The organism is Martinezella sp. CNPSo 3732, from assembly GCF_057784515.1.
Window position 1 is genome coordinate 344,692 of the sequence record NZ_JBXSOO010000001.1, and the last position, 57,473, is coordinate 402,164.

52 protein-coding genes (2 of these 52 only partly in view) are annotated in these 57,473 nt (G+C 60.4%); 28 read left to right on the forward strand and 24 right to left on the reverse strand.

The features are described 5' to 3' along the window. The 6 genes from AC13RM_RS01500 to lpdA all read left to right on the forward strand — a co-directional run. Window positions 1-1,113, forward strand: partial view of an acetyl-CoA C-acyltransferase gene (locus AC13RM_RS01500; protein ID WP_488554478.1) — the 3' portion only. Its footprint begins 75 nt before the window's first position; only the last 1,113 of its 1,188 coding nucleotides appear in the window; the start codon falls outside the window, past its left edge; the stop codon is at window positions 1,111-1,113. A 25-nt stretch (window positions 1,114-1,138) separates the two neighbouring features. Further along, window positions 1,139-2,266 carry an acyl-CoA dehydrogenase family protein gene (locus tag AC13RM_RS01505; RefSeq protein WP_488554479.1) on the forward strand — a complete coding sequence of 376 codons (1,128 nt, stop codon included), beginning with the start codon at window positions 1,139-1,141 and terminating at the stop codon, window positions 2,264-2,266. Window positions 2,267-2,347: 81 nt separating this feature from the next. Continuing rightward, a complete protein-coding gene (locus AC13RM_RS01510) occupies window positions 2,348-3,580 on the forward strand; it encodes a thiamine pyrophosphate-dependent enzyme (RefSeq protein WP_488554480.1) in 1,233 nt (410 codons plus the stop codon). A gap of 1 nt (window position 3,581) precedes the next feature. Then, complete coding sequence (locus AC13RM_RS01515) at window positions 3,582-4,595, forward strand: alpha-ketoacid dehydrogenase subunit beta (protein ID WP_488554481.1); 1,014 nt, start codon at window positions 3,582-3,584, stop codon at window positions 4,593-4,595. Window positions 4,596-4,597: 2 nt separating this feature from the next. Further along, window positions 4,598-5,902, forward strand: a complete 1,305-nt coding sequence (locus AC13RM_RS01520) for a dihydrolipoamide acetyltransferase family protein (protein WP_488554482.1) — start codon at window positions 4,598-4,600, stop codon at window positions 5,900-5,902. A 4-nt stretch (window positions 5,903-5,906) separates the two neighbouring features. Next, window positions 5,907-7,295, forward strand: a complete 1,389-nt coding sequence (gene lpdA, locus AC13RM_RS01525; RefSeq protein WP_488554483.1) for a dihydrolipoyl dehydrogenase — start codon at window positions 5,907-5,909, stop codon at window positions 7,293-7,295. Window positions 7,296-7,316: 21 nt separating this feature from the next. Here the strand turns inward: lpdA and AC13RM_RS01530 are convergent, their stop codons facing one another. Then, window positions 7,317-7,865 (reverse strand): VOC family protein, encoded by a 549-nt coding sequence (locus tag AC13RM_RS01530; RefSeq protein ID WP_374816695.1) that lies wholly within the window; start codon window positions 7,863-7,865, stop codon window positions 7,317-7,319. A 272-nt stretch (window positions 7,866-8,137) separates the two neighbouring features. Here AC13RM_RS01530 and AC13RM_RS01535 point away from each other — a divergent pair, with 272 nt between their 5' ends. From AC13RM_RS01535 to ehuA, 9 genes are all read left to right on the forward strand, one after another. Next, entirely contained in the window at window positions 8,138-9,337 is a 1,200-nt protein-coding gene (locus tag AC13RM_RS01535) for a DUF3422 domain-containing protein (protein WP_488554484.1), read from the forward strand. Window positions 9,338-9,611: 274 nt separating this feature from the next. Next, window positions 9,612-10,598, forward strand: a complete 987-nt coding sequence (eutB, locus tag AC13RM_RS01540) for a hydroxyectoine utilization dehydratase EutB (protein ID WP_488554485.1) — start codon at window positions 9,612-9,614, stop codon at window positions 10,596-10,598. Next, entirely contained in the window at window positions 10,595-11,611 is a 1,017-nt protein-coding gene (eutC, locus tag AC13RM_RS01545; protein WP_488554486.1) for an ectoine utilization protein EutC, read from the forward strand. The genes eutB and eutC overlap by 4 nt, the downstream gene beginning before the upstream one ends. Beyond that, window positions 11,608-12,786 (forward strand): ectoine hydrolase DoeA, encoded by a 1,179-nt coding sequence (doeA, locus tag AC13RM_RS01550; protein WP_488554487.1) that lies wholly within the window; start codon window positions 11,608-11,610, stop codon window positions 12,784-12,786. Before eutC ends, doeA begins: the two co-directional genes overlap by 4 nt. 9 nt (window positions 12,787-12,795) lie before the next feature. Continuing rightward, a complete protein-coding gene (doeB, locus tag AC13RM_RS01555) occupies window positions 12,796-13,815 on the forward strand; it encodes a N(2)-acetyl-L-2,4-diaminobutanoate deacetylase DoeB (protein WP_374816688.1) in 1,020 nt (339 codons plus the stop codon). A 104-nt stretch (window positions 13,816-13,919) separates the two neighbouring features. Then, a complete protein-coding gene (ehuB, locus tag AC13RM_RS01560) occupies window positions 13,920-14,777 on the forward strand; it encodes an ectoine/hydroxyectoine ABC transporter substrate-binding protein EhuB (RefSeq protein WP_374816687.1) in 858 nt (285 codons plus the stop codon). 93 nt (window positions 14,778-14,870) lie between these two features. Further along, a complete protein-coding gene (gene ehuC, locus AC13RM_RS01565; RefSeq protein WP_374816686.1) occupies window positions 14,871-15,536 on the forward strand; it encodes an ectoine/hydroxyectoine ABC transporter permease subunit EhuC in 666 nt (221 codons plus the stop codon). Next, window positions 15,533-16,225 carry an ectoine/hydroxyectoine ABC transporter permease subunit EhuD gene (gene ehuD / locus AC13RM_RS01570; protein ID WP_374816685.1) on the forward strand — a complete coding sequence of 231 codons (693 nt, stop codon included), beginning with the start codon at window positions 15,533-15,535 and terminating at the stop codon, window positions 16,223-16,225. Before ehuC ends, ehuD begins: the two co-directional genes overlap by 4 nt. Continuing rightward, window positions 16,222-16,986, forward strand: a complete 765-nt coding sequence (ehuA, locus tag AC13RM_RS01575; RefSeq protein ID WP_374816684.1) for an ectoine/hydroxyectoine ABC transporter ATP-binding protein EhuA — start codon at window positions 16,222-16,224, stop codon at window positions 16,984-16,986. The genes ehuD and ehuA overlap by 4 nt, the downstream gene beginning before the upstream one ends. A gap of 32 nt (window positions 16,987-17,018) precedes the next feature. On the opposite strand, the gene ehuR is transcribed toward ehuA, so the two are convergent. The 9 genes from ehuR to AC13RM_RS01620 all read right to left on the reverse strand — a co-directional run bounded on the left by ehuR (window position 17,019) and on the right by AC13RM_RS01620 (window position 28,013). Beyond that, window positions 17,019-18,449: a MocR-like ectoine utilization transcription factor EhuR gene (ehuR, locus tag AC13RM_RS01580; RefSeq protein ID WP_488554488.1), complete on the reverse strand. Its 1,431-nt coding sequence runs from the start codon at window positions 18,447-18,449 to the stop codon at window positions 17,019-17,021. Window positions 18,450-18,592: 143 nt separating this feature from the next. Next, a complete protein-coding gene (locus AC13RM_RS01585) occupies window positions 18,593-19,972 on the reverse strand; it encodes an aminotransferase (protein WP_488554489.1) in 1,380 nt (459 codons plus the stop codon). A 30-nt stretch (window positions 19,973-20,002) separates the two neighbouring features. After that, window positions 20,003-21,499, reverse strand: a complete 1,497-nt coding sequence (locus tag AC13RM_RS01590) for an NAD-dependent succinate-semialdehyde dehydrogenase (protein WP_488554490.1) — start codon at window positions 21,497-21,499, stop codon at window positions 20,003-20,005. Between the two features lie 119 nt (window positions 21,500-21,618). Further along, a complete protein-coding gene (locus tag AC13RM_RS01595) occupies window positions 21,619-22,113 on the reverse strand; it encodes an Lrp/AsnC family transcriptional regulator (RefSeq protein ID WP_488554491.1) in 495 nt (164 codons plus the stop codon). A 790-nt stretch (window positions 22,114-22,903) separates the two neighbouring features. Then, window positions 22,904-23,641 carry an ABC transporter ATP-binding protein gene (locus AC13RM_RS01600; protein ID WP_488554492.1) on the reverse strand — a complete coding sequence of 246 codons (738 nt, stop codon included), beginning with the start codon at window positions 23,639-23,641 and terminating at the stop codon, window positions 22,904-22,906. After that, window positions 23,638-24,483, reverse strand: a complete 846-nt coding sequence (locus tag AC13RM_RS01605; RefSeq protein WP_488554493.1) for an ABC transporter ATP-binding protein — start codon at window positions 24,481-24,483, stop codon at window positions 23,638-23,640. Before AC13RM_RS01605 ends, AC13RM_RS01600 begins: the two co-directional genes overlap by 4 nt. Then, on the reverse strand, window positions 24,470-25,372 hold the full coding sequence (locus AC13RM_RS01610) for an ABC transporter permease (protein ID WP_488554494.1): 903 nt from the start codon (window positions 25,370-25,372) through the stop codon (window positions 24,470-24,472). Before AC13RM_RS01610 ends, AC13RM_RS01605 begins: the two co-directional genes overlap by 14 nt. Further along, on the reverse strand, window positions 25,369-26,397 hold the full coding sequence (locus AC13RM_RS01615; protein WP_488554495.1) for an ABC transporter permease: 1,029 nt from the start codon (window positions 26,395-26,397) through the stop codon (window positions 25,369-25,371). The genes AC13RM_RS01610 and AC13RM_RS01615 overlap by 4 nt, the downstream gene beginning before the upstream one ends. 20 nt (window positions 26,398-26,417) lie before the next feature. Then, window positions 26,418-28,013, reverse strand: a complete 1,596-nt coding sequence (locus AC13RM_RS01620; RefSeq protein ID WP_488554496.1) for an ABC transporter substrate-binding protein — start codon at window positions 28,011-28,013, stop codon at window positions 26,418-26,420. 302 nt (window positions 28,014-28,315) lie between these two features. Here AC13RM_RS01620 and AC13RM_RS01625 point away from each other — a divergent pair, with 302 nt between their 5' ends. The 4 genes from AC13RM_RS01625 (at window position 28,316) to AC13RM_RS01640 (ending at window position 32,251) form a co-directional block, all read left to right on the forward strand. Continuing rightward, a complete protein-coding gene (locus tag AC13RM_RS01625; RefSeq protein WP_113229096.1) occupies window positions 28,316-29,290 on the forward strand; it encodes a mannonate dehydratase in 975 nt (324 codons plus the stop codon). A gap of 38 nt (window positions 29,291-29,328) precedes the next feature. After that, window positions 29,329-30,237, forward strand: coding sequence for a 5-dehydro-4-deoxyglucarate dehydratase (gene kdgD, locus AC13RM_RS01630; RefSeq protein WP_488554497.1), 909 nt, complete (start codon window positions 29,329-29,331; stop codon window positions 30,235-30,237). Window positions 30,238-30,307: 70 nt separating this feature from the next. After that, window positions 30,308-31,480, forward strand: coding sequence for a lactonase family protein (locus AC13RM_RS01635; RefSeq protein ID WP_488554498.1), 1,173 nt, complete (start codon window positions 30,308-30,310; stop codon window positions 31,478-31,480). 345 nt (window positions 31,481-31,825) lie between these two features. Further along, window positions 31,826-32,251 carry a DUF4168 domain-containing protein gene (locus AC13RM_RS01640; RefSeq protein WP_095438191.1) on the forward strand — a complete coding sequence of 142 codons (426 nt, stop codon included), beginning with the start codon at window positions 31,826-31,828 and terminating at the stop codon, window positions 32,249-32,251. 117 nt (window positions 32,252-32,368) lie between these two features. Here the strand turns inward: AC13RM_RS01640 and AC13RM_RS01645 are convergent, their stop codons facing one another. The 9 genes from AC13RM_RS01645 to AC13RM_RS01685 form a co-directional block, all read right to left on the reverse strand. After that, window positions 32,369-33,193: a hypothetical protein gene (locus AC13RM_RS01645; RefSeq protein WP_162751452.1), complete on the reverse strand. Its 825-nt coding sequence runs from the start codon at window positions 33,191-33,193 to the stop codon at window positions 32,369-32,371. After that, the gene (locus tag AC13RM_RS01650) at window positions 33,190-34,317 is read right to left on the reverse strand and encodes a LysM peptidoglycan-binding domain-containing protein (protein WP_488554499.1); all 1,128 of its coding nucleotides are present in this window, start codon (window positions 34,315-34,317) and stop codon (window positions 33,190-33,192) included. Before AC13RM_RS01650 ends, AC13RM_RS01645 begins: the two co-directional genes overlap by 4 nt. A 273-nt stretch (window positions 34,318-34,590) precedes the next feature. Next, window positions 34,591-35,619 (reverse strand): alpha/beta hydrolase family protein, encoded by a 1,029-nt coding sequence (locus tag AC13RM_RS01655; RefSeq protein WP_488554500.1) that lies wholly within the window; start codon window positions 35,617-35,619, stop codon window positions 34,591-34,593. A gap of 108 nt (window positions 35,620-35,727) precedes the next feature. Then, complete coding sequence (locus tag AC13RM_RS01660) at window positions 35,728-36,405, reverse strand: ATP-dependent Clp protease proteolytic subunit (protein ID WP_488554501.1); 678 nt, start codon at window positions 36,403-36,405, stop codon at window positions 35,728-35,730. A gap of 67 nt (window positions 36,406-36,472) precedes the next feature. Then, complete coding sequence (locus AC13RM_RS01665) at window positions 36,473-37,333, reverse strand: TraB/GumN family protein (RefSeq protein ID WP_488554502.1); 861 nt, start codon at window positions 37,331-37,333, stop codon at window positions 36,473-36,475. Window positions 37,334-37,944: 611 nt separating this feature from the next. Next, window positions 37,945-38,976, reverse strand: coding sequence for an ABC transporter substrate-binding protein (locus tag AC13RM_RS01670; protein WP_488554503.1), 1,032 nt, complete (start codon window positions 38,974-38,976; stop codon window positions 37,945-37,947). Between the two features lie 35 nt (window positions 38,977-39,011). Further along, a complete protein-coding gene (locus AC13RM_RS01675; RefSeq protein WP_488554504.1) occupies window positions 39,012-39,782 on the reverse strand; it encodes an ABC transporter permease in 771 nt (256 codons plus the stop codon). Next, a complete protein-coding gene (locus tag AC13RM_RS01680) occupies window positions 39,779-40,597 on the reverse strand; it encodes an ABC transporter ATP-binding protein (protein ID WP_488554505.1) in 819 nt (272 codons plus the stop codon). The genes AC13RM_RS01675 and AC13RM_RS01680 overlap by 4 nt, the downstream gene beginning before the upstream one ends. Window positions 40,598-40,788: 191 nt before the next feature. Then, window positions 40,789-41,349 carry a DJ-1/PfpI/YhbO family deglycase/protease gene (locus AC13RM_RS01685; protein ID WP_488554506.1) on the reverse strand — a complete coding sequence of 187 codons (561 nt, stop codon included), beginning with the start codon at window positions 41,347-41,349 and terminating at the stop codon, window positions 40,789-40,791. A gap of 131 nt (window positions 41,350-41,480) precedes the next feature. Between AC13RM_RS01685 and AC13RM_RS01690 the strand changes: the two genes are divergently transcribed. Continuing rightward, window positions 41,481-41,978: a cupin domain-containing protein gene (locus AC13RM_RS01690; protein WP_488554507.1), complete on the forward strand. Its 498-nt coding sequence runs from the start codon at window positions 41,481-41,483 to the stop codon at window positions 41,976-41,978. 19 nt (window positions 41,979-41,997) lie between these two features. Here the strand turns inward: AC13RM_RS01690 and AC13RM_RS01695 are convergent, their stop codons facing one another. Further along, window positions 41,998-42,696: a methyltransferase family protein gene (locus AC13RM_RS01695; RefSeq protein WP_488554508.1), complete on the reverse strand. Its 699-nt coding sequence runs from the start codon at window positions 42,694-42,696 to the stop codon at window positions 41,998-42,000. Between the two features lie 159 nt (window positions 42,697-42,855). Here AC13RM_RS01695 and AC13RM_RS01700 point away from each other — a divergent pair, with 159 nt between their 5' ends. Beyond that, window positions 42,856-43,803 carry a bile acid:sodium symporter family protein gene (locus AC13RM_RS01700; RefSeq protein WP_488554509.1) on the forward strand — a complete coding sequence of 316 codons (948 nt, stop codon included), beginning with the start codon at window positions 42,856-42,858 and terminating at the stop codon, window positions 43,801-43,803. Between the two features lie 80 nt (window positions 43,804-43,883). Here AC13RM_RS01700 and AC13RM_RS01705 read toward each other — a convergent pair whose 3' ends face one another. Then, window positions 43,884-44,501 (reverse strand): 4'-phosphopantetheinyl transferase family protein, encoded by a 618-nt coding sequence (locus AC13RM_RS01705; RefSeq protein ID WP_488554510.1) that lies wholly within the window; start codon window positions 44,499-44,501, stop codon window positions 43,884-43,886. A gap of 6 nt (window positions 44,502-44,507) precedes the next feature. Further along, window positions 44,508-48,551 carry a Pls/PosA family non-ribosomal peptide synthetase gene (locus AC13RM_RS01710; RefSeq protein ID WP_488554511.1) on the reverse strand — a complete coding sequence of 1,348 codons (4,044 nt, stop codon included), beginning with the start codon at window positions 48,549-48,551 and terminating at the stop codon, window positions 44,508-44,510. 265 nt (window positions 48,552-48,816) lie between these two features. Between AC13RM_RS01710 and AC13RM_RS01715 the strand changes: the two genes are divergently transcribed. Genes AC13RM_RS01715 through AC13RM_RS01725 form a run of 3 tightly spaced genes read left to right on the forward strand, consistent with a single transcriptional unit; the run spans window position 48,817 to window position 51,109 of the window. Then, window positions 48,817-49,053, forward strand: a complete 237-nt coding sequence (locus AC13RM_RS01715; protein WP_113229111.1) for a PepSY domain-containing protein — start codon at window positions 48,817-48,819, stop codon at window positions 49,051-49,053. Between the two features lie 2 nt (window positions 49,054-49,055). Next, complete coding sequence (locus AC13RM_RS01720; protein ID WP_015342375.1) at window positions 49,056-49,727, forward strand: response regulator transcription factor; 672 nt, start codon at window positions 49,056-49,058, stop codon at window positions 49,725-49,727. Further along, window positions 49,724-51,109: a sensor histidine kinase gene (locus AC13RM_RS01725; protein ID WP_488554512.1), complete on the forward strand. Its 1,386-nt coding sequence runs from the start codon at window positions 49,724-49,726 to the stop codon at window positions 51,107-51,109. Before AC13RM_RS01720 ends, AC13RM_RS01725 begins: the two co-directional genes overlap by 4 nt. A gap of 147 nt (window positions 51,110-51,256) precedes the next feature. On the opposite strand, the gene AC13RM_RS01730 is transcribed toward AC13RM_RS01725, so the two are convergent. Together AC13RM_RS01730 and AC13RM_RS01735 are read right to left on the reverse strand one after the other, a co-directional pair. Further along, window positions 51,257-52,216, reverse strand: a complete 960-nt coding sequence (locus AC13RM_RS01730) for a phosphotransferase (protein ID WP_113229113.1) — start codon at window positions 52,214-52,216, stop codon at window positions 51,257-51,259. A 45-nt stretch (window positions 52,217-52,261) separates the two neighbouring features. Next, complete coding sequence (locus tag AC13RM_RS01735) at window positions 52,262-53,068, reverse strand: MBL fold metallo-hydrolase (protein WP_488554513.1); 807 nt, start codon at window positions 53,066-53,068, stop codon at window positions 52,262-52,264. 394 nt (window positions 53,069-53,462) lie between these two features. Here AC13RM_RS01735 and AC13RM_RS01740 point away from each other — a divergent pair, with 394 nt between their 5' ends. The 4 genes from AC13RM_RS01740 to AC13RM_RS01755 form a co-directional block, all read left to right on the forward strand. Then, on the forward strand, window positions 53,463-55,148 hold the full coding sequence (locus tag AC13RM_RS01740; protein ID WP_488554514.1) for a Na/Pi cotransporter family protein: 1,686 nt from the start codon (window positions 53,463-53,465) through the stop codon (window positions 55,146-55,148). 222 nt (window positions 55,149-55,370) lie between these two features. Next, a complete protein-coding gene (locus tag AC13RM_RS01745) occupies window positions 55,371-55,811 on the forward strand; it encodes a biotin/lipoyl-containing protein (RefSeq protein ID WP_113229116.1) in 441 nt (146 codons plus the stop codon). Next, window positions 55,811-57,202, forward strand: a complete 1,392-nt coding sequence (gene accC, locus AC13RM_RS01750) for an acetyl-CoA carboxylase biotin carboxylase subunit (protein WP_488554653.1) — start codon at window positions 55,811-55,813, stop codon at window positions 57,200-57,202. Before AC13RM_RS01745 ends, accC begins: the two co-directional genes overlap by 1 nt. Beyond that, window positions 57,199-57,473 carry the 5' portion of an acetyl-CoA carboxylase gene (locus AC13RM_RS01755; RefSeq protein WP_488554515.1) on the forward strand. It continues 145 nt past the right edge of the window, so 275 of the gene's 420 nt are visible here — the first part of the coding sequence; it begins with the start codon at window positions 57,199-57,201; the stop codon falls past the right edge of the window. Before accC ends, AC13RM_RS01755 begins: the two co-directional genes overlap by 4 nt.

Here is a 57,473-nt window from a genome sequence, read left to right on the forward strand (position 1 = left end):
GATTGCACGGCGCCGGAACTCGGTGCCGCCGCCATCCGCGCAGCACTCAAGCGCGGCGGCGTTGGCCCGGACGCAATTGAGGAGACGGTCTTCGGTTGCGTTCTCCCTGCCGGGCAGGGTCAAGCACCGGCAAGACAAGCCGCGATCGGTGCTGGCTTGCCCTTCGCGACGGGCGCGACCACCGTCAACAAGATGTGCGGCTCGGGAATGAAGGCCGTCATGCTGGCACATGATCTGATCGGCGCCGGCAGTGTGTCGGTCGCCGTTGCCGGCGGCATGGAGAGCATGACGAATGCTCCCTATCTGCTCGATCGGGCGCGCGGCGGCTACCGGCTTGGGCACGGCCGCGTCATCGACCACATGTTCCTCGATGGGCTCGAAGACGCCTATGACAAAGGACGCCTCATGGGCACTTTCGCCGAGGATTGCGCCGAAGCCTATCAGTTTACCCGTACCGCACAGGACGACTACGCCGTCACATCCCTGACCCGCGCCCGCAAGGCGATTGAGGAGGGTGCATTCGACGCCGAGATCATTCCGGTTACTGTAAAGACAGGGCGATCCGAACTTGTTGTCGACCGTGACGAACAGCCTGGAAAGGCGAAGCCGGAAAGAATCCCGACGCTCAAGCCGGCTTTCCGTGAAAACGGCACGGTGACCGCCGCGAATGCCTCGTCCATCTCCGATGGTGCTGCCGCGCTGGTACTGATGCGGCGCTCAAAGGCCGAGCGCGAAGGTATCGCACCGCTTGCCACCATCGTCGGCCACTCCACGCATTCGCAGGCGCCCAATCTCTTCGCGACCGCGCCGATTGGTGCCTTGCGCAAGCTTTCCGAACGCACCGGCTGGACCCTTCGGGATGTCGATCTGTTCGAGATCAACGAGGCCTTTGCCGTCGTCGCCATGGCGGCGATGCGCGATCTCGACTTACCGCGTGACAAGGTCAATGTTCACGGCGGCGCCTGCGCGCTCGGCCATCCGATCGGCGCGTCCGGCGCCCGCGTGCTCGTCACGCTGCTTGCAGCACTCAAGCGCCACGGCATGAAGCGTGGCATGGCGACGCTTTGTATCGGCGGCGGCGAAGCAACCGCCATGGCCGTCGAACTGAACTGAACGGTTTCGAGGAGGAGACCGGACCATGATCCTGAGCGAAGACCAGATCCAGATCCGCGACATGGCGCGTGATTTTGCCAGGGAGCGCTTGGCGCCGGGTGCTGCCGAGCGCGATGCGAAGAGCCTCTTTCCCCGCGAGGAATTGAAGGAGATGGGCGAGCTCGGCTTCCTCGGCATGCTCGTGCCCGAAGCCTATGGCGGTTCGGAAACGGGCGTGATCGCCTATGCCGTAGCACTTGAGGAAATTGCCGCCGGAGACGGGCCATGCTCGACCATCATGAGCGTGCACAGCTCCGTCGGCTGCGTGCCGATCCTGAAATACGGCACGGAGGAGCAGAAGCAGCGCTTCCTGCCGAAACTGGCAAGCGGCGAATGGATCGGCGGCTTTGCCCTGACCGAGCCGCAGGCTGGTTCCGACGCCTCGAACCTGAAGACCCGCGCCCGTCGTGACGGCGATCATTATGTCATCGACGGCGCCAAGCAGTTCATTACTTCGGGCAAGAACGGCAATGTCATCATCGTCTTCGGCGTCACCGATCCCGATGCGGGCAAGAAGGGCATCTCCGCCTTCATCGTGCCGACCGACACGCCCGGCTACGAAATCGTGCGCGTCGAACACAAACTCGGCCTTCACTCGTCCGACACCTGCCAGATCGCCTTTACTGGCATGCGCATCCCCGCCGAAAATCGGCTCGGTGCGGAAGGCGACGGCTACAGGATCGCCCTGTCGAATCTCGAAGGCGGCCGCATCGGCATCGCATCGCAATCCGTCGGCATGGCGCGAGCGGCTTTCGAGGCGGCGCGCGACTATGCCCGTGAGCGCACCGCATTCGGCTCGCCGATCATCGATCATCAGGCGGTTGCTTTCCGGCTTGCCGACATGGCGACTCAGATCGAGGTCGCCCGCCAGATGGTGTTGCACGCGGCACAGCTGAAGGAAGAGGGGCAGCCCTGCCTTACCGAAGCGTCGATGGCCAAGCTGTTTGCCTCGGAAATGGCCGAAAAGGTCTGCTCCGACGCAATCCAGATCCATGGCGGCTATGGATACATGGCGGATTATCCGGTGGAGCGCATCTACCGCGACGTCCGCATCTGTCAGATCTACGAGGGAACGAGCGACGTTCAGCGCATCGTTATCGCGCGCAACTTATAGTATGTTTTCGTAGAATGTTTGCGGCTGTGCCTGCTGTGGGGAGCAACGGTGGGGCGGCCGACAAGGGAGGTATCACAGCGCATGAACGAGGTTCCAAATCTAAGCCTGCATGTCCCCGAGCCGGCGGTGCGGCCAGGCGGCCAGCCGGATTTCTCCAACGTCAAGATCGCCAAAGCCGGCTCCGTGCCAAAACCCGCGGTCGATGTTGCGCCCGAGGAAATCCGCGATCTCGCTTATTCCATCATCCGCGTTCTCAACCGCGACGGCGAGGCGGTCGGCCCCTGGGCCGGGCTGCTCTCCGATGAGGAATTGCTGACGGGCCTGCGCAACATGATGAAGCTCAGGGCTTTCGACGCCCGGATGCTGATGGCGCAGCGCCAGGGAAAAACCTCCTTCTACATGCAGCATCTCGGGGAGGAGGCGGTCAGCTCCGCCTTCCGCAAGGCGCTGAACAAGGGGGATATGAATTTCCCGACCTATCGCCAAGCGGGGCTTCTCATCGCCGACGACTATCCGATGGTAGAGATGATGAACCAGATCTACTCGAATGAGGCGGATCCTTTGCGCGGCCGGCAACTGCCAATCATGTATTCGTCTAGGGAGCATGGCTTCTTCACCATATCAGGCAATCTTGCCACCCAATATGTGCAGGCCGTCGGCTGGGCGATGGCCTCGGCCATCAAGAACGACAACAAGATCGCTGCCGCTTGGATCGGCGACGGTTCGACGGCGGAATCCGATTTCCATTCCGCACTGGTCTTCGCCTCCACCTATAAGGCGCCCGTCATCCTCAACATCGTCAACAACCAGTGGGCCATCTCGACCTTTCAGGGCATTGCCCGCGGCGGTTCCGGCACTTTCGCCGCCCGCGGTCTCGGCTTCGGCATTCCGGCGCTTCGCGTCGACGGCAACGACTATCTGGCCGTCTACGCCGTCGCCAAATGGGCGGCCGAGCGTGCTCGGCGCAATCTCGGGCCGACCTTGATCGAATATGTCACCTACCGCGTCGGCGCTCATTCCACCTCCGATGATCCGAGCGCGTACCGTCCGAAAACCGAATCCGAGGCCTGGCCGCTCGGCGACCCAGTGTTGCGGCTGAAGAAGCATCTGATCGTGCGCGGTGTCTGGTCGGAAGAGCGCCACGCCCAGGCCGAGGCCGAAATTCTTGACGAGGTCATCGAGGCGCAGAAGCAGGCCGAGAGCCACGGCACGCTCCATGCCGGCGGCAAGCCGTCGGTGCGCGACATTTTCGAAGGCGTCTATGCGGAAATGCCCGCCCATATCCGCCGCCAGCGGCAGAAGGCAGGATACTGACATGGCAAGAATGACAATGATCGAGGCCGTGCGCAGCGCCATGGACGTCTCGATGGGGCGTGACGACAATGTCGTCGTCTTCGGCGAGGATGTCGGCTATTTCGGCGGCGTTTTCCGCGCCACGCAGGGGCTCCAGGCCAAATACGGCAAGACCCGCTGCTTCGATGCGCCGATCAACGAATCCGGCATTCTCGGCACTGCAATCGGCATGGCCGCGTATGGTTTGAAGCCCTGCGTCGAAATCCAGTTCGCCGATTATATGTACCCGGCCTATGATCAGATCACCCAGGAAGCCGCACGCATCCGCTACCGCTCCAATGGCGACTTCACCTGCCCGATCGTCGTGCGCATGCCGACCGGCGGCGGCATCTTCGGCGGGCAGACGCATAGCCAGAGCCCGGAAGCGCTGTTTACCCATGTCTGCGGATTGAAGGTGATCGTGCCGTCCAATCCCTACGACGCCAAAGGCCTGCTGATCGCGGCGATAGAAGACCCGGATCCGGTGATGTTCCTCGAACCGAAGCGGCTCTATAACGGCCCCTTCGACGGTCATCACGAAAGGCCGGTGATGCCCTGGTCGAAACATGACCTCGGCGAGGTTCCGGAAGGGCATTACACAATCCCGATCGGCAAGGCGGAAATCCGCCGGCTGGGCAGTGCCGTCACGGTGGTCGCCTATGGCACGATGGTGCATGTGGCGCTTGCCGCGGTCGAGGAAACGGGGATCGATGCCGAGGTGATCGATCTGCGCAGCCTTCTGCCGCTCGATCTCAATACGATCGTCCAGTCGGTGAAGAAGACCGGCCGCTGTGTCGTCGTGCACGAGGCGACGCTCACCTCCGGTTTCGGCGCGGAAGTCGCATCGCTGGTTCAGGAGCACTGCTTCTATAGTCTCGAGGCGCCGATCGTGCGCGTGACCGGCTGGGATACGCCCTATCCGCACGCACAGGAATGGGACTATTTCCCCGGTCCCGCCCGCGTCGGCCGGGCGCTGAAAGAAGTGATGGAGGGCTGAGGATGGGTGAATTCGTCATCAAGATGCCCGATGTGGGTGAAGGCGTGGCCGAGGCAGAGCTGGTTGAATGGCATGTCAAGCCGGGCGATCCGGTGCGTGAGGACATGATCCTTGCTGCCGTCATGACCGACAAGGCGACGGTGGAAATCCCTTCTCCGGTCGAAGGCGTCGTGCTCTGGCTTGGTGCCGATGTAGGCGATACGGTCGCCGTCAAGGCGCCGCTGCTGCGCATTGAGGTTGCCGGCGAGGGTGGGAATACAGCCGAAAAGGCTCCGACCCACGATGCCGAGCCACTTGCGAAAGTCGAGCCAGTTCAAGGCAAACCTGTGGAAGCCAAACCGACGGCACCGTCTCCGGCGAAACCGGTCATCGAAGCAAAAAACATCGAGCCAGAAGGAGTTGCCGAGCGCCCCGCCGCTCGCGAGCCGGTGGAGCGACCGCTGGCTTCCCCTGCCGTGCGCTTGCGGGCTCAAGAGGCCGGCGTCGACCTGCGCCAGGTGATCGGTACAGGCCCGGCCGGTCGCATCACCCATGAAGACCTCGATCAGTTCATTGCGCGGGGCGCTCAGCCCGCTCCCGTTGCGCAAACCGGGCTTGCCCGAAAGACCGCCACCGAAGAGATCAAGGTGACCGGCTTGCGTCGCCGCATCGCCGAAAAGATGCGTCTTGCCAGCTCGCGCATTCCCCATATCACCTATGTCGAGGAGGTGGATGTCACCGACCTCGAGGATCTGCGCGCGACGATGAATGCCGGCCGCAAGCCGGATCAGCCGAAGCTGACCATCCTCCCCTTTCTGATGCGGGCGCTGGTCAAGACGATCGGCGAGCAGCCGGGCGTCAATGCCACCTTTGACGACGATGCCGGCGTCGTCACCCGCTATAGTGCCGTTCATATCGGCATCGCCACGCAGACGCCGTCGGGCCTCACCGTGCCGGTCGTGCGGCATGCGGAGGCCCGGTCGATCTGGGACGTTGCTGCCGAGCTTGCGCGTCTTGCTGAGGCCGCCCGCAATGGCACCGCTGCGCGCGAGGAGCTTTCCGGCTCCACGATCACCATCAGCTCGCTCGGCGCGCTTGGCGGCATCGTCACGACGCCGATCATCAACCATCCGGAAGTCGCGATCGTCGGTGTCAACAAGATCGTGACCCGGCCCATCTGGGACGGCACTCAATTCATCCCGCGCAAGATCATGAACCTGTCGTCGAGCTTCGATCATCGCATCGTCGACGGCTGGGACGCAGCGGTCTTCGTACAGCGGATCAAGGCCCTGCTGGAAACCCCTGCGCTGATCTTCATCGAAGGTTGATGACATGAAAGAAATCGTCTGCAAGCTCCTCGTCATCGGCGCCGGTCCTGGAGGCTATATCTGTGCCATCCGCGCCGGACAGCTCGGCGTGGATACGGTGATCGTCGAATCCACAAAGGCCGGCGGCACCTGCCTGAATATCGGCTGCATCCCGTCCAAGGCGCTGATCCACGCGGCCGAGGAGTTCGAAAAGATCAGCCACATGACCAGCCCCAATGCGCTCGGCATTACTGTCGAGGCACCCAAGCTTGATCTCGCGCAGACCATACGCTGGAAGGATGGCATCGTCGGCCGGCTGAACGGCGGCGTGCTTGGGCTCCTGCGCAAGTCCAAGGTCAAGATCGTGCATGGACAGGCGACGTTCGGTGACGGCAAGACTGTCGAAGTCGAGACCGAGACGGGAACTCAGGTCATCCGTGCCGAAACGGTTGTCATTGCGACTGGCTCCGAACCGGTCGAGCTGCCGCTGCTGCCCTTTGGCGGAGAGATCCTTTCGTCCACCGAGGCGCTGTCGCTGACGAGTGTGCCCAATACACTTGCTGTCGTCGGCGGCGGCTATATCGGCCTGGAACTCGGCACTGCCTTTGCCAAGATGGGCGCGCAGGTCACGGTGGTCGAGGCGATGGCGCAGATCCTGCCGCAATATGACGTCGAGCTCGTCAAGCCGGTTGCCAAGCGCCTGCATGAGCTTGGCGTGCGCGTTCTGACTGGAGCGAAGGCGAAAAGCTATTCGGGAGAGGCGCTGCTGATCGAGACCGCTGCCGGCGAAGAGGAACGGATCGCCGCGAACAAGGTTCTCGTCACAGTCGGGCGCAAGCCGCGCACGGAAGGTTGGGGTCTCGAAGAACTCGATCTCGATCGCGCCGGCCGCTTCATCCGCATCGATGAGCGCTGCCGCACATCCATGCGCGGTGTCTATGCCATCGGCGATGTCACCGGCGAGCCGATGCTTGCCCATCGTGCCATGGCGCAGGGGGAGATGGTCGCTGAGATCGTTGCCGGCCGCAAGCGTGTCTGGGATAAACGCGCCATTCCCGCTGTCTGCTTCACCGATCCCGAGATCGTCACCGCGGGGCTTTCACCCGATGAAGCGCGTGCTCAGGGCCATGAAATCCGCGTCGGTCTCTTTCCCTTCGCTGCCAACGGGCGGGCGATGACGACCCAGTCGGAAGACGGTTTTGTGCGGGCTGTAGCGCGCGCGGACACCAATCTGTTGCTTGGCCTGCAGGCGGTCGGTGCCGGCGTCTCGGAACTGTCAAGCGCGTTCTCGCTGGCACTCGAGATGGGCGCGCGGCTGGAAGACATTGCGGGCACGATCCACGCCCATCCGACCCGCAGCGAAAGCCTGCAGGAAGCCGCGTTGAAAGCGCTTGGCCATGCCCTGCACATCTGAGCCGGTGTCAGGTGGCAATAGTCATTTTTCCGGAGATTTCGGCGACCAAAGGATGGTTTCGGCCGTCTTTTCGTAAGCCATGCCGTCCGGATAGCTGATGACCTCCAATTGCAAGCCCCAGGGTGACTGGAAATAGAGGATGCTCTGTCCGGCATTCGGTCCCTCGCTGATGGGGAGCGGTCCGAGGCGGGTCGTGATGCCTTGTGCATCGAGGTAGGCCTTGGCCGCCTGAATATCTTCGACATAAAGTCCGACATGGAAGGCGCCGATGTCACTGTTCTTTTGCTCAAGGCGACGCTGATCCGGTGCCTCATATTCGAAGAGCTCCAGGTTGGAGCCGTGGCCGATGCGGATAAGCGCCGCACGCCTGATGCGGGCGCGTGGATGGGTGCCCAACGCCTGATGCATGAAATCGCCGTCATCGTCACCGATCGGGCCGAAGGTATAGGCATGCTTGCAACCGAGTATCCGGACGAAGAAGTCGAGTGCCTCGTCAAGATCGGGAACGGTGATGCCCGTATGGTCCTGACCCAGGAGGCCAGGCAATCCCAGGCTTGCGGCATTTGTCATGTGATCTCCCCTTCAACACTCCCAGGGCGAACCGCCGCTTGTGTGGTTCTGTGAGCCTGGCCGTGCGTTCACCGCTATTTTCTACCGAAAGCCCCGGTTCGCAAGTCACGCGATCGATGTTGGTTGCGTCGAGCTTACCCTATGTCAGAATTCAGCCGAACAGGGTTGCCTTCAAAACCTCGGGACACTCTGTCGCAGGCAGCGAAACATTGCCGATTCCGCAATGGCCGGCATACGATTGGAGCAGGCATTTGCTTGGGGGAGCGCAAACGGTGGCAGTCGATTTCAATTCGGAACTTCACGCGCGGCCATCGATCTATTTTTCGGGTCCGGCGCTGGTCGAGCATATAGCCCTGTCGGGCGCATCACCGTCGACTTCCGACCTGAGCCACCGCGTCGTCGTTGCCGAGGACGCAATCGAAGGTCCTCGGACACAGGTCGAGTTTCACACCGAATTTGTCACCGTCACCCGGGTTACGCCTCTTGAGGCCGAACCCTCGACCTGGCCTGCAGGTTCGCTGTCGATCGATGAGGCGGCGCGGCTCGCCGGCCTGACCGACTGGTCGTTCATTTGCCGATTGGAAATTCTCATTTGCGGATCGGCGCCGAGCGAACTTGGACCTCTCCTTTCGGCGCTTCAATTCGGCGATACGGCCGCGTCCACGATTGGCGGCGGAGCCGCACTCGTTTGCTCGGATTTTCGCGTCGGAGACAACGGCACCAGCCGTACGATCCTTTTCAACCATGACCTCAATGCATATCGGCTCGGCCGCATGGTTCGCAGGGTCTATGAAATCGAGACCTACCGCGTCATGGCGCTTTTGGGCTTTCCGGAGGCACGGCGGCTTGGTCCTGTTCTTGGCGGCTACGACCGGAAGCTTGTCGAATTGACCAATCGCCACGTATCGACCTCTGCCGAAGACCATAAGCGACTGCTCGATGAGATTTCTCAGCTTTCCGCGGAGGTGATCTCCGCGGCGGCACAGACGCGCAATCGTTTTGGCGCAACGGCAGCCTATGCCAAGATCGTCGAGGAACGTATCGCGGAGCTGCGCGAGACCCATGTCCCAGGTTTCCAGCGTTTCGGGGTTTTCGTCGCGCGCCGCTTCAAACCGGCGGTCAGAAGTTGCGAGGCGACCGCATTGCGCCTTGAGCAGCTGTCGCATGCGACCATGCATCTGATCGACCTGCTCCAGACCCGCATCCAGGTGGAGATCGAGGTCCAGAACGCCGTTCAGATCCAGGCCATGGCCGAGCGCGCCGAAACCCAGGTCAAAATTCAGCGGGCGGTCGAGGGCCTCTCGATCATTGCCATCAGCTACTACCTTCTGAGCCTGATCAAAGTCGCGATCGAGACGGCGGATCATGCCGGCCTTCACATCAATCCAATCTACATGCTGATCTCCATTCCCGTGGTGATCGGAGCAGTCGCCCTTGCGATCCTGAGGGTCAGGCACGCGCTGAAATCCTGAAGTCCTTTTGAACGCAGCGCACAGCAACTGCTGCCTGCACCAGCACGAATACGAAATCCCATACGCCTGGCGATCCGCCAAGCGCGCGCCATGCTGACATGACCTCACTTGGCTATCAGTCTTGGGAGGCGCACTTATAATTGTAATGAAACAATATACAGATTGACATGATCCATTGTCTCTTTCACGCTGATGTCATGAACATCCACCGCGAGAAAGAGATGAAATTCGTGATGACGCCGGTTGCATCATGGGCAAGGCATCGGTGTGCGCCATGACAATGATGGTGACACTGCAGGATATAGAAGCGGCGCGGCGGCGGATTGCGCCAAACGTGCTGCGCACGCCGTTGCGGCTCTCGCAAGCTCTGTCTCAGCGGGCGGGCATTCCAGTTCATCTCAAGCTGGAAAACCATCAGCACACGGGCAGCTTCAAACTTCGCGGCGCCACGAATGCGCTTCTATGTTTGGATGAAAAGGCACGTTCGCGCGGGCTTGTGACGGCATCGACCGGCAATCACGGCAGGGCGGTTGCCCATGCCGCCAAGACGATGGGCGCTCGTGCGACCATATGTCTGTCTGCGCTTGTTCCTGCCAACAAGGTCGAGGCTATCAGAAATCTTGGGGCTGATATTCGTATTGTCGGGCGCTCGCAGGATGATGCGATGCTGGAGGTCGAGCGCCTCGTCCGTGAGGAGGGCATGTGTTTCATTCCCCCGTTTGATGATGCCGATGTCATTGCAGGCCAAGGCACGCTCGGCCTTGAGGTCGCCGATGATCTGCCTGAGACCGCGCTTATCCTGGTGCCGCTCTCGGGCGGCGGGCTGGCGTCGGGCGTTGCGGCTGCGATCAAGAGTCGTCTGCCGAATGTCAAAATCACTGGCGTGTCGATGGAGCGTGGCGCGGCGATGGCGGCAAGCCTTGCGGTCGGCCGGCCGACGGATGTGCAGGAGGTGGAGACCTTGGCAGATTCGCTGGGCGGCGGCATTGGGCTTGATAACCGCCTGACGTTCCGAATGTGCCTGGCGCTTCTCGATGATGTCATCCTACTCAGCGAGGAGGAGATCGCGGCCGGCATTCGCCATGCGGCCTTGATCGAGGGATTGACCGTCGAAGGGGCGGGCGCCGTCGGGATAGCGGCCCTGCTCGCCGGCAAGATCAAGCCCGATGGGCCGACTGTCGTTATCGTGTCCGGAGGCAATATCGATCCGGCGACCCATCGGGCAATCGTGAGTGGTCCCGATAGGGGAGTGGCGCCATGACCCGCGTGCTGATCCTGACGGAAACAGATCTTCGCAAGATCGTCCAGCTCGATAGCGATGCCGTCGATTGCGTCGAACAGGCATTCGCGGCGCTGGCGACAAAGGCGGTGGAGATGCCGCCGATCATGCGGCTCGATATTCCCGCCCATCGCGGCGAGGTCGACGTGAAGACGGCCTATGTTCCTGATCTCGACAGTTTCGCGATCAAGGTAAGCCCCGGCTTCTTCAACAACCCTTCGCTTGGACTGCCAAGCACCAACGGGCTGATGATGCTGCTCTCGGCGCGCACTGGCCTGGTCGAGGCGCTGCTGCTCGATAACGGCTATCTGACGGATGTACGCACCGCCGGCGCAGGTGCCGTTGCCGCGCGACACCTGTCCCGCCCGGATAGCCGGATCGCAACGATTTTCGGCGCTGGTATGCAGGCCCGTCTGCAATTGCATGCACTCACGCTCGTCCGACCGATCGAGGCGGCGCGGATCTGGGCGAGGGATCTGGAAAAGGCCGAAAAACTTGCTTCGGAGTTGGCGGCCGAACTCGGCCTTTCCGTGACGGCGGAAGCCGATGCCGAAACCGCTTGTCGCGACGCTGATATCATCGTGACGACGACGCCCTCCGACAAGCCGATCCTCAAAGCCGCGTGGCTGCAGCCGGGCCAGCACGTCACCGCTATGGGTTCCGACGCCGAACACAAGAACGAGATCGACCCGGCCGCTGTTTCGAAAGCCACGCCTTACGTTGCCGACAGCCTGAAGCAGACGCGGCGGCTGGGTGAGCTTCACCATGCGATCGCCGCGGGACTGGTGAGCGAGACGGCGGATTTCCCCGAACTTGGCGCCATTGTTGCCGGCCGGGCGGCAGGCCGCCGGTCGCCCGAGGCGATCACCTTTTGCGATCTGACCGGGACCGGCGTCCAGGATACCGCCATTGCCACGCTTGCCCATCGCCGCGCCGTCTCGGCCGGCGCGGGCCAAGCGATCGAAACGACAAAAGCATCAGGAGACCCAGCGTGAGCGAGCCAACCCTCAACTTCACCCGCGCCGAATATGCCGAGCGGCTCGAAAAGACGCGCCGCGCCATGGAAAAGGCCGGTGTCGATCTCGTCATCGTCACCGACCCATCCAATATGCATTGGCTGACCGGCTATGACGGTTGGTCCTTCTATGTGCATCAATGCGTGCTGGTGGCTGATACCGGTGAGCCGATCTGGTACGGGCGCGGTCAGGATGCCAATGGCGCCAAGCGCACGGCCTATCTCGGCCATGACAATATCATCGGCTATCCCGATCACTATGTGCAGTCCAATGAGCGCCATCCGATGGATCTGCTCTCGAAGATCATCGAGGAGCGCGGCTGGGCGAACGCCGCGATCGCCGTCGAGATGGACAATTACTGGTTCACCGCCGCGGCCTATGCGTCGCTCGTCAAGCATCTGCCAAATGCCCGCTTCAAGGATGCCCAAGGGCTCGTCAACTGGCAGCGTGCCGTCAAGAGCAAGACCGAGCTCGACTATATGCGCAAGGCGGGCCGCATCGTCGAAGCCATGCACCGGCGGATCGTCGAAAAGGTCGAGCCGGGCATCCGCAAATCCGATCTCGTTGCCGAAATCTACGATGCCGGCATCCGCGGCGTCGACGGCTTCGGCGGAGATTATGCCGCAATCGTTCCCTTGCTGCCATCGGGTGCGGATGCCTCCGCCCCGCATCTGACCTGGGACGACAAGCCGATGAAAAGCGGCGAGGGTACCTTCTTCGAGATCGCCGGCTGCTATCGCCGCTACCATTGCCCGCTGTCGCGCACCGTTTTCCTCGGCAAGCCGACACAGGCCTTCCTCGATGCGGAGAAGGCAACGCTCGAGGGCATGGAGGCCGGTCTTGCCGCCGCCAAGCCAGGTAACGTCTGCGAGGATATCGCCAACGCCTTTTTCGCGGTTCTGAAGAAATACGGGATCGTCAAGGATAACCGCACCGGCTATCCGATCGGCCTTTCCTATCCGCCGGATTGGGGTGAACGCACCATGAGCCTTCGTCCCGGCGATCGCACCGAATTGCTGCCGGGCATGACCTTCCATTTCATGACCGGCCTATGGCTGGAAGATATGGGCATGGAAATCACCGAAAGCATCGTCATCACCGAGAGTGGCGTCGAGTGCCTCTCGAACGTTCCCCGGCGGCTTGTCGTGAAGTGATGGCCTGAGATGAACAGCATGAGCATATCCAAACGTCCATCGCCGATCACGCCGACAGTCGATTTCGATCGCGACGGCATCCAGCACGGGCATCTGCGCCTTCCCTGGTCGCGCGACGATTCCGCCTGGGGTTCGATCATGATCCCGATCTGCGTCATCAGGAACGGTGAGGGACCGACGGCGCTTTTGACCGGGGCCAATCATGGCGATGAATATGAAGGGCCCGTTGCGCTCTTCGATCTCGCCCGCGCGCTGGAGCCGGAGGAGATCAGGGGGAGGATCATCATCGTTCCGGCGATGAATTACCCCGCTTTCCGGGCGGCCACCCGTACCTCGCCGATCGATAAGGGCAACCTCAACCGGAGTTTCCCCGGCCGGCCTGATGGCAGCGTAACCGAGAAGATTGCCGACTATTTTACCCGTTACCTGCTGCCGCTTGCCGATATCGTGCTCGATTTTCATTCGGGCGGCCAGACGCTTGATTTCCTGCCCTATGCCGCAGCCCACGAGTTGCCGGACAAGGGGCAAGAAAAGGCCTGCTTCGATGGAGTTGCCGCGTTCTCCGCGCCCTATTCCATGCGGATGATCGAGATCGATGCCGTCGGCATGTATGACACCACGGCCGAGGAGATGGGCAAGGTCTTTGTGACCACCGAGCTTTCAGGCGGCGGAACCATATCGGCGCGTACGGCTTCCATTGCCAAGCGCGGTGTTCTGAATGTGCTGAAGCACGCGGGAATCGTCGCGGGTGCCCCGGAGGTCGCAGCGACGCAATGGCTTGATATGCCGTCTTCCGATTGCTTCGTCTTCGCCGAGGCTGAGGGTCTTTTCGAGCCGCTCAAGGATCTGGGTGACACGGTCGCGCGAGGAGAGATCATCGCCCGCATCCATCCGATCGGCCGCACCGGATCCGAGCCCTTTAATTATCGGGCGGCGCTGGATGGTGTTCTCGCCGCACGTCATTTCCCCGGCCTCATCAAGACCGGGGATTGCCTGGCCGTCGTCGCAACTTTGACGGAGGCCCCTTGAATTGCCGCGCCGCCACGGCGCGGCGCGGATCACCACCCCGTTAATGGCAAAGATCCGGAAAACCGGGCGGCCGATAACGGATTTCAACCACAGAGGAGTGAACCATGAGATCGAATTTTTACCGCAGCCTCGCCGCCATGGGCCTGACCGTTGGCCTTGCCGTTTCAGCCCATGCCGCCAGCCTCGAGCAGATCAAGAAGGATGGCTATATCCGCGGCGCCAGCGCCAACGAGGTTCCCTATAGCTATATGGACGAGAGCGGTGCCGCCAAGGGCATTGGTCCCGATGTTGCCGCTGCCGTTCTGAAGTCGATGGGTGTCAAGGAAGTCGACTGGACCGTGACGCCTTTCGGCTCGCTGATCCCCGGCTTGAAGGCCAAGCGCTTCGACTTCGTTGCCGCCGAGCAGAACATCCTGCCCGAACGCTGCAAGCAGGTTCAGTTCACGACGCCGAACTCCAGCTATGGCGAGGGACTATTGGTGCCGAAGGGCAATCCGAAGAAGCTGCATTCCTATGAAGACATCAAGAAGGATCCGTCGCTGAAAGTTGCGATTGTGTCCGGTGCCGATCAGCTCGATTTCTTCCATGGTCTCGGCATCCCGGAATCCCAGATCGTCATGATCCAGGCGAATGCGGATGCGCTGTCCACGATCCAGACCGGTCGCGCTGACGCATATGCGGCAACCGAGCTGACTGTCGCCAAGCTCGTTCAGGGCAGCACGAATGTCGAGCATGCCGAGCCCTTCACCGATCCGGTGATCAACGGAAAGTCGGTCAGAAGCTATGGCGGCTTCGATTTCCGGCCCGAGGACAAGGATCTCTACAAGGCCTTCAATACCGCTCTCGAAGCCTTCAAGAAGACCGACGACTACAAGAAGATCCTGATGTCCTATGGTCTCAGCGCCGAGAGTGTCGAGGCCGCGCGCACGAAGAGCACCGAAGATCTGTGCGCGGGCAAGTGAGCCTATCGATAATCGGGAACGATCTGGCGGCGGTCTGCAGACGATCGCCAGGTCGTTCGGCCCCTCCCATCCCGAAACGGAGGTGACCTAAGAATGAGTTGGACACACTATCTGCCCGCATTGCTGAAGGGCGCCGAGGTGACGGCGCTCATCGCCATCGCCTCCATGTTTCTTGGTGCGATCTTCGCCTTTGCGGCCGGCCTTGCACGCTTTGCCGGAGGGCGGTTGCTCTCCGGAATCGCGATCGTCTATATCGAGATCTTTCGTGGCACGTCGCTTCTGGTGCAGCTCTTCTGGCTCTATTACGCGCTGCCGCTGATCGGGATCTCCTTCGATCCCATCACCACGGGCATTGCCGGTCTGGCGCTCAACATCGGCGCCTATGGCGCAGAGGTGGTGCGCGGCGCGCTGCAGGCGGTTCCAGACACGCAGCATGAGGCGGCGCGGGCGCTGAATTTCAAGCAAGGCCAGACGCTCTTTCATATCGTCCTGCCGCAGGCCGTTGTCGAAATGATGCCGGCTTTCGGCAATCTTGCCGTCCAGAACCTGAAGGACACTGCCTTGGTATCGCTCATTTCGATCAGCGATCTGACCTTCCAGGCCCAGCAATTGCGCAACATCACACTCGACAGCGTGACGATCTACTCGCTGACGCTCGTCGGATATTTCATCATGGCGCTTGTTCTGGTTGCCTTCATGCGCTGGCTGGAGACGGTTTTTCGTCGTGGCGCCGCCTTCCCGGGGAGGGCGCCGGCATGATGTATGGCTTCACCTGGGATACGACGACGACGCTCTCCTTCGCATTGTCGATCCTGCCGATCCTCGGCATCGGCCTCATCGTCACGCTGGAGGCGGCAGCCGCCGGCTTTGCGATCGCGCTCATTCTCGGCCTGGTCTTTGCCTTGCTCAGGCGTAGCCGCTTTATCGCGATCTCCTGGCCGACCGCTTTCGTCATCGAGTTTCTGCGCGATACGCCGCTGCTCGTCCAGCTCTTCTTCCTCTATTACGTGCTGCCGATCTACGGCATCGTATTACCTGCTTTCCTGACCGGCGCGCTGGCGCTCGGGCTGCAATATTCGGCCTATACGTCGGAAGTCTATCGCGGCGGTCTGGATGCCGTGCCGCTCGGGCAATGGGAAGCGGCGACCGCGCTCAATCTCGGTCGCGGTCGCACCTATTGGGATATCATCATTCCGCAGGCGATCCCCCGCATCATACCGGCCATGGGTAACTATCTCGTCTCCATGCTCAAGGAGACGCCGGTGCTTTCGGTCGTCACGGTGGTCGATATGCTCAACCTTGCCAATCTCATCGGGGATCGGACGTTCGAGTATCTGGTGCCGCTTTCCCTTGTCGGCCTGATCTTTCTCATCCTCACGCTCGTCTGCTCGGCGGCCATTCATTGGCTCGAAAAGGCGTTGCCGAAAAACGGAATCGCTCTCAAATGACGCAACCATTGATCCGCTTTCAAGATGTGACCAAGCGCTACGGCTACCTGACCGTCCTCGACAATTTCTGCTTCGACGTCACCCCCGGCGAAAAGGTGACATTGATCGGTCCATCCGGCTCGGGAAAATCGACGGTCCTGCGCATCCTGATGACGCTAGAGCCTTTCCAGGAGGGAACCCTGCATCTGGCCGGCATGTCCTATCATCAGGACAATGGCCGGGGCCGTTTCCTCGCCAGCGAGGCGCATCTGCGTCAGATCCGCACTCATGTCGGCATGGTCTTCCAAAGCTTTAACCTGTTTCCGCACATGACCGTACTGCGCAACGTCGTCGAAGCGCCGACACGGGTGCTCGGGCTTGGACGGGCGGAGGCCGAGTGCCGCGCCGTCGAGCTCTTGCGCATGGTCGGCCTCTCTGAGAAGAAGGATCACTACCCGAGCCAGCTTTCCGGCGGCCAGCAGCAGCGCGTGGCGATCGCCCGCGCGCTTGCCATGCGTCCGCGCGTGCTGCTGTTCGACGAGCCGACATCCGCACTCGATCCGCAGCTCGTCGGCGAGGTGCTGGGCGTCATCCGCGATCTCGCCCATGAACACGATCTGACCATGCTGCTGGTCACGCACGAAATGCGCTTTGCCCGCGAAGTCTCCGACCGGGTCTGCTTTTTCGATAAGGGCCGCATCTGCGAACAGGGCAAGCCGGAAGAGATCTTCAGCGCGCCTAAGGAAGACCGTACGAAAGAGTTTCTGCACTCCATTCTTTGATCGGATGCAGCGCTGAACTTGACGCTTTGCGATTAAACGATCGATCCCACATCGAAGACGGGCGGCAGCTGTTCGAACGTGCCGCGAACGGTTTCAAGCGCCGAGCGAAGGGCGGAATGGGAGAGGCGGCCGCCGAGACAGATGCGGATGCCGCCGATCGGTCGCTCTCCACCGGCGACGAATGGATCGGACGGTGTGACCGCGACACCTTTGCGAGCCAGCGCCCGCACGAGGCCTTCCTCCGTCCAGCGTTCGGGAACCGACAACCAGGCGCAAAGCGACAGCGGATGGCTGCCGGCCACGAACGGCGCCAGCACATCGGAGACGATTGCCTGCCGAGCCTCTGCCTCGCTTCGCTGGACGGCAAGCAGGGCTTGCGCCGTCCCATCCAGAACCCAGCGCGACGCCATTTCCGCAACGACGTTGGTGGCGCTCCATCCGGTGACGCGCAGGATCGAAGCAGCGCGGATTGAATAATGGGCCGGCACGACGAGATAGCCGATGCGCAATCCCGTCATGACGGATTTGGTGAAGCTGGTCACGAAGAAGCCGAGCTCCGGGATGAGATCCGCCATCGAGGGAAGGGGGTCCCGCAGCATGGGCTTGTAGACCTCATCCTCGATGACGAAGATATTGTGCCGACGAGCTATGTCGGCGATCGTGTGGCGGCGCTCGGCTCCCATGACATGGCTGGTGGGGTTGCCCAGCGAGGAGACGATAACAAGCGCCGACACATCGCCGATAGCGCAGGCGGCCTCGAAGGCGTCGGGCAGGATACCCTCGCGATCGGTCGGAAGGCCGCGCAGCGTGAAGCCCAGGACGTTGGCAAGGCCGATGATGCCGTGATCGGTCAGGTTCTCGGTCAAAACCACTTCGCCGGGTCGAACGACCGAGGCGACGGCAAGGAAGAGGCCGTGAGCGGCGCCATTCGTGATGAGGATGCGATCTGGATCGGTTGTGACCGACAAGCCGGCGAGCCAGACCTGTGCTGCCGCGCGATGGGCGTCGAGGCCCGCGATCGGGCGGCAGGGCCGCATGAAGCTGCTATTATCGCTCTCGGCAAGTGCCTGCATGAGCTCGCGAGCCGAGCGCTCATGTGCCTCGGTATAGACGGCCCTTATTATGGAAAGATCGGCACTGCCGCTCGGATCGCGATCGAGCATGAAGCTGTCGGCCCGTTCGGTGACGCGGCTGCGCACAAAGGTGCCACGCCCGACCTCGCCGCGCAGATAGCCGCGCCGCTCCGCCTCCTTGTAGCTCAAACTTACGGTTTGGACGGAAATCCCCAGTGCATGGGCAAGATCGCGATGAGTCGGCATCTGCGTGTGGACGGGCAGGATGCCGTCATCGATGTCGGAGATGATCTTGTCGGTGAGCAGCTTGTGCTTGGTCACGCCCTTGCGATGCTGAAGGACGGGCTTCCAGGCGCCATTGTCCTGGCTTTTTGAATCATGACGATACATGGATTGATCCGGTACAATTACAGGAATCCATGTACACCATTCGTCGCCGAATGGCGACGACCGAATGCAATGGCGCGGCCTATTGTCAACAACAGGCCGCGCCATTGGCGTAGGACGTGTAGGGTCGTCTCGTCAGGAGCGGATCAGCGGCCCGAAAGTACGCTTTCGATGGCGCCGGCCGCTGCCTTGACGACGGTATCGGCTTCCTCGCGCGTCAGGCACAGCGGCGGTGCAAAGCCGAGGATGTCTCCCTGCGGCATGGCGCGGCCGATGACGCCGCGCTCGAGCAATGCCGCCGCCACCTGCGGTCCGATCTTCTGCGCGGGATCGAAGAACTTGCGATCGTCCTTGTCTTCGACGAATTCGATGGCTGCCATCAGCCCGTCGCCGCGAATCTCGCCGACATGCCTATGGCCGCCGACGGCCTTGGCAAGTTCGGAGCGGAAATAGGCGCCGGTCGAGCCCGCATTTTCGACGATGTCGAGTTCGTCGACCAGCTCGAGATTGGCGATGCCGGCAGCCGCGCAGATCGGATGGGCGGAATAGGTCCAGCCATGGCCGATGGCGCCGAGTTGATCGGATCCCTGGACGAGCACCTGCCACATCTTGTCGGAGACGATGCTGCCCGACAGCGGCGCGTAGGCAGACGTCAGGCCCTTGGCGATGGTGATCAGGTCCGGCTTCATGCCGTAGTGATCGGAGCCGAACATCGTGCCGAGACGGCCGAAGCCGGTGACGACCTCGTCGGCGACGAGCAGGACGTCGTATTTGTCGAGAACGGCCTGGATCTTCTGCCAGTAGGTCTTCGGCGGTGGAACGATGCCGCCGGTGCCGAGGATCGGCTCGCCGATGAAGGCTGCGACCGTCTCCGGACCTTCGGCGAGAATCATCTCCTCCAGTCTGTCGGCGCAATGCTGCGCAAACTGTTCCTCGGTCATCGACCGGTCGGCGCGGCGGAAGAAGTAGGGCGCTTCGGTATGGAGGATCGGCGCACGTGGCAGGTCGAAGGCCTTGTGGAACAATTCGAGGCCGGTAAGACTGCCTGTCATGACGCCAGAGCCATGATAGCCGCGCCAGCGCGAGATGATCTTCTTCTTTTCCGGACGGCCGAGAATATTGTTGTAATACCAGATCAGCTTGATGTTGGTCTCATTGGCATCGGAGCCGGAGAGACCGAAATAAACGCGGCTCATGCCTTCGGGCGCGCGATCGATGATCATCTTCGAAAGCGTGAGGGAAGCTTCCGTGCCGTGGCCGACATAGGCGTGGTAGTAGGCAAGGTTCTTTGCCTGCTCGGCGATTGCGTCGGCGATTTTCTGCCTGCCGTAACCGACATTGACGCAGTAAAGGCCGGCAAAGGCGTCGAGGCTCTTCTTGCCGGTGGTATCCGTGATGTAAACGCCTTCGGCGCCGGCGATCACGCGGGTCGGCGTCTCGCCGCGCGCGTGCATTCCCATATGCGTCGAGGGATGGAAGAAATGGTCCCTGTCCCAGGCGTTCAGTTCGTTGCGCTTGTCCAACATATTATGCTTCCTTCTTTCGTATCAGGCGCGTCAGGCTGTCGTGTCGACGCAGAGATATTTGAGCTCGGTGAAGGCCTCGATGCCGTGGCGGGAGCCTTCGCGGCCGAGGCCGGATTGCTTCCAGCCGCCAAACGGGATCGGGCCGCCGGTGATCTTCACGCGGTTGATGGCGACCATGCCGTATTCGAGCGCCCGGCCGAGCCGCATCTGGCGCGCGCCGTTGGCCGTGACAACGTAGGCCACAAGGCCATATTCGGTGTCGTTGGCCCTTGCGACCACCTCCTCCTCGCTGTCGAAGACGCTGACGGCTGCGACCGGACCGAAGGTTTCCTCGTGCATGATCAATGCGTCCGGCGAGGGCTCGACGAGCAGGGTCGGCTGGTAGAAGAGAGAGCCGGCCGCATGGCGCTTGCCGCCGGTGACAAGCCTTGCGCCGTGTTTCAATGCGTCGGCAACGTGCTCCTCGACTTTGGCAATGGCGCGTTCGTGCATGAGAGGTCCGATATCGACGGCACCGTCCAGTCCGTTTCCGACCTTCAAGGCGGCGATGCGCTTGGCGAACGCTGCAACAAAGGCGTCCATGATCGGGCGCTGCACGAAGATGCGGTTGGCCGCGAGGCAATCCTGGCCGGAAGTCGCGAATTTCGCATTGGTGGCGATATCGACGGCGCGATTGAGGTCGGCATCGTCGAAGACGATCAAGGGCGCATGGCCGCCAAGTTCCATCACAAGACGCTTCATTGTCCCCGCACATTGGCCGGCGATCAGCTTGCCGATCTCCGTCGAGCCGGTGAAGCTCAATGCCCTGACCCGCGGATCGTCGCAGAAGGCGCCGACGATGGTTGCCGCATCGCCGGTCAGCACGTTGAAGACACCGGCGGGGAGCCCGGCGCGTTCGCCGAGTTCGGCGAGCGCGAGTGCCGATAGCGGGGTTTCGGACGACGGGTGGGCGACGACGGTGCAGCCGGCGGCAAGTGCAGCAGCGGCCTTACGCGTGATCATGGCGGAAGGAAAGTTCCAGGGCGTGACGATGCCGACAACGCCAAGCGCTTCCCTGCGCACGATCATTTCGGCATCGGGCAGGTGGCTGGTCACGCTCTCCGCATTGATGCGCTTTGATTCCTCGGCATACCACTCGATGAAGCCTGCGGCATAATCGATCTCGCCACGGGATTCGGCCAAGGGCTTACCTTGTTCCAGCGTCATGATCAGCGCCAGATCCTCGCGCGCCTCGATCATCAAATCATGCCACCTGCGCAGAATCGTTGACCGTTGCTGCGGCAGCAGTGAACGCCAGGCGGTAAAGGCGCCAGATGCAGCGTCGATAGCCTCGAAGGCTTCTCGCTGGTCGAGGCTGGTAACCCAGGCAAGCGTCGCAGAGGATGCGGGATCTGTGACCTCGAAGCTTTGATTGGCTTTGCTGGCGACCCAGCGGCCTGCGACATAGGAGAGGTCTCGCAGCAGATGGCGGTCGTTTAGCCGCGAAAGGGCTTCATGATAGGTGGCGCGGGCGTGGAGCGCAGTCATGGTCGGGCCTCTCTTTCCAGATGCCCGATGCTGCCATGGAACGCCGCGAGAGATTGTCCATTGCTCGCAGTTGGAAGAGAGAAAGGACCTAAAGTGAATGCTGTCGGTAGAGAATCTCTCTATTCGTCGCCAGGCCTACTCGGAGAAAGTAGGTTGGCGACGGGAAGCACCGTCTCCTCCTTCACAGTCTTGGTGACGATGTAGGTAAAATAGCGTTCGATGCCGAGATCGCGATTAAGAAGGTCGTCGATCAGGCGCTGATAGGCATCGATATCTGCCGCCATGATCTTCAGGATGTAATCGACGCCTCCGCCGACGGCCCAGCAGGCCACGATCTCAGGCGTTGCCGCGACCGCTCGCTCGAACCGCTCGAAATCGGCCTGGCGATGATTGGCGAGCGTGACCTCGACCATGACGCTGGCGATCGGAGCGAGGCGGCGGAGTGCCAGATGTGCATGGTAACCGGTGATGATTCCAGCTTTTTCCAGCTTTCGAAGGCGCAGCCAGCATGGTGTTGGCGACAATCCCACTTGATCGGCCAGCGCAAGCTTGGTGATGCGGCCATCGCGCTGAATGGCATCCAGTATCCGCAGATCGATTGCATCAAGTTTCATGTTAAAGCTGCTTGTTGTCGTCACTTGTCGTTTCCAGACCAATGGCACTCGAAACCACAGCTGACAAGCTTGCCTCGCGGAATTCGGCTGTTGGCTCGGCATTGTGCGATCCTGAATGAGGCTCGCGATTGGCAGGAGACGCTGGGATCCGATTGTGGCCTCATTCAGAGCCTCGCCCACATCCCCCAATTCTCCGAGCCGGCAATTCCGCCTGGGAGCCAATTCCCGGCACCTGAGGCCGCGGCTGTAATCAAACGTATTTCGGCTCCGCCACATTGGCGATCGGATTGCGATCGTTGTGAGGATCGGCAAGCCTGCAACAGCGCTCTATTGCTTCCGGACCCTGCAGATGACGGTCCCGTCACCCGTTCGCGCTTTTTTGTTAGGATCGATACATGTCAAGGCATTGGGTTCACAATCCTCGCGGAACTCATACAGCCCATTGGGACCCATAGCCTCCAGGTTAGGCCCCTGCGACGGGCAATCCATGGCCTCGGTGCCGCGTTGCTCACATGCGGAAAGTGCAAGACCGATCAAGAGGAGAGCAAGAAACTTGTGCATCATCTCTCTTCGATTACAGGATCATATGATGAATGCAAACCACCAGCCTCACGGACTATATCGAAATTAGGCGAATGGCCATGCATCAACGTGTCCCGGGAGGTTTCCTTCTGAATTCCGTTGTTCCAAAAGCATGAACACGAAAACCGTAGTCGGGATGGTAATAGGAATCGGATGGCGATCTGCCTCCATGTGATGATTGGAGTGATCGACTATCGGCCATGTCCGCTTAAAGGAAACTCGCCTCGAACAGTTCGCGCGTATATGCGTCGTGCGTCGTGCCGGCCTGCAAATCCGCCCTGGTCAGTTCGTCGACGAAGGTGCCGCCCTTCATGATCAGCACTCGATCGCACATATGGGCGATGACGGCTAGATCGTGGCTGACGAGGACATAGGTCAGGGAACGCTCGTCACGCTGGTCGGCAAGTAGATTGAGGATTTCCGCCTGGATCGACACATCGAGCGCCGAAGTCGGCTCGTCGAGCAGCAGGATCGGCGGCGAGAGGATCAAGGCGCGGGCGATGGCGACGCGCTGGCGCTGTCCGCCGGAAAGTTCGTGCGGATAGCGGTTGGCGAAGGCTGCTGGCAGGCCGATCTGGCGCAATGCCTTTTCGACCTTTACCCAGACATCGCCATGCCCCATCGCACGCAACGGTTCGGCGAGCGCGGTGCCGATACGGTGGCGGGGATGCAGCGACCCATAGGGGTCCTGAAACACCATCTGAGCATGGCGCAGTTCATCGCGCGTACGGGTCTTGCCGACAGCCTTGCCGGCGAGGCCGATATCGCCCGACCATCCCTTTTCCATGCCGGCGAGGCAACGCAGCACGGTCGACTTGCCGCATCCGGACTCACCGACAATGCCGAGCGTCTCCCCCTTGCCGACATCGAAGCTTATCCCTTTGACGACATGGTTCTTCGTCTTGCCGGAGGTGAAGACGACATCAAGATCGCGAACGCTAATCATCGACTGGTCTCCAGATCAAGCTTTGCCCTATCGAGCACCGCCAGGCGGCGCACCGGCTTGTGCGGGTCCGGTAATGCGGACATCAGCCCGCGCGTATAGGGATGCTGCGCATCTTCCAGACGCGTTAGCGTCTCCACGATACGGCCGGAATACATGACGATGATGCGCTCGCAGAAGGCTGCGACCATGCGGATATCGTGGCTGATGAGCAGCAGCCCGGAATTGTTTTCGCGCACCAACTCATCGAGCAAGGTGAGCACGTCCTTGCGCACGCTGACATCGAGTGCGGACGTCGGCTCGTCGGCTATGACCAGCTTCGGTTTTGCCAGGAGCATCATCGCGATCATGACGCGCTGACCCATGCCGCCCGAGATCTGATGCGGGTAGAGCGCCATGACACGCTCCGGATCGCTGATGCGGACACGCTCGAGCATGGCGCGCGCTGCATCGCGTGCCTTGCCGCCGCGCAAGCCCAGATGCAGCCGCGCCGCCTCGGCGATCTGCCTGCCGACAGTCAGCACCGGATTGAGGGAATAGCGCGGATCCTGCATGATCAGCGCGATATCCCTGCCGCGCAGGGCACCCATCTGGCGCTCCGACCTGTCGAGCAGTGAGATGCCGTCGAGCGTCATGCCTTCGGCCGTGATGCTTGCGCTAGGGGGTAGTAGACGCATGACTGCACGCCCCGTCGTCGATTTACCGGAACCGGATTCGCCGACGATCCCGACACGCTCGCGTCCGACATCGAAACTGACATCCGAGACCGCCGCGAGCGAGTTGCGGCCGAACCGGACGTTCAGGCCCTGAACGGAGAGGATGGGATGGGGCTTAAGATCTTGCATGGCGGGGATCCAGAATATCGCGCAATGTGTCGCCGACGATGTTGAAGGCCAGACTTGCCAGAAGGATCGCGATGCCGGGCATGACGGCGACCCACCAGAAATCGAGCATGTATTTGCGACCGTTGGAAATCATCGCGCCCCATTCAGGCGCCGGCGGCTGGGCGCCGAGCCCGAGGAAGCCGAAGGACGCCGCCGTCAGGATGATGCCCGCCATATTTAGCGTCAGGCGCACGATGACCGAGGGGATACACATCGGCGCGATGTAGAAGAAGAGGATGCGTAGCCTGGAGGCTCCATAGAGCTGCGCGGCGGCGACATAGTCGGTGTTCCTGACGACGAGCGCTTCTGCGCGCGCCAATCTTGCAATCGGTGGCCAGGCCGTCAGCGAAATGGCGATGATCGCCGTCGTCAGACCGGCGCCGAGCGCTGCGGCAAAGGCCAGCGCCAGGATCAGCGACGGAAAGGAGAGCACGATATCGGTGGCGCGCATCAGGAGCGCGTCGATACGACCGCCGAAAAAGCCGGAAACCACGCCGATCAGAAGACCGATCGGGCCGACGATCACCGAGATCGACAGCACCGTCTGAATGGTGATGCGCGTGCCGAAGATCAGGCGGCTGAGAATATCGCGACCGAACTCGTCCGTTCCGGCCAGATGCACAAGGCTTGGCGGCTTCAAGGCGTCCGAAAGCACCTGCACGTTAGGATCATAGGGTGCCAGAAGCGGCGCGAAGATCGCAATCAGGCATAGCAGGGCGAGGATGATAAAGCCTGTGAGGCCAAGCGGCTCGTGGGCAAGCTTGCCGACGGCGCTTCTCAGCGAGCCCATGATGCGGCTCATGACATTCGGCGGACGGACGGTTACGTCCGCATGGATCGCATCGCTCATCGGGCGGCCTCCCTGGTGCGCGGATCGAAGACCGCATAGGCGATATCCGCTAGGAAATTCAAAAGCATGAAGAAGAATCCGACAATGATGGTCGCCGCAAGAATGGCATTCATGTCGCCGATCATCAGGGCATTCGTCATGTATTGGCCGATGCCCGGCCAGGAGAAGACGATTTCGGTCACCACCGCGCCCTCAAGCAGCCCGCCATAGGAAATGGCGAGGATGGTGATGAGCTGCACCGCTATGTTCGGGAGAACGTGGCTGATGATCGTTCGCGCCGGACCGACGCCCTTGGCACGGGCCGCGATCACATAATCTTGGCTGAGCTGCTCCAGGGTGAAACTGCGGGTCATGCGGGTGATATAGGCAACGGCCGCATAGGCGAGAATGAAGGCCGGCAGGATGATGTGGCTCAGGGCATTCCAGAAAATGTCCGTTTCGCCTTGCAGGAGGCTGTCGACTAGCAGCAGGCCAGTTTGCGGCGTGACGATACCCTCATAATAGACATCGACCCGGCCAGGGCCACCGACCCAATTCAGACCCGCATAGAAGACGACAAGCCCGACGATCCCGAACCAGAAGACCGGGATGGAATGGCCGACGAGAGAGATGACACGCGCGATCTTGTCGATCAGCCGATCACGGAACAGGGCCGCCACCAGACCGAGCGGCACGCCGACGAAGGTCGAGATGATGACGGCAAGCGTTGCGAGCTCGAATGTTGCCGGAAAGGCCTGGGCTAGATCGGCTGAGACGGGATTTCCCGTCAGGATCGCCGTGCCGAAATCACCATGGGCGAGACCTTTCAGATAGATGAAGAACTGCTCGTAAACAGGTAGATCCAATCCGAGCCGCTGGCGCATCGCCGCATAGGCGGCGGGATCGGCCAGCTCGCCGACGATCGCCCCCACGGGGTCGGCCGGCAGGACACGGCCGATCACGAAGGTGACCAACAGGAGGATGAACAGGCTGACGATCAGATGCGCGATGCGTCGGCCGAATTCGGCTACGGATAGTTCCTTCATGATCGGCTGCCTTCGATTGCTTATTCGGCGTCGGCCTTGGTCACGTTTTCAAGGCGGGTCATCTGGTTGGGATGCCCGAGATAGCCTTTGACCCTGGCTGAGAGAACAAGGGGTTCGAACCGCTCGAAAAGCGGCAGGAGCGCCGGTTTCAGATCGACGAACATCTGCTGCATCTGGGTATAGAGTTCGGCCCGCTTCTTGGCATCGGGCTCTACCGAAGTCTTTTCCGCAAGTGCCGTCAATCCGGGGATATCCCAGGCCGAACGCCAGGCAAAATTGCCGGCATTGTTGGCCTCGAGCCGGTTGTCGGGATTGTTGGCGAAATCATCCATGGAACCGAGAACGTTCGGCATCAGCGCGCTCGTCTGTGGCAGCAGCAGGTCGAAGTTGCGCGCGCGGTGGGCGGCGATGATCTCGGAACCATTGCCCTGCTGGATCTCGACCTTGATGCCGATCTGGGCGAGGGAGGCCTGAATGGCGGTTGCCAGATCGATGCGCGGCGTCTGCGAGATCGTCTTCAGCGTCAGCGAGAAGCCGTCCTTGAAGCCTGCGTCCGCGAGCAATTGCTTTGCCTTGAAGACATCGAGGTGCCAGTCCGGATTCGGCAGTGCGTATTCGAAGTTTTCCGGAACGGGAATGTTTCGTGCCCGGCCGTAAGGACCCATGATGGTCTTCTCGATGCCCTTGTAGTCGATCCCATAGGCAATGGCTTCACGAACCTTCGGATTGGCGAGATATTGATTGCCCGCATTCATCGCCAGCACATAGAAGCCACCCGTCGGCACGCGCTGGATGACGAAATTGCTCTTGGTCTCGAAGGTCTCGAGATCGGATTTGGACAGTGCATTGCCGATATCGATATCGCCGCGGTCGAGCATCAGCCGCTCGACCTGGCTTTCCGGTACATGGCGGATGATGACGCGCCGCATCTTCGGTGCGCCGGCGACATAGGCCTTGTTGGCATCCAGAATGACGATCTCGTTCGGGGTCCATTTGTTCAGCGTGAACGGCCCCGAACCTGCCGAATGGGTACGCAGCCAGGCGTTTCCGGAATCGTCATTCGCGATATGCTTTTGCACCTCGACACTATCAACGACGCTCGAAACGCCCAGCGCCAACCGATAGAGCAGCCCTTCGGCCGTCACCTTGTCTGTCAGGTCGATGCGCACCGTCTTGGCGTCGACCGCATGGATCTGATTGGCGATCGTTTCGGTGGAATAGCCGATGCGCTTGAAATAGGAGGAACCAGACTGGTTGAGCTTCATCAGCCGGGTCAGCGAGAAGACGACGTCACTGGCGGTGACCGGGTTGCCGGAGGCGAAAGTGGCTTCCCGCAATTTCAGCGTCAGCGACTTGCCATCATCCGTCCAGCTTTCCGCCAGCTGCGGCACGATCTTGCCATCCGCGGTCGTTGCGACAAGTCGATCGTAGAGATTGGCAAGGATTTCGAGTGCTTTGGGTTCGGTGGCCTGCTGCGGATCGAGGGACAGCACCTGCGCGAGCGACGTGCCGATCACCAATTGATCTTTGGGTGTAGCCGCCTGAAGCTGTGGCGCGGCCAATGTCAGCATACCGATTGTGGCGCCGATAAACATGGCCTTCGAAAAGTGCTTCATTATGCTTCCTCCCTCGAATGCTATATAATACGTATGATGTTATCCTCATGTCATATTACGATTTATCGAAGATCGGCGATGTTGGCAAGCCCGTGAGAATGCTCCAATGCAAATGAACTGGAGAGGGGGAAGCGACGAGTGCCGGACGCGGCCAAGGCTGGCCCGAAGGATCGTCGATCCGCCCGGGCCACAGCTTGAGGCCGATTCGAGGCAGGCGCATTGCAGGTGCAATAGTGCTCGACACCTCAAAAAATTCATATTATGTCATATGATATGGATCAATCTCATGGGAGAGACGCTCAGTGTATGTAGGAACACAGGTCGAGGCGCGCGACGATGACGATTACCGCGTTTTCGCACAATTGGGGCTGAAGCATATATGTGCCGACCCACCGGGAAAGCCGGAGAGCTGGACACTGTCCGATCTCGAGCGCCTTCGCGACAAGGTCGAGAGTTTCGGGCTGATTCTGGATATGATTCAGCTTCCCTTGCCGTCTCAACCGATCGAAAAGGCATCCTATCCTGACATTCTGCTTGCCGGACCGGACCGCGATCGCCAGATCGATGCGGTCTGCAAGCTCATCGAAGACGTGGCGGCGGCCGGCATTCCCGCGGCAAAATACAATCTCAATCTCATCGGCATTCCGCGCACGCCGGAAGAACCTGGACGCGGCGGTTCGATGAATGCGAGCTTCCGCTGGGATAAGGCAGACCACCAGGCCGCCCCTGGCTTGGCCGGCGTTCTGCCGGAAGACGAGAACTGGGAGCGCATCGATTATTTCCTGGAGCGCGTCGTGCCCGTGGCGGAGAGCAATCGCGTCCGCCTCGCTTGCCACCCGCACGATCCCTATACACCACCGGGCTATCGCGGCGTCACGCGCGTGCTCGGCTCTGTAGAAGGCTTGAAGAAGTTCGTGCTGATGCGCGAAAGCCCCTATCACGGGCTGAATTTCTGCCAGGGATCGGTCGGCGAGATGCTCGACAATCCGCGCGAGGAAATCGATGACATCATCCGTTGGTTCGGCACGCGCGGCAAACTCTTCAACGTTCATTTCCGCAATATTCGCGGCGGCAAGCTGTCCTTCATGGAGACTTTTCCGGATGAGGGCGACATGGACATGGTCCGTTCCGCGAAGGTCTACAAGGAAGTCGGCTATCAATACATGCTGATGCCGGATCATGTGCCGACCATCAGCGGCCGGGACCCGACCGGCGTCGCCTTCGCCTTCTGCTACGGCTACATCGCCGCCCTCGTTCAGTCGCTGGAAGGCGTCTGAGACCCATCGCCCATACCGATCGATAATAGGATTCCAAGATGAACCCGATTGAACTGAAAAAGGCGGTTGGCAGCGGTCTGCTGTCCTTCCCCGTCACCCATTTCGCCAGCGACCTCAAATTCGACGAGGCGAAATACCGCCGCCATGTCGAATGGCTGGCAGGCTATGATGCCGCCGCTCTTTTTGCCGCTGGCGGAACCGGCGAATTCTTCTCCCTCAATCCCGCCGAAATCCCGCAGGTCGTTCGCGCCGCAAAGGCATCTGCGGGCGATACGCCGATCATCTCGGGAACGGGCTATGGCACGTCTCTTGCCATCGAGATCGCCAGGGCGGCGGAGAAGGCGGGAGCCGACGGTCTATTGCTCCTGCCGCCTTATCTCATGTTTGCGGAACAGGCTGGCCTGATCGCCCATGTCAAAGCGGTATGCCAATCCGTTGGCATCGGCGTTATCGTCTACAACCGTGACAATGCGGTGCTCAGCGCCGACAGTCTCGCGCGGCTTGCCGACGAGTGCCCCAATCTCATCGGCTACAAGGACGGGGTCGGCGAGGTCGACAAGGTGATCGAGATCACCACCAAGCTCCAGGATCGCCTGGTCTATGTCGGCGGCATGCCGACGCATGAAGTCTATGCCCAGGCCTATTTCGCCGCCGGCGTCACGACCTATTCCTCCGCCGTCTTCAATTTCATTCCCGCGCTTGCCCAGCGTTTCTACAGCGCGTTGCGGAGCGGGGACCAGGCAACGGTCGATGAAATCCTGACGGGCTTCTTCTTCCCGTTCGTCGCCCTGCGCAATCGGAAGAAGGGCTATGCGGTCTCGATCATCAAGGCCGGCTTGCATGTTCTCGGCAAAGATCCGGGCCCAGTGCGCCCACCGCTGACCGATCTGACGCCAGAGGAACTGGCAGCGCTCGCAAAGATCATCGAGACGGCCAAGGCCGTGTGACGCACAGCCAAGCACATGCAAATGATCGTCGGCAATGCCGGCGATCGCCCTTTGTCTGAGGAGGACACTCGTGGTTGGATTACCATCGGGAATTTTTGCCGCGATCATGGCGGGCTCTGCAATGCTTGCATCGACACAAGATGTGTTTGCCAGGACATTCGTCTATGTCTCCGCGGCGACGGACGGGAAGATCGACAGCTACAGCATGGATGAGAGGACCGGCACCCTGACGCCGGCGGCGACTTTCGATGCGGGCAAGATGGTGATGCCGATGACCATCGGCCCCGACAAGAAGCATCTTTATGCCGTCGTGCGCTCGCAGCCCTACCGGGTGCTGACGCTGGCGATCGATCCGGCAACCGGCAATCTGACGCAGGGTGCGGTCGCGGCCTTGCCCGACAGCATGCCCTATGTGTCGACCGATCCCTCCGGGCGTCTGCTCTTCACCTCCTCCTATGGTGGAAACAAGATCGCGGTCCTGCCGATCGACCCGGATGGCCGTGTGACGGACGGCACTCGCCAGATGATCCTGACCGGCCGCAATGCTCATTCGATCGTCAGCGATCCCAAGGGCAAATATGTCTTTGCGACCAATCTCGGCTCCGACGTGGTGCTGCAGTTCGTGCTCAATGCCGAGACCGGCATGCTGGAGCCGAACAATCCGCCTGAGATCGCCACCAAGCCGGGTTTCGGGCCGCGCCATATCATTTTCGCGCCGGGCGGCAAATCGGTCTATGTCGTCACCGAACTGACCGGCCATGTCATTCACTACAGCCTTGACCCGGCCAAGGGGACGCTCACCGAAGTCGAAAGCGTCGCATCCGTTCCGGACGACGCTGGCCTGTCTCCGGGCATTGCCCCGCCGCCTCCACCGCCGTTCAACGCCACGGCGCCGGCAGTTGCACCTGTCGATGACGGCAAGCCGAAGGTCTGGGCTGCCGACATCGGCATCACTCCGAACGGGAAATTCCTCTATACGACCGAGCGAACCACCAGCAAGATCGCCCTCTTCCATGTCGCGGAGGGGAGCGGCAACCTCACTTACGTTACCAATTATCCGACCGAGAAGCAGCCGCGCGGCATCCGCATCGATCCGTCGGGCCGCTTCCTGATCGCGACCGGAGAAAAATCCGACAAGATCGCCGTCTATGCCATCGACCGGGCAAACGGTGCGCTCACGCCGATCGGCCGTTATCCCGTCGACGCCGGCGCGAACTGGGTCGAGGTCGTCACTCTTCCCTGAAACGAGACAAGGATCACAGTCATTCCGCCTTTGTATGGCGGGATGGCTGTGCAAGCAATAAAGGCCGAAGCCCGGCCATGTTCGCGCAGTTTCCTGGCTTTCACATCGGGTAACTGCATTGCGGCTTCGGAAGAAATTCGCGCTGGTCGGATCTCGATCGCCATAAAGCCGCCGCGTCACGGCCAGGGGATCGTCACGCTATTGCCTCACAGAAAACGTTTGACGGCCACATTGCCGCCGGATCGTTCCTCAACCCTAACCGGCGGCTGAATCTAAAACGATATGCCAACCTTCGCTCTACGCCATCAAAGAGGTGTTCCCCCCGCACGACTAAGAGGAATTCAGATGATTATTCGTCATATCCCCGCTGCATCGTTGACCGCTGCAGCCTTGAGCCTGATGGTTCTCAGCACTCAAGCGTTCGCACAGCAAGCAACGCAAGAGCAACAACCTGCCCAAGCGCAGCAGCCCGATAGCAACGCTGCCGCTGCCCCAGTCAGCGATCAAAAGATAGAGGCTTTTGCGGTCGCTTATCTCCAGGTGGACAAGATCAGGCAGGAATATTCGGCCAAGATCGGCGCAACACAGGATCCGACCGCGAAACAACAGCTGCAGACCGAAGCAAGCAAGCAGATGGTGCAGGCTGTTCAGACTTCTCCGGGGATGTCGGTAGACGAATATAACGCAATTCTAACGGCCGCGAAGAAGGACCCGGCACTCGTCAAGAAGGTCCAGGACAAGATTCAGAAAGCCGAGCCGGCCCAGCAGTAAACGACGCCACGATCTCTAAATGAATTGATCTCACGTCGCGGCCGCGCCAAGGGCTTCGATCTTGGCGCGGCTTCGATCGACCTTTTCGACGCCCTGGAAGCGAGGCTATTGGCCGGCCTATCGCCCGGCCGCTTTCAGCAGACCGCTTCGAGCGAAAGTCTCGCGCAGCCGCTCATCGATAGCGATGTAGGAATCGAGTGTCAGTGCGAGTTTTTTCGCAATGACTGGCACGCTTTCCGCCAGCTTTATCAGACGCCCCGGATCGGAAAACACGATTTCTGCATAGGTATTGAAGTCATTCTCCGAGGTCGTTGCGCCATAGGCGGAGAGAAAACCGGTTTCCACCGGCGGAGCGGTCTGGCCATTGCGGGCGATCTGATCGGTCGCGCTGTTCTGAAATTGCCAACCGGCCGGCTCGAGTGCGGAGAAAGCTCGTTGCAAGGCATCGTTTCGCAACCAGATGAAGGAACTCGTTTCGTGGTGCACGCCAAGCTCTGCTGTCAGCTGACGCGTCTCGGCCGATACGTTCGCGGGCGCGGCGAGAAATATCCAGTCTAGCCCATAGGTGCCGCCCGCTTCGGCGCCGTCTATCAAAATCCTGCCCGCGATGAAGATCGCCTTGATGATCCGGCCGAGGCATTGTTCCGGGTAAGCTTCGAAAGCCCTGGCAATGCCGCGCAGCGAGTCCTTTACAGCGGTGTGGTCGGCAGCGCTCAACACGACCCCCTCTACAGGCGCATCGGTAGATAGATAGGGCGGCACGTAGAAGGTCGATGGATCGCCAAAACCGATCGTCAGGCCCTGTTGCCGGCCAAGCTTGGCCGCATACGAATCAGGATCGGCAATAGCATCCTCTTTCGGTGTCGACCGGCCGAGAAGGTAAGAACCGCTCCCGGCCAGAACCACTGCCGCGCCAAGTAGAAGACGCCGTGAGACGATCAATGTGCCAGTCCAACCCGGGCGCCGACGTGTACGGCGGCCGGAACCGCTGCGCGTGGCAAGGCTATGGTGGCGGCACCGCGAAGCATAGCGAGGCCGCGCGTCAGCGAAGCGCCGGCGGCAGCAAAGGAGGCCGGATCATCGGCAACGCCGACGCCGCCGGAGAAGAAATCCTCGACCAGGGTGCCGACGACAATGACGCCAGCGCCGATGACCAGACCGGTGCCGATGACACGGCTCCAGTTGGTCCCTTCCTCGGGCTCGCGGATCCGTACCGCGTCACGCACGGCCTGGGGCGAGGGTGCCGACGGAGGAATGTGAGCCTTTGGCGTGATCAGAATGACGAAGGCTACGCTCATGGCGGCATAGTGGAATGGGCCGATCCTGCCCTGCAGCTTGGGGAAGCGGACCTCGGCACGCAGCTTCGGTATCGGGCTGCTGGAGCTGAACTCGACACCGACGGCGGTGGCCGCCGCGTTCGGCGTTGTGCTCTGGCTGACCAGCATGGAACGCACCGTCACTTCTTTTTTCTTCGAATCGTAGATGAAGCGCGTGTCGCCGACGAGCTGGCCGAAGGCGACGTTGGCCTGCTGCGAGATCTGTGTCTCCAGCCGTCCACCGTTGCTCACATAGGTTGCCGGGTAGCGCTTGTCCGTCATCAGGACGACATCGCCGGTCATACGGAACTCGATCGTCGCCGTCGGAGTCTCGATGACGGGCATCGTCAGATCGTTCAAGCGGTACTTGATCGAGATCGGCGAATAGACGTGCGGCAATTCCTTCTTCAGTTCCGTAGCCGGGTTGCCGGTGCGAAGCGGCTGCGGGGAGGCGGAATGCGGCGCCGGCGTGGTGGCGGATGTCGAGGGATTATGATGCTGCGACGTATGCGGCGGATGGTGATGACCATTGCTGCCATGCTCGCGCTGACCCGGCAGAACGGGGATCAGAATTGTGCTGCCGGCATGGATCAAATCCGGATCGGGAATTCCATGGCCGGTGGCACGAATGACATCGCGGCGGTTATTATAGCGCCAGATACGCGGCCATTGCGCACCATGGCCGAGGTGTTCGTGGGCAATAGACCAGAGCGTATCGCCCGCCTTGATCTGATATCGTGTGCCGATCATACTTTTCCCCCGTGCGTTGCTTAAAGGAATAGGATAGTTGGCTGGAGCGCCTGTCAACGCCGTATCAGGTTTTCGCTATCGTCATATGACAATAAGATTACTAATCATACCTGGCGTAGAGATATTCCACCGTTAGCTGTATCCAAACGGTCGTGCTGCCGATGGCCCGCGGCGGTCGTGGGCAGCACGGAATTCAACTTGCGTGGCGCCTCGAGGCTGGAAGGCCGGAGCTGCCTATCGGTTCACGACTCCGGCATAGCCGCGGCTTATTCCTTACCGAAGCTTGGCCCGGAAGAAATTTATCAACTGAGCATTCATGCGGCGGTGAAACGCTGCTCGATCGAAGCCGTTCGGATCAGCGCATATCTCAGGCGCGTGCTTGGCGAGCACCGCACTGCATGGCGGCAGAAAATCATAATGTCCTGCATCTGCCACGACATGCATCTCGGGCGGATGAGGCAATGCGGTGCGCACCGCCTCGTCATACCAGGGATTGGGTTGATGGCGGTCATCGGCGGCACGCCACAGCTGGACCGGAACCGTTACGTCGCTCAAGCCGCTGCTTGAGAAGGCGAACCCAAATGCCGGAGCGGCCACCGCTATCGCCTTGATGCGCTGGTCTCGCACCCAGGGATCGGGCGGAACTGGTAAAGCGGCCACAGAGCTGACGCCGGCTTTCATAAGTGTGGAGCACAGATCATGCGTGGGATGATCGCGGCAATAGGGGTCGATCAGGCTCAAATCGGGTTTTCCTCCGGCAGCCACGAGTACGGTGAAACCCCCATTCGAAAAGCCGAAAGCGCCGATCCGCCCGGAGTCTACGTGAGCATGATCTCGCCAATCGTCGAGGACGAAGGTAATCAGGCGATTCAGCTGCAGCGGCCGCCGCCAAAGTTTCAGCACCTGTCGCTGATCGTCGAAAGTGTCACCCGCATGATCGACCGCGGCAACGATGAAGCCTGCATGGGCGAGCGCGAGGGCGGTGTCGTAATGGCTGGCGAACGATTCCGCGCCACCGTGAGAAATGACGACCAGCGGCAGATCGCCTCCGGCGACCGCACCATCCGGCGCCACCAATTGGGTGAAAGTCTCCAAACGTGTGTTCCGGGGTCGGACAGGCGTCGGATACCAGATGCCCGCGTGCAACGGAGGCTCGCTACCGTTCGGAACGGCTATCTCCTGAAAGCCGACAAACGTATGATCTTCAGCATGAGCCGCGCCCGAAAAAACCATGACGAGTACAGCAGCAGCCCGCCACCAAAGGCGAAAAATCGACAGGATCGAACGCGTCTTTCCACTCATTGTCGGTCAGCCTCCGTAAATATGAGAGTCGATCGGCATCACGTTCGGATTGCAGCTGTGCGACAAGGCCGCAGTGCCCTTGATTGCCGCGAACGGAGCCATGTTTCATCAAAGCTGCTTGCTGGCGGGGGACTGAACATAATAGAGACCGTCATGCGGTTGCATGCTTACCTCACCGATCCGTGTCGCCAGGCCTATGCTCAATGCCTCCTGTGGTCGTACAAACCGGAGCTGCGGACCGAAGAAATCACCGTATTGCTTGTCGTTGATTGTAAGCCGTTCCTTGAATATTTCCTTCATTCGATCATTGTCGATTTCCAGCACGTTTGATCTTTCGGTGATCTCGTCCGGATTGAGCTTTTCATTGCTGAAATCCTCCCTGGCGGAGTGAAATGCAAATAGAGATTCTTTATTTGCAACCCTTTCCTTCCCCGCTAAAAACAACAGAATTGCCGCTGAATCAACATTGGAAATAGCGTATGTATTGATCGTTATATCCATAGCGCATAGCATGTGATACAGGGCAATGCCTGATGATATGTTCCCGCCGTTGGAATTCAGCATAAGGTATATTACTTTGTAGCCCTTGGCCCTTAGGTCGATCAATCCATTGGTCAGACTGAGCGTCGATTTGTCATCGATCGGCTGGGAGAAATACAAATAAGCCGTTGAGGCGCTGTTCGCATTTGCCTTCTCCTGAGCAGAGCCAGATCTGGGCACAAGCATACCCGTAGCCAATGCAGATAGATACAGGCAGAGATTGCGGCGGTTCATAGTTGCTGACATATCGGATAGTCCTCGAATGGGATAAATACCTCGATGGAGCATGCGGCTTTCACCGGCACCGGCAGCACTATGCCAATGTCGTTATCTGAAAGCCGTTTGATTTCATGAGTTCCAGGATGCCGTCATCACCCGGTAAGACAGCCAAAGGGAGAAGGAGAAAATTCTTCGTCGACTCAATTCTCAAGATCTGTTTGAAAAGTCGCGCCTTGAATTGTGGACCTGCCAGAGATCCAAGCGGGCTGACCACGCCTTCTTTGGCTATTTCCTCTCGCAACTGCGTGATCTCAGATACTCGCCGTTGCTTGTAAAGTGTTTCCATATAGCCACCGATAGGCCCTAGTTGGCGGCGTTTTTCGAGAAGATAGCTGATTTGATGTGCGCCGACTGCCTTCAGTGTGAACGTATCGGGTGGCGACCATATCGACATCAGGTCCGTATCGCTTATCAGCGGGGAGATTTGCTTTCCATCGGAGCGGATATGATCCATGATCACACCCTCGACACTTGGTGCCCATGAGTGTTGTCCCTCGCCCATCAGCAACAAGGCCACTACGTATCCTGGAAGACGTTCAACCGGGGAACCTGCTGCTGCCGGCATAATGCGGCGTAGATCGTCTGCATCCGTCGGCGGCAAATCGGGAAGAACCGGTGGTACTTGTTTTATATTCGTCGAGGACTTCAAGTGCGGAGCATTCGGGCCGACGTCGGTATAGACCGAACTTGCCTGATCGGATATCCGCTCACCATCGCGAACGATGTCGGATACCAGTGCGGCGCCGATGCGTTCATAGCCGAAGATGGCGATTGATCGATCTGCCATGTTCGCTTGCCAGAATAATGCATTATCGTCACTTGCCGCGGCGCTTTGGCCTGCCTGGACCGTCAAGGCGCAAGCCAGAATGGCAAACTGCCGACGTGTTAGATGCATACTGGTCCTCCATTGACCATCTCAGGCTGGTCTAAAGCGCAGGTTGATCGGGTCGTTCCGAATATCGCTACTAGGGACGCTCCATTGTCGGGCATCCGCTCCAGGCAGCCGTCACGTTGCTATCGAGCCGCGGTTTGATAAATGGCCGGCGCCGAGCAATCAGGGTCGTCAATCGTGGATCGTGGAAGCGAGCCTGATACGGCTCATCAATGGTGAAAATTGGCGGTGGGATTGCACAGGCTTCTGCGCGCACGGCGAAGGGAAGGGCAAAAACGAGCAACATGCCGAGCAGTTTTGCCGAATATATCCGCTTCTGGCCCGCTGGCGTTTTGAATGATGCAACCATTCTCATTCTCCAGTATCGGACCGCAGCCTGCCTCGATCTTAAGAATCCTTGTCATTCAGGCTTTCGTCAGATCTTGCGCTGCTTGAACGCGCAATTGATCGAAATCCGTCGGTCAATTTGAAAAAATTCTTCGCCCCGAAAGGTCCGTCATAAGACCGCCGCCAGCATCACGCAGGTCGGTCGGCGCTTGCTCGATCTGATAGGGATTTTGGTTCGGCAGGGTTAGGCGTACCCGGCCAACCGCCGGGCACACCTATTGCCTCGATCAGGTCTTTGCGGCCTTGGCAAAGGTCGGATCGAATGTCTTCTCGAAGGGCACGTCCGCATTGGCGAGTTCGGGATCGAGCGCCTTCAACACGCCCATCATGGAATTATAGCCTTCCATCGTGACCATGCCGTCCTGGGAATACATTTCCTTGGAATTTTTGAAGGCCTGCATATAGAGGTCGCGATTGCCGAGCAAATATTCTTCCGGAACGACGCCGGCGACGTCTTCGGGGCTTGCCGCCGCGATCCATTTCAGGGCCTTCATGAAGGCATTGACCGTCTTTTGCGTGGTGATCGGGTTCTCTTTCGCAAATTCGCGCTTGATATAGACGGTCGCGGCCGGGTTCGGACCGCCGAAAAGTGCACGCGTACCGGCCTCGGTGCGCGTATCCAGAAGCACCGTGATGTCGCCATCATACTGCAACTGCGCGATAACCGGATCGAGATGGGAAAGGCCGTCGATCTGACCGCTCTTGACCGTGGCAACCGCGCCGGCCCCGCCGCCGACGCCGATCAGCGATGCATCATCGGTCTTCAGCCCGCTCTTCAGCATGGCATATTGGAACATCAGCGCCGTCGAGGAGCCTGGCGCGGTCACGCCGATCTTGCGGCCCTTCATGTCCGCCATCGACTTGATCTCGCCGGCGAGATCCTTGCGAACGGCGATGACGATACCGGGGAAGCGGCCGAGATTGCAGATCGCGACGATATCCTGTCCTTTGTTCTGCATGCGGATCGTATGTTCGTAGGCGCCAGCGACGACATCGAGGGAGCCGCCGATCAGTCCCTCCAGCGACTTCGAACCGCCGGCGAAATCATTGATAGTGACGTTGAGACCCTCCTCCTTGAAGAAGCCCTTCCGCTCGGCGATCGTCAGCGGCAGGTAATAAAGCAGAGGCTTGCCGCCCACACCGATCAACAGGTCCGGTTTTTCCGGTTTCGCATCCTGTGCCGCGGCGGGCAGGATGCCGGTAAGCGATGCGCCGATGCCGAAGCTCGCCGTTCCGATCAGAAATGTTCTGCGTTCCATGTCCCTTGTTCCTCCACTTCGCTATTCTCAATGCGCTATTGGCCGCGCCAGGCGAGCAGACGCCTTTCGACCATCGTCATCATCCAATCCACCAACAGGACGAAAGCGGTCAGAACCACCATGCCCGCAAAGACGCCTGTCACGTCAAAGACACCCTCGGCCTGCTGAATGAGGTAGCCGAGACCGGCGGCAGAACCGAGATATTCGCCGACGACCGCGCCGACGACGGCAAAGCCGACCGAAGTATGCAGGCTGGAAAACACCCAGGAAAGCGCGGAGGGCAGATAGACATGGCGCAGCAGCTGTCGCTCGTTCATGCCAAGCATGCGGGCATTGGACAGCACCGGCTGGCTGACCTCCTTGACGCCCTGATAGACGTTGAAAAAGACGATGAAGAAGACGAGCGTGATGCCGAGCGCCACCTTGGACCAGATACCGAGGCCGAACCACAGTGCGAAGATCGGAGCCAGCACGACGCGTGGCAGTGCATTCGCCGCCTTCACGTAAGGGTCGAAGACAGCCGCAATTAGAGGCCGGCGAGCGAACCAGAAGCCGAAGACGATGCCGCCGAAGGCGCCGAGCAGGAAGGCAAGGATCGATTCCGATAGCGTGATCCAGAGATGATACCAGATCGATCCGCTGGCGAACCACTGGATGACACGCTGTGCGACCTTGAGCGGATCGGCAAAAAAGAAGGATATGGTTTTCGGATTGCCGAAGAGGCCGGTATTCGTCGCCAGATGCCAGAGTACCAGAATGACCAATGCCACCAGGATCTGCAGCAGGAGAAGGAGGGAACGGTTCATGCGATCTCTCCGCTGCTCTGGCGATAAGCGGTCATCACCTCATCGCGCAGCGCCTGCCAGATATCGCGATGCAGCCGGTTGAATACGGGATCGTGACGTATCTCGCCGATGTCGCGCGGCCGTTCCAGCGGCACTTTGAAGTCACCGATAATGCGGGATTTCGGACCGGCGGACATGATGACGACACGGTCGGCAAGGGCAATCGCCTCATCGAGATCGTGGGTGACGAACATCACTGCCTTGCGGTCCTCGGACCAGAGGTTCAGCAGCAGGTCGCCCATGATCAACCGGGTTTGCGCATCGAGCGGGCCGAAAGGTTCGTCCATCAGGAGCAGTTTGGGATTGCGGATGAGCACCTGCGCAAGACCGACCCGCTTGCGCTGGCCGCCTGAGAGCATGCGCGGGAAACGATCGGCAAATGTGGCAAGGCCGACGCGCCCCAGCCAGTCGCGCGCAATCCGTCTTGCCTCGGCCCTATCCAAGCCCGCGATCTCAAGCCCGATCGCAACATTCTCGAGAACCGTTTTCCACGGCATCAGCGAATCCTGCTGGAAGAGATAGCCCGCCTGGCGGTTGATGGATTTCAGGGGCTGGCCGAAGACTTCGACCGTCCCTGACGCCGGTGTCAAAAGCCCCGCCGTCGCATTGAGAAGTGTGGATTTGCCGCAGCCCGTCGGGCCGACAATAGCCACGAACTCATGCGCCTCTACATTCAGATTGGTCGCCGCTACGGCGTCGAACCGTGTCTTGCCGGCCATTTCAAAGGAAATCGCCACCTGTTTCAGGCTGACCGCCCTCACAGCCTCCATCGTCATGCCCTGCTTTCCTCCCGGACGCCCGTAACCTCGCGCGGACATCAGGCATTGTCATGTCCGATCAACAGATCAAAGCAAGCCCTATCAGTCAATATGCGGATTGGCTCGGCTTCCGTTCTGCTGCAGGGAAAGAATGCAAAAGCCCCGACAGTTGCTGCCGGGGCTTGGCAAGTTTCGTTGCAATCGGGCGGTCAGGCTGCACGCCGCCGGTGCCGGCCCTCCTGAACTTCCTCTACGATCTTGTCGACGAAGGCCGGAAGATCGTCGGGCGACCTGGACGTGATGATGCCTTCATCGGTCACGACCTTTTCGTCCTTCCAGTTCGCGCCGGCATTTTTGACATCTGTCTTGATGGACCAATAGGAGGTTGCCTGACGTCCTCGCAAGGCATCGGCCTCAACGAGCAGCCAGGGTGCGTGGCAGATGGCGGCGACCACCTTGCCGGAATTCAGGAACTCGCGGACGACGCGCATGGCATCTCCTTCAAGGCGCAGCTTGTCGGGATTGATCTGGCCGCCTGGCAGCACCAGCGCATCGAACTGGTTCACGTCGACATCCCCGGCCATGAGATCGACGTCGACGCTGTCGCCCCAATCGGTCTTGTCCCAGCTCTTGATACTATCCTTCTTGACGGAGGCAACCTTGACGTCAGCGCCACGCTTCCTGAGTTCGTCGAGAGGAACGCGAAGTTCCGAACGCTCGTAGCCATCCGTCGCCAGAATGAGGATATGTGCGGAATTGATGGAAGGCATGATCTATCCTTTCGCTATATCTTTGATGGAATGCCAGGTCCAAACCCTAGCCGCAGGCAATCGTTCCCGGTTTTTCTGGGAACCGCACCGAGATCCGGTGGTTATGATGGCAGCCGACAGGGAGAGATCGGATGGAGCAGGCAATCAAATTCGAGCAGTCAGGCTGGATTCCCAATAACCAGCGATTTCCTGTGATCGTCTATCGGCAGGTGCTCGAGGGGCCCGACCGAGCCGAAAGTTTCGAACGGCTCTTTCGAACCAATGGGTGGGGCGGCCTCTGGCGAAACGGCGTCTATTCCTTTCACCATTTTCATTCCACGGCCCACGAAATATTGGGCGTTGCGGCAGGTCAGGCCCGGCTGATGATCGGCGGACCCACCGGCAAGGAAATCACGGTCGAGGCCGGCGATGCCCTGCTGCTGCCGGCCGGAACCGGCCATTGCCGGCTGGAGGCGAGCGATGATCTGCTCGTGATCGGCGGCTATCCTCTCGGTCAAGAGGCCGATCTCTGCCGGAAAATGCCTACGGGCGAGCAGCAGGCGATGATCGAAAAACTTGGCGTGCCCGCAAGGGATCCGCTGAAAGGAGAGGCCGGTGGCCTCCTCTCCCTATGGCACGGCAAAGCCTAGCGCAGGCCGAAATCGAGCATCACCAGATACCCGGCAGCAATCGGAACCGAACGCGCTTGGAATAGTCGGCATAGCCTTCCAACTCGCCATAAAGCAGCGCATCTTCCCAGCTCGTGCGCAGGATCAGCACGGCGCTTGCCCAGCCGGCAGGGATCAAGGCCCACCAGGAACCGAGTGCCAGTGCCAGCCCCGCAAATACCAAGATCGCACTGACATAGCCGGGATGCCGCACGTAGGCGTAGGGACCGTCGCTGATGACGTGCTGGCCGCGTTCCCGCTGGAGGCGCACGCCGGGTTCGAAGAAGCGATTGACCGCCTGAGCCCACGTGGCGAGCGCGATGCCTGCCGCGAGCAGAAGATAACCGAGGATCACGATGGAGGTTGGCATCACCGACCATCCCATCCTGCCGGCATCCAGGGCTCCAAGCGGTATTTCGGCGATCATGCCAAGGAAGATCAGCGAGACCAGGATGAGATCCCAGCCTTGAGTTCCGGACTGGAAGCGGCTGCGCGCTTGGAAAATGACCGGGTTCACGCGCCGCATGATCAGAAACGCTATTCCATAGCTTACGATCAGGAACGCGATGAAGATCCATCCAGGCTGCCAGTCGAGGCGACCGGCAGGTAAGAAGATAAATACGAGCAGCCCCAGCGGCAGGCCGATCGCGTACAATAAGGCCTTCGTGCGGGACATCGGTTCGGGCTCGGTAACAGTCATGTATTGGCTCCTTGCAGGACAAACCTGCTGCGCTCGTCGACGGATTCATACCATATCGATGATGGAAGTGGACGGATCCGGCAATTCGAAGCCTTGACACCCGATGCGCCGGGTTTAGACCGGCCGAATGTCATTATGCTCCTTCCCCCCGGAGATTCCATGAAGTTCCTGGCATCCTTTTCCGCTTTCGTCGGCAAAACCTTTTCCATATGGGTCATCCTGTTTGCCGTCCTCGGTTTTTTCCTGCCCGACGTCTTCAAGCAGTTTGCACCCTGGATCGTCCTGCTTCTCGGCATCATCATGTTCGGCATGGGGCTGACGATATCCGTTGACGACTTTCGCGAGCTGGCGCGTCGTCCCCATGAGGTCGCGATTGGCGTCATCGCACATTTCGGCATCATGCCGGCACTGGCACTGCTTTTGACGCAAATCATTCCGATGCCGCCGGAAGTCGCCGCCGGCGTCATTCTGGTCGGCTGCTGCCCGGGCGGCACCTCGAGCAATGTCATGACCTATCTTGCCCGTGGCGACGTAGCGCTGTCGGTCGCCTGCACGAGTGTGACAACGCTTGCAGCGCCGATCGTCACGCCGTTCCTGGTGTGGATGTTCGCAAGCCAGTATCTGCCCGTCAATGCCTGGTCGATGTTCATTAGCATCGTGCAGGTTATCATCGTGCCGCTTCTGCTCGGTTTTGTCGCGCAGAAAGCCGTGCCCGGCCTGGTTCGTGCGGCAATCCCGGTTCTGCCTCTCGTCAGCGTCATCGGCATCGTATTGATCGTTGCGGCTGTCGTCGGTGCATCGAAGGCGGCCATCGTGCAGTCCGGCCTGCTGATTTTCGCCGTCGTTATCCTGCACAACGGTCTTGGCTATCTCTTCGGGTATTATGCGTCGAAGGTGCTCGGCCTCAATTTCTACAAGCGTAAGGCGCTGGCGATCGAAGTGGGCATGCAGAATTCAGGCTTGGGTGCAGCTCTGGCGACGGCTTATTTCTCGCCGATCGCCGCGGTTCCCAGCGCTATCTTTTCCGTCTGGCACAATATTTCCGGCGCGACCCTGGCAAACTGGTTTGCCGCGCGCGAAGACGCAGACGCGCCGCCGCGGCCCTGATATATCTACGCTTATGGGGGAAGGCCCGGTTTCCACCGGCGCCTCTCCGGCCGAGATGCTTGCAGCCGAGGGATCGTCGCTCAGCGCATATCCCTGGCAAGGGCACAATAGACAGATTGATCCGCAGTGTTGGAAAGTCGAGTCACTGCGAGCGCAATCGGCGGCAGCCGCGACCCCGCGCCAAGATGGATTGTTGCGCCATCGGTGCGGAGGAGGTTCAGCTGCGCCGCCAGATCAGGTTCGTCCAGCCCGTCGAAAATACCGCGGCCGCTGATCTTCAAGGCAGCCTCCTTGGCGACCCAGAGTCGGTAACAGACCTCCAGCGCCGCCGTGCTATCGAGAGTGGCCAAGGCGGCCGCTTCCTTTGGCGAGAAATGGTCGGCGGCAAAAGCTGCCGGATCGAAGCCGTTGATATCCTCGATCTCGATGTCCATGCCGACAGCGCTATTAGGCGCAAAGCCCGCCAGCAGCAGATCGCCGCGATGCGAAAGCGAAACGCCCAGTTCGTGATAGGGAGGCCTTAGCGCTGGCCGCTCGCTGGGCCGGCGATAGATGGAAAGATCGTCCCGTTGTGTGGCTTCTCTCAAGGCTGTTTGCGCGATCTGATCACGCTCTGCTCGTCCGCCGGGCATCGGGCGAACGAGGATGGCGATCGCATCTGCGACCGTCAGGACGACCTCAAATCGAGGGGCCGCCATCCGCGCTCACGCTGCGGCGGAGGGCAGGGCCTCTTTCTGAGCGACGGGAGCGGGCTCCTGCGCGGCTTGAACCGCCTGGGCGGGTGCGCCGACCCACGACGTTCCTTGCGGGATGGCTTCACCCTTCATGACCAGGGTCAGCAGTCCAATCTCGGCGAAATCGCCCACATTGGCCTCGTACAAGACGGTGCTGCCCGAGCCGATGGAGACGCCTTCGCCGATCGTGATACGACCGACCTTCATGATGCGGTCTTCATAGAGATGGGTCTGTGGGCAGGAGCCCATGTTGAGAACCGCATGGTCGCCGATATGGGTACAATCGAATTCGCAGATGTCGGTGCTGTTGATCCACGCACCCTGGCCGATCTTGGCGCCGAAGGGACGGAGCAGCCAGGGCAGGAAGGGCGTGCCGCGCAGATAGTCGAGCAGCATCTTGCTGGCGAGACCGCCGTAAAACACCGCAACAGCCTCCGTACGCATCGCCCACCACGACCACATCGGCCGGTTCATCGGCTTATAGGTGCCAATCAGCGTCCATTTGAACGCGACCGCGACGAGATAGAGGATGCCGGAGGTCGCCAGGCCTGCAGCCATCAGGGTCCAGAAAAGGCTGCCCCAGGCGCCGTTGTCGATTTCGCTGGCCAACATGTCGGACATGGCGAGTGCCATGACGATGAGGATCGCGGTCGGCAGCGACGTGTGCATGGCCTCGAACAGGATGCGCACAAGGCGCATGCGGAGCGGTGGCGCATAGGTAGTGTTGGCAGCCGCCTGCAGCCTCTCGCGCGTCGGGAACTGGAAGGCAGGGCTGCCGCACCAGGTTTCGCCAGACTTGACGTGCATGGAATCGGGCAGGCGCGTCTTGATGCCGATGAGCGAATCGCTTTCGATCACGGCACCCTGCGAAATGACCGAGGAATTGCCGAAGAAGCAGCGATCGCCGGTCTTCAGGCGCTTGAGTATCATCCAGCCGTTCTGGATTTCCTCGTCGCCGAAAATCGTCTCGTCGCCAATGAAGTTGTCGCGGCCCATTTCGATCAGATCGTAGCGGCCGGCGAAGTTTGCCGAAATCTCCGTACCCTTGCCGATCTTGGCCCCCATCAGGCGGTACCAGTTGCGCATGAAGACGGTAGCGTAGAGCGAATTCAGGGTTTCCAGCATAGCCTCTGTGGTCAGGCCGACGACCCATTTGCGGAAATAGAGATTGCCGAAGATGGAGTAACGGCCCGGCACGACGCGAGGCAACAGCACCCATCTGAGCGCCACCACCACTGCCATGGACACGACGATCAGCAGGAATGCGGCCGGCCAGGAGAGCGCAGCGATCATCCCCCAGGATAGGGCCTCATCGGAGCCGGGCGCGTAGATCTGCTGCACGGCGGAGAACAGATAGAAGGCCGGGAAGATCGGCAGCAGGCCGACGACGAGGCTGAGATTGTAGGCAACGAAATAGGCGCCGAACTGGAAGATGCGCCCGGCGGTTCCAAGCTCCGGATGGGCGGGCATCTCTTCATGCTCGGCATGCCCGGTCCGGCGGGCGGGCGAACCGTCCCAGCGCGTATGGGCTTCGACATGGGTGCCGGCGGCAATCGCCGTCAGATCGCCGATGACGGCACCGTCGTCGATCTTGACGTTATGGCCGATGACGGAGCCATTGCCGACCTGCACGCCTTCGCCGATATCGATCGTGCCCACATGGATCTCATTGCCGATGACTTCGACATTGGCGAGTTTGATCTTAACGCCAAGGCTGGATCTTGCGCCGATGCGCACAAGATCGATCGCGCCTTCCTCGAACTCGTCGATCATCGCATCCTTGCCGACCTGGGCGCCCAGTGCGCGCATATAGACCCGAATGAGCGGTGAGCCCTTGAGGAATTTCGGAGCGGTGAGCTGTACGATGCGCTGCATCAGCCAGATGCGGAAATAATAGGTGCCCCAGAGCGGATAGACACCGGGCTTTGTACGGCCGATGACAAGCCATTTGAGAGCGATAACGACAAGCTTCTCGCCGAGATTGAGAGCGAGGTAGACGCCGCCCAGAATGAGAATTTCATTCCAGAGCGATGCACCGTCATCGATCAGCAGGATCGAGGCGAGCAGAAGGCCGATCCATTGCAGCGTTGCGATCGCGACGATGAAGGGCAATACCACGGCCTGAGCGAGACCACAGAGGATGCGCCGGCGCAGCGGCACCGGTTCGAAATTCTTGCGTTCCTGTCCCGAGGTGCTTTCGGCGCGCTGCTCCAGGATCGCGGCAATGCCGCGCAGGGTGCGGCCGGCGTAGACGTCGCGCAGGGCGATGCTGGCGAGCAGCGGGATCTTGCGCACTTCGGAAACAAACCGGGCCGCGAGCATGGAATGGCCGCCAAGTTCGGTGAAGAAATCCGCTTCGAAGCCGATAGAGCGCAGTCGAAGCGCCTCGGTTGCGGCCTTCAGCAGCTGTGCTTCCGTCCACGTGCGCGGCGGCTCTTGTGCCTGGGTTGGCTGATCGGCCACCAGCGGAATGGCGGCAAGCGTCTTGCGGTCGATCTTGCCGGACGGAAGACGCGGCAGCGAGACATGGCTATGCCAGGCGGCGGGCACCATATAGGGCGGCAGTTTGGCTGCAAGCACGGTGCGCGCCTTGTCTCGATCGAAGCTGCTGCCCGTGGTAACAACGTGGGCGACCAGCATGTCCTCGCCATCCGGCGGGCGGTGCACGACGACGGATGCAGCCTTCACGTCCGAAAGTTCGCCCACGACCGTTTCGATCTCGCCGAGCTCGATGCGATAGCCGCGAATCTTGACTTGGTCGTCGATGCGCCCGAGGAAATGGAGCTGTCCTTCCTCGTCCATCAATACGGCGTCGCCGCTGCGGTAAAGCACCGGGTCGTCATGGCCGGCGAAGGGGTTGGCGATGAACTTCGCGGCTGTCAGCTGCGGCAGGTTTCTGTATCCGGCAGCGACGCCCGGTCCGCCGATCAGCAATTCGCCGGTATCGCCGCGAGCAACGAGCTGCAGGTTTTCGTCGACAACGTAGGCGGTCGTGTTGGCGATCGGGCAGCCGATCGTGATCGGCCGGGAAGGATCGAGCTCGGCATAGGTTGCAACCACCGTCGTCTCGGTCGGGCCGTAGGTATTGATCAGGCGCCGGCCGGCTTTGGAAAAGCGGCTGACGATCGCCGGAGGGCAGGCTTCGCCGCCGACGATGATGACGCGCAGGCTCTCGACATCACGTTCCAGCATGGTCAGCAGAGTCGGCACGGTGTCGATGACCGTGATCTTTTCGGCTTCCAGCACGTCTGCGAGCCTGTCGAGCTCGGCCATGACGGCGGATGTCGCCACTTTCAGCGTTGCGCCGACCAGATAGGGAACGAATATCTCCTCAAGCGAAAGGTCGAAGGCGACCGAAGCCTGCTGAAGAACGACGTCCGATTCGACCATGCCGAGGACATCGTTGCCGGCCCGCAGATAATGGCAGATGTTCCGGTGCGTGACGACGATGCCCTTCGGCTTGCCCGTGGAGCCGGACGTATAGATGGCGTAGGCGGGATCGTCGTGAGTGGCGGCGCGTGGCGCAATGCCATCATCGTCTTCTGCGAGCAGTGTCTTGAGGATCAGCGTCTGGCCGTCGAATTCGGGGGCGAGGGCCACCTTTTCGTCATGCGTCAGCAGCCATTTCGCGCCGCAATCGGCGAGGCTGACGGCCACGCGGTCGGCAGGGGCAGACGCATCGAAGGGAATATAGGCAGCTCCGGCCTTGAGAATCGCCAGAAGCGCGACATGTAGCTCAAGGGAGCGCTGGAACCAAAGGCCGACGAAATCGCCGGGGCCGATACCGCGACGGCTGAGCGCGCGCGCCGCCTCGTCGGAGAGCCGGTCTAGTTCGGCATAGGTCATCGCCCGGTCGGTTCCGATCAGGGTCAGTGCCGTCTTGTCGGGGCTGCGGGCGACCGTTGCCTTGAAGATGTCCACCAGGGTTTCATTGCGGACGAACTCAGGCCGAATGCCGCCTGAGAAAACCGAGAGGCTGGCATTTGGGGTAATCGACGAAATCTGGATAGTCATGGTAACTTCTGCGGAACGAAACTCGGCACAATCGGCGTGCCATCTATCGATGCTTATACACCTTTCAATTTGCAGCTCTCTTACGGGCGTTGTCAGTGAATTGTAATGTTGGGAAAGCTATGCTTGGTTTGCTGCGGGGCGAGCCCTGCGTGCTATCTCGGAAGAAGGATTGATATTGATATCGTTGCGCATATTCGGGCGAAGAGCCGGCTGGCCCCGCTGGCTGTCCGTTCTCTTGGTGACGGCTTTGCTGAGCTCGCCAGGTATGGAGGCATCAGCTCGTTCGCATAGCAGTGTTCTGGTCGAAGATGCCGGCACCTTGCGGCCGTTGCGTGAGATCTATGCGGTCGTTGCGCGCGAGATGCCGGGAAAGGTGCTGCGAATCAAGCGGGTTCGCCGGGCCGGACGTCAAGCCTATGCCGTGCGCGTGTTGAAGCCGGATGGCAAACGTGGTGATATAGTGCTCGACGGCGCAACACTCGCCGTGATCGAGAGACGCTGAGAATGCGCATTCTGATTGCTGAGGATGAGCCCAGTATTGTGGCGGACATGCGCCGCTGCCTGGAGGACCAGCATTATGTCGTCTCGACCGTAAGCAACGGCGAGGAAGCTTGGTATCGCGGCGATATCGAGCATTTCGATCTGGTCATCCTCGATCTCGGGCTTCCGAAGCTTGACGGACTGACGGTTCTGCGACGTTGGCGCGCGGAACGCCGCGGCATGCCTGTCATCATATTGACCGCGCGCGACGGCTGGCGCGACAAGGTCGACGGCATGGATGCGGGTGCCGACGACTATCTGACCAAGCCCTTCCGTATGGAGGAGCTTCTGGCGCGGGTGCGCGCCCTGATGCGCCGTGCCGCGGGGCAATCTTCTCCGATCCTTTCCAATGGTGTGCTGGAGCTCGACACACGTCAGCGCACGGTTTCGTTTCGCGGGCAGCCGGTTCAGGTGACGGCGCTCGAATATCGGCTTCTTGCCTATCTGATGCACAATGCCGGCACCGTGCTTTCCCGAACGCAGATCGCCGACAGCATCTATGACGAAGAGACGGAGCTGCTGTCGAACGCGCTCGAAGTGGTCGTCGCGCGTCTCAGGCGCAAGTTCGACGGCACCGTCATCGAGACCCGGCGCGGCCAGGGCTACATCATTCCGCGCGAGGCGCCGCCGTCATGACGCCGTTCTCGCTGCGAGGGCGGTTGCTGCTGGGTTCCGTAGTGGCGATCATCGTTGCGACCTTTCTTGCCGGGGTCGGCATCAACGCCATTTCCGGGCTGGCCGTCAGGGCGCTTGCCCTCTCTGAAATAGACGAGGAGTTGCGCGTTCTGCTGGCGGCGGTCGATATCAATTCGTCCAATCAGCTCTTCCTCGACGACACGCCGACGGATCCCCGCTTCGGCATCCCGAATGGTGGCTTCTATTGGCAGGTGGGCCGCAATGGTACCGTCGAGTTGCGCTCCCAATCGCTCTGGGAGCAGAACCTGCCCTGGCTGCGCGCCCGCCCTCGCGATGCCGGCCGGGCGACGGATATGAAAGGGCCGAACGGCAGCCGTCTTCTCGCCGTCGAACGGTCTATTTCGATCCCCTCGGCCACGGGCGACCAGATGGTCGATATCGTCATGGCGCTCGACAACAGCGAGCTTGCGCCGGCGCGCTGGCGCTTCTTTTATGCCATGGCGCCGTCTCTCGGCGTGCTGTCGGTCGCCCTGATCGGGGCGGTCGTGGTATTTCTGCGCTATGGATTGCGGCCGCTCAACGATCTGCGCGCGGCCCTGATGGCGGTGCAGGAGCGATCCGCACGCAAGATCACCGGTCAGTTTCCGCGAGAAGTGCAGCCTCTTGTGGACGATCTCAACGGTTTGCTCGCATCCCGCGAGACGCAATTGACGCAGGCGCGCGCTCGCGCCGGCGATCTGGCGCATGGTCTGAAGACCCCGCTCGCAGCACTAGAGGCGACCGCACGCATTCTCTCCGAAGAGGGCATGTCGGAGAGGGCCGCGGCTATCCAGACGGAGGTCAGCCGGATGGAGGCGCAGATCAAGCGAACGCTTGCGCAAACCCGCGCGAGCCTGGCGGCCGCCCATACCGTCGGCGTCATGGACGCCAGCGCCGATCTCCAGAAGATCATCTCGGTCATGCGGCGTCTCTCGGCCGAGCGGAAAATCGATTTCGAGCTCGAGGCACCGCCGGAGATGTGGCTGGCGATCGACGAGGCGGATTTTGCCGATATCACGGGCAATTTGATTGACAATGCCAGGAAATGGACGACTGGCAAAGTCAAAGTTCGCCTGTCGCAGTTGCCCGAGGGGGTGGAACTGTGCATCGAGGACGATGGTCCCGGCCTGCCCGAGGATGCGGAAATGGCTTTCATCCGGCGCGGTAGGCGGCTGGACGAAAGCATCGCCGGAACCGGCTTCGGCTTGGCGATCGCCAAGGATCTGGTCGAAGCCTATGACGGCAAGCTGACGCTCGCCCGCTCCAACCTTGGAGGGCTGTCCGTCACCGTCAATTTGCCGACGCGCTTGGTGAAGGACAGACAGGCGGCGCTGGAAAATTAGAGCATTCCGGGAAAAGTGCATCGCGGTTTTCACGATTCGAGGAAACGCGAAGAGGCTCTAATTCGGCACGGCCGATTGGTCAGGAAACAAGGATGGATATCGCAGAATTGGTCGCCGGAGCGCAGTGAAATCTGATTTATACAGCGTTCATGACCGCACTAAGTTAAGATTGAATTCAAGTGCGTGCTGCATCCTTGCTCGAACTCTAGGCGCTAACGGAGTCTCGTTGCCGTTGAAAATGTGGCCGTGCTCGGCCATCAGGTCCAATAGAAGGACGCTCGTATAGAGACGGAAAAGCCGGTCATCGGTTTGCCCGGCATGCCGGAGCCACGCAAAGACGTAGCTCACGGGGCCACCATAAGCCATCAGAGCAGCCAGTGTTAAAGCAGCAGGATAACGTGGATCGCCAAAGCAAAGATCATCGACATCGACGATGCCGCTGAACGCGCCCTCTGGTGTCACAATCACGTTCTTCGTCGTGGTGTCGTGGAGGAAAGGTGTGGCTTCGATCTTGTCGAGCTCTCCGCGTCTGGCAGCGACCTCATGTTCGATTGCGTCAACCAGCCCGATGTCAAACAATCCGGCAGATCCGATCCGGCCTCGCGAACGCGCAAGATTGGCAAGCAACACTTGCGGCCATGCGCCATGCGGCGCTTGTTCCGCTCGTGCGGCATATCCGTAGCGCCCCGCGGACTTCGTTCTTGCTGTGATGGCCTGAGCATGCGCCACCTGTGAGGCAATCGCATCGAGCTTCTCTTCCGAGAGGTTTAAGATGACAGAACCCAGATCCATGCCGGGAAAGCGTTCTAGCAGAAGCCAGGGAAACTCTGCGCCAATATCTTCGGCTATAATGGCTGGAAGCGGCACACCTCCGGGCCGCAACAATCCCGAAAGATAAGCCGCGCCGGCCATGTCGGCCCGAGCCGATGGATCGCCGATACGCACGACGGCTGGAGGCCGGTCAGCGAACTGAAGATCGAAGACATAGTGCCGTGTCCCGGTTGTGAAACGTCTAACGGCAACCGGATTGCAACCAATGGCCCCTGAGGCAATTGCAGCGGCAAGCTCGGCATCCGGTATTTGCCGCATTGGTGTTTTCTGTTTCATGTATGAATGGGCCTACGCCTGAGACCGAACATCAGTTGCAAATTCTCAACCTGCGATCGCTTTGAGATACCTCTCCGCCGAGCGCTCCACCACACCGTTGCCGTCGCTCTCGACCGTTCGGCCGGGGAATGCGCCGTAGATCGCTTCGAAACGATAGGATCGGACGGCTTCCGATATCGCCGTCACGGCCTTGGCATCGAGCGGAATGAGGTTTGGATAACTGCGCATGAAGCTGACGAACCTGCGGTCCATCGTCACCTGCATCGTGTCGCCGACGAAGAGTGCGCCGCGTCCGCCTTCGAGCCAGGGGCAATGGAGCACGCAACTGCCGTCGAAATGACCGCCGCAACGGATCATGGTCGCCTGGCCAATCGACAGCGTCTCGCCTGTCCAGGGACGCAGCAGAGCACTCCGCCTTTGCACCCATTCGCCATCATTGGCGTGGATATGGATCGGCACGCCGCCGCAGGCGGCACTCCATTCGGTCATCGACGAATAGAAATGAGGGTGCGAAATCGCGATCGCGCTTAAGCCGCCCATGGCAGCGATCCGTCCCTTGCTTGCCTCGTCGATAAGACTGAGGCAGTCCCAGAGGACATTGCCGTCACGTCCTTCGATCAGAAAGGCGCGCTGGCCAATGCCGAAATGGGGCGAGATCTGCAGACTGTGAACACCTTCGGCTTCCTCGTTCCAGATTACCTCATGCTCCCGGCCGAGGCTCGCCATGTCGCTCCATTCCTGTCCCGATTGAGGTACGAACTGGCGCTCGTCTTCGCAGATCGGGCAGGCCGGAGGTGACCTGTCGCCTTCGCCGAACTGTGTGCCACATGTGATGCAGATAAAATTCGTCATCTCGAACTCCTCGCCAGCCAGCCTTCCCAACCCTGCGGCCGTGGACCCAGCTGCACGGCAAATGGAGGCTTTTGTGCTATATTGGCCAGACATTGAATGGATCAAAGCAAAAAGGCGAAGCAACGATTCTCAGACAATCTCGTTGCAGACCGAAAAGCGTCGTTTTCAGGCCGACCTCTCTCGGAAAAATGGATATTCCTAACGAATGATGATAGGATTCATGGCGCCCTATCATCATGATTTTAATGCGAAAATTTTATTCTATTGGTTTGTGACAATCTGGCCTTGCAAAAGGCGTCAAAGACAAAGAAACATAGTCGGCTAAAGAAAGTTAGATAATCGCGATATTGATGCTCGGCATTTGTCCGGGGTCGCAGGCAAATGGAGGACCATCATGGCGTTTATCTTCGGCCTCGTTGCTCTAGCGGGCCACATCGCCCTTTTGCTCTGGGGCACGCGCATGGTCCAGACCGGTATCCAGCGTGCCTTCGGCCCCGATCTGCGCTCCTTTCTCGGCCGCGCGCTCAGCAATCGCACGAAGGCATTTTTTGCCGGCATCGGCGTCACCGCCATCCTGCAGAGCAGTACGGCTACAGGCCTCATGGCCTCAGGCTTTGCAGCCGGCGGGCTGGTGGATCTCGTGCCGGCGCTTGCCGTCATGCTCGGGGCCAATGTCGGCACGACGCTCATCGTCCAGGTGCTGTCTTTCAATGTCGCAGCGGCTTCGCCGGCGCTGATCCTGATCGGCGTGCTGATGTTCCGCCGAACCGGGAATTCACGCGTGCACGATCTTGGCCGCGTCATGATCGGGCTTGGCTTCATGCTTCTGGCGCTGCATCAGCTTCTCGACCTGATGACGCAGTATGAGGGGTCGAAGGCGCTCGCCTACGTCCTTGATGCGATCGCTGCGACGCCGGTGCTGAGCATGCTTCTCGCAGCCGTTCTGACATGGGCTGCCCATTCCAGCGTGGCCGTGGTGCTGCTCATCATGTCGCTTGCAAGCAAGGGGCTCGTCGATGTCGACCAGGCCTTTGCGCTCGTTCTCGGCGCCAATCTCGGCACCGCGATCAACCCACTCATCGAAGGGCAATCGGGAACGGATCTATCGGTGAAGCGGCTGCCCATCGGCAATATGTTGACGCGCATTGTCGGTGTGATCGCGATGATCGGCCTGCTGGAACCAGCCGCGCGCCTGTCGGCAATGATCGATAGCGACAGCGCCCGCGCTGTCGCCAATTTTCATACTGCCTTCAATGTCGTTTTGGCCGTGGTGTTCATGCCGCTATTGCGGCCCTATGCCGATCTATTGACCAAATTGCTGCCGCAGAAGATCGACGAGGCCGATCCGACGCGCCCGAGATATCTCGATCCGGCGGCCAAGGAAACGCCTGTGGTTGCTCTCGGCGCGGCAGCGCGCGAGGCGCTGAGACTGGTCGACGTGCTCTCGGAAATGCTTGCGGGCGCCAAGTCTGCCTTATCGGACACGGATCGAAAGGCGCTGACGCGATTGCGGTCGCTGGACAATATCCTCGATAGCCTGAACACGGCGGTAAAGACCTATCTGACTTCGATCGATCCCGATGAGCTCGGCGAAGCCGACCGGCGGCGTCTGAACGAGATCCTGCTGTTTTCGATGAACATGGAACATGCCGGCGACGTGCTCGACCAGAACCTTCTGCCGCACCTGGCAAAGCGCCTGCGCCGAGGTTTGAGTTTCTCGAAGGAAGGGCAGCTCGAACTGGCAACATTGTTCGACCGATTGCAGTCGAACCTTCAGACGGCGGCGGCTCTGTTCATGACACAGAATGAAAGTGCCGCCCGCATGCTGGCGGAGGAGAAGGTGATTTTCCGCAAGGCGGAACGCGATGGGACGGAAGCCCATTTCCAGCGCTTGCGCCAGGGCGGGATCGAGACCGCCGAGACCAGTTCGCTTCACCTCGACCTTCTGCGCGACCTCAAGCAGATCAATTCCCACCTCGTTGCCGCCGCAGCCTATCCCGTTCTGGAGGAGCGTGGCGAACTTTTGCAAAGCCGGACACCAAGTCCGGTTCCACCGGTTGCAGTGCCTGCACATGATTAAAGGACCCAGCTCCTCCGTCTAGCGGACGGCTGAGCGGGAATGCGGGACGCCGAGGTGGGTTCGATATGTCCATTGGTGACAGCCCTCTCATCGGCCGCAGCACTGCGCCATCAAAAGTTCCTTTGACCCCATCGTGAGAGCCATCGTGTAGGGAGGTAGTCAGCCAAACGCTGCCATTATCCATTGGATTGCGGGAGGCGCACCGAAATACCGAGTTCTCGCATGGATCTGTCGAAGATAAAAACACTGATCGATTTTGTTGGACGATCCAACGTTACCGAACTCACGGTAACGGAAAGGGATGTCACGGTTCGGATCTTCCGAACGCCCAATCCGACGGCTTCATTCGCGTCGGCGCAGGTCGCCGCCAGCGCAGCAACTGGTCGCGCTCAACAAGGTTGCGATGTTTCCGGAAGTTCACAAGGCGCGGCCGTCACCGTGAAGGCGCCGATCTTCGGCGTCCTGCACCGGGCGCCGGCACCCGGGCAGGAGCCTTTCGTCAAGATCGGCGACTTGGTGGAGGAGGGGCAGACGCTCTTCATCATCGAAGCGATGAAGGTCTTCAACAAGATAACAGCCCCGCAGGCCGGACGCATCAGGCAGATCACCAAAATAGATGGCGGCGAAGTCGAGACGGGCGACATGCTCGCGGAGATCGCATGATGGCGGAAGCTCTCGACAAGATGGGACTGGCAGGCCGACGTTTCGATACGGTGCTGATTGCCAATCGCGGCGAAATTGCCGCACGAATTCAGCGGGCCTGCCGCGAACTCGGCTTGAAGACGGTCGCGATTTGCTCTGAAGCCGATAGGCAGGCACCTTACGGCAAGACAGCCGACACCTTTCTATGCATCGGTCCGGCGACCGCAGCCGGCAGTTATCTCAATCAAGATGCGATCCTCCTTGCCGCGCAACTGACCGGAGCGGGTGCGATCCACCCCGGCTATGGTTTTTTGTCCGAGAACGCAGCCTTTTCCGAAGCCGTCGAGAGAGCCGGCCTCGCATTCATTGGGCCGGAAGCTTCCTCCATCGCGATCATGGGCGATAAGATATCGGCTAAACGGGCAATGATTGCAGCCGGAGTGCCCTGCGTGCCCGGTCCCGATACGTCGCTTCCGGATGATCCGGCATCGGTCGAGCAGATCGCCCAGGAGATCGGCTATCCCGTAATGATCAAGGCCGCCGGCGGCGGAGGCGGCAGAGGGATGCGGGTGGTTTCGGACGCAAGCGAGCTGCACGAAGCCATCGTGCTGACACGGGAAGAGGCTCGTCAGGCTTTCGGCTCTCCAGCACTCTATATGGAGAAGTTCCTCCAGCATCCGCGTCACATCGAAATTCAGGTGCTCTGCGATGGCAATGGCAATGCCGTCTGGCTCGGGCATCGCGATTGCTCGATGCAGCGCCGGCATCAGAAGGTCGTGGAAGAGGCTCCGGCGCCTGGGATATCTTCGGAAACGATCGGCTCCGTCGGCCTGGCCTGCGTAGAAGCCTGCCGGCAGATCGGCTATCGCGGCGTCGGAACCTTCGAATTCCTCTACGAAAACGGCGCCTTCTACTTCATCGAAATGAACACGCGCCTGCAGGTCGAGCATCCCGTCACCGAGATGACCAGCGGGATCGATATCGTTCAGGCGCAGATAATGGTCGCCCAGGGCAATTCCCTCGAAATGCGCCAGGACGATGTGGCATGTATCGGCCATTCGTTCGAATGCCGCATCAATGCCGAGGACCCCGAAAGTTTCCTGCCTTCTGCAGGCACGATCTCCGATCTGGCGCTGCCGGAAGGGCCGGGTATTCGGATCGATACCCATATTCGTGCCGGCTATCGCGTCTCGCCCTACTATGACTCGCTCATCGCCAAGTTGATCGTTCATGCGCCTACCCGGGCGGAAGCGATGACAAGAATGCGCGAAGCGCTCGCCGCCACCCGGATCGGCGGCATTTCCACCAACCTGCCATTGCTCTGCGCATTGTTCGAGGATGAAGGGTTTGCCCGCGGCGAGACGGATATCCACTATCTGGAGCAATGGCTTCGGCAGAGGAGAGCGGCATGAGCGCGATCGACTTTAGCGATCCTTCGACCATCGCAGCCCTAACCGATGCGCTGACGGCGGCAGGCGTCGATGGTCTGGAAATTTCGCGGCCGGGCGCCAATCTGCGTATCGTGGTTTCGAAGGCCGGACATGCTCAAATCAGCCTGACAGGAAACGCGCAGCCTCAGCTGGCGATATCGGTGGCGAAGGCGCCAATGGCGGGCCACTTCTATCCGCAGCATTCTTCGGATTCCGATGGAACCGGGCATCTTCCCCGTGCCGTCTCAAGCCA

Coding starts and splice junctions, on each gene's coding strand:
- AC13RM_RS01720 (WP_015342375.1), top strand. CDS start 49,056: ATGCGCATTCTGATTGCTGAGGATGAGCCCAGTATTGTGGCGGACATG.
- AC13RM_RS01745 (WP_113229116.1), top strand. CDS start 55,371: ATGGATCTGTCGAAGATAAAAACACTGATCGATTTTGTTGGACGATCC.
- eutC (WP_488554486.1), top strand. CDS start 10,595: ATGACCCGCGTGCTGATCCTGACGGAAACAGATCTTCGCAAGATCGTC.
- AC13RM_RS01640 (WP_095438191.1), top strand. CDS start 31,826: ATGATTATTCGTCATATCCCCGCTGCATCGTTGACCGCTGCAGCCTTG.
- ehuR (WP_488554488.1), bottom strand. CDS start 18,449: ATGTATCGTCATGATTCAAAAAGCCAGGACAATGGCGCCTGGAAGCCC.
- AC13RM_RS01665 (WP_488554502.1), bottom strand. CDS start 37,333: ATGCATCTAACACGTCGGCAGTTTGCCATTCTGGCTTGCGCCTTGACG.
- ehuA (WP_374816684.1), top strand. CDS start 16,222: ATGACGCAACCATTGATCCGCTTTCAAGATGTGACCAAGCGCTACGGC.
- ehuD (WP_374816685.1), top strand. CDS start 15,533: ATGATGTATGGCTTCACCTGGGATACGACGACGACGCTCTCCTTCGCA.
- accC (WP_488554653.1), top strand. CDS start 55,811: ATGGCGGAAGCTCTCGACAAGATGGGACTGGCAGGCCGACGTTTCGAT.
- AC13RM_RS01670 (WP_488554503.1), bottom strand. CDS start 38,976: ATGGAACGCAGAACATTTCTGATCGGAACGGCGAGCTTCGGCATCGGC.
- AC13RM_RS01690 (WP_488554507.1), top strand. CDS start 41,481: ATGGAGCAGGCAATCAAATTCGAGCAGTCAGGCTGGATTCCCAATAAC.
- AC13RM_RS01610 (WP_488554494.1), bottom strand. CDS start 25,372: ATGAGCGATGCGATCCATGCGGACGTAACCGTCCGTCCGCCGAATGTC.
- AC13RM_RS01605 (WP_488554493.1), bottom strand. CDS start 24,483: ATGCAAGATCTTAAGCCCCATCCCATCCTCTCCGTTCAGGGCCTGAAC.
- AC13RM_RS01620 (WP_488554496.1), bottom strand. CDS start 28,013: ATGAAGCACTTTTCGAAGGCCATGTTTATCGGCGCCACAATCGGTATG.
- ehuB (WP_374816687.1), top strand. CDS start 13,920: ATGAGATCGAATTTTTACCGCAGCCTCGCCGCCATGGGCCTGACCGTT.
- AC13RM_RS01520 (WP_488554482.1), top strand. CDS start 4,598: ATGGGTGAATTCGTCATCAAGATGCCCGATGTGGGTGAAGGCGTGGCC.
- eutB (WP_488554485.1), top strand. CDS start 9,612: ATGACAATGATGGTGACACTGCAGGATATAGAAGCGGCGCGGCGGCGG.
- ehuC (WP_374816686.1), top strand. CDS start 14,871: ATGAGTTGGACACACTATCTGCCCGCATTGCTGAAGGGCGCCGAGGTG.
- lpdA (WP_488554483.1), top strand. CDS start 5,907: ATGAAAGAAATCGTCTGCAAGCTCCTCGTCATCGGCGCCGGTCCTGGA.
- AC13RM_RS01700 (WP_488554509.1), top strand. CDS start 42,856: ATGAAGTTCCTGGCATCCTTTTCCGCTTTCGTCGGCAAAACCTTTTCC.
- AC13RM_RS01740 (WP_488554514.1), top strand. CDS start 53,463: ATGGCGTTTATCTTCGGCCTCGTTGCTCTAGCGGGCCACATCGCCCTT.
- AC13RM_RS01685 (WP_488554506.1), bottom strand. CDS start 41,349: ATGCCTTCCATCAATTCCGCACATATCCTCATTCTGGCGACGGATGGC.
- AC13RM_RS01515 (WP_488554481.1), top strand. CDS start 3,582: ATGGCAAGAATGACAATGATCGAGGCCGTGCGCAGCGCCATGGACGTC.
- AC13RM_RS01650 (WP_488554499.1), bottom strand. CDS start 34,317: ATGATCGGCACACGATATCAGATCAAGGCGGGCGATACGCTCTGGTCT.
- AC13RM_RS01705 (WP_488554510.1), bottom strand. CDS start 44,501: ATGGCGGCCCCTCGATTTGAGGTCGTCCTGACGGTCGCAGATGCGATC.
- AC13RM_RS01510 (WP_488554480.1), top strand. CDS start 2,348: ATGAACGAGGTTCCAAATCTAAGCCTGCATGTCCCCGAGCCGGCGGTG.
- AC13RM_RS01590 (WP_488554490.1), bottom strand. CDS start 21,499: ATGACTGCGCTCCACGCCCGCGCCACCTATCATGAAGCCCTTTCGCGG.
- AC13RM_RS01505 (WP_488554479.1), top strand. CDS start 1,139: ATGATCCTGAGCGAAGACCAGATCCAGATCCGCGACATGGCGCGTGAT.
- kdgD (WP_488554497.1), top strand. CDS start 29,329: ATGAACCCGATTGAACTGAAAAAGGCGGTTGGCAGCGGTCTGCTGTCC.
- AC13RM_RS01715 (WP_113229111.1), top strand. CDS start 48,817: ATGGAGGCATCAGCTCGTTCGCATAGCAGTGTTCTGGTCGAAGATGCC.
- AC13RM_RS01600 (WP_488554492.1), bottom strand. CDS start 23,641: ATGATTAGCGTTCGCGATCTTGATGTCGTCTTCACCTCCGGCAAGACG.
- AC13RM_RS01710 (WP_488554511.1), bottom strand. CDS start 48,551: ATGACTATCCAGATTTCGTCGATTACCCCAAATGCCAGCCTCTCGGTT.
- AC13RM_RS01595 (WP_488554491.1), bottom strand. CDS start 22,113: ATGAAACTTGATGCAATCGATCTGCGGATACTGGATGCCATTCAGCGC.
- AC13RM_RS01675 (WP_488554504.1), bottom strand. CDS start 39,782: ATGAACCGTTCCCTCCTTCTCCTGCTGCAGATCCTGGTGGCATTGGTC.
- AC13RM_RS01695 (WP_488554508.1), bottom strand. CDS start 42,696: ATGACTGTTACCGAGCCCGAACCGATGTCCCGCACGAAGGCCTTATTG.
- AC13RM_RS01660 (WP_488554501.1), bottom strand. CDS start 36,405: ATGTCAGCAACTATGAACCGCCGCAATCTCTGCCTGTATCTATCTGCA.
- doeB (WP_374816688.1), top strand. CDS start 12,796: ATGAACAGCATGAGCATATCCAAACGTCCATCGCCGATCACGCCGACA.
- AC13RM_RS01615 (WP_488554495.1), bottom strand. CDS start 26,397: ATGAAGGAACTATCCGTAGCCGAATTCGGCCGACGCATCGCGCATCTG.
- AC13RM_RS01680 (WP_488554505.1), bottom strand. CDS start 40,597: ATGACGATGGAGGCTGTGAGGGCGGTCAGCCTGAAACAGGTGGCGATT.
- AC13RM_RS01725 (WP_488554512.1), top strand. CDS start 49,724: ATGACGCCGTTCTCGCTGCGAGGGCGGTTGCTGCTGGGTTCCGTAGTG.
- AC13RM_RS01735 (WP_488554513.1), bottom strand. CDS start 53,068: ATGACGAATTTTATCTGCATCACATGTGGCACACAGTTCGGCGAAGGC.
- AC13RM_RS01585 (WP_488554489.1), bottom strand. CDS start 19,972: ATGTTGGACAAGCGCAACGAACTGAACGCCTGGGACAGGGACCATTTC.
- AC13RM_RS01730 (WP_113229113.1), bottom strand. CDS start 52,216: ATGAAACAGAAAACACCAATGCGGCAAATACCGGATGCCGAGCTTGCC.
- AC13RM_RS01655 (WP_488554500.1), bottom strand. CDS start 35,619: ATGAGTGGAAAGACGCGTTCGATCCTGTCGATTTTTCGCCTTTGGTGG.
- AC13RM_RS01530 (WP_374816695.1), bottom strand. CDS start 7,865: ATGACAAATGCCGCAAGCCTGGGATTGCCTGGCCTCCTGGGTCAGGAC.